Origin of the sequence: Planomicrobium sp. MB-3u-38 (genome assembly GCF_002836425.1) — a bacterium.
GTDB lineage: Bacteria > Bacillota > Bacilli > Bacillales_A > Planococcaceae > Planococcus > Planococcus okeanokoites.
Genome location: NZ_PJBO01000010.1, coordinates 55849 through 113519 on the forward strand (window position 1 = coordinate 55849; position 57671 = coordinate 113519).

At 46.7% G+C, this 57671-nt stretch carries 61 protein-coding genes and 1 riboswitch (1 of these 62 running past the window's edge); of the genes, 26 read left to right on the forward strand and 35 right to left on the reverse strand.

Translation table 11 applies throughout. The features are described 5' to 3' along the window. On the forward strand, positions 1–4 hold the 3' end of the coding sequence (locus CXF70_RS05310; protein WP_101801802.1) for a DUF2157 domain-containing protein. The gene continues 1169 nt to the left of window position 1, outside the view; only the last 4 of its 1173 coding nucleotides appear in the window; the start codon falls outside the window, past its left edge; it ends in the stop codon at positions 2–4. Beyond that, positions 1–453: a GDYXXLXY domain-containing protein gene (locus tag CXF70_RS05315; protein WP_338088688.1), complete on the forward strand. Its 453-nt coding sequence runs from the start codon at positions 1–3 to the stop codon at positions 451–453. Before CXF70_RS05310 ends, CXF70_RS05315 begins: the two co-directional genes overlap by 4 nt. 78 nt (positions 454–531) lie before the next feature. Here CXF70_RS05315 and CXF70_RS05320 read toward each other — a convergent pair whose 3' ends face one another. Then, positions 532–1047, reverse strand: coding sequence for a hypothetical protein (locus CXF70_RS05320; protein ID WP_101801803.1), 516 nt, complete (start codon positions 1045–1047; stop codon positions 532–534). Between the two features lie 115 nt (positions 1048–1162). Next, entirely contained in the window at positions 1163–1315 is a 153-nt protein-coding gene (locus CXF70_RS18115; RefSeq protein ID WP_158241156.1) for a hypothetical protein, read from the reverse strand. Between the two features lie 188 nt (positions 1316–1503). On the opposite strand from CXF70_RS18115, the gene CXF70_RS05325 reads away from it, so the two are divergent. From CXF70_RS05325 to CXF70_RS05360, 8 genes are all read left to right on the forward strand, one after another. Further along, positions 1504–3603 carry an MMPL family transporter gene (locus CXF70_RS05325; RefSeq protein WP_101801804.1) on the forward strand — a complete coding sequence of 700 codons (2100 nt, stop codon included), beginning with the start codon at positions 1504–1506 and terminating at the stop codon, positions 3601–3603. Between the two features lie 66 nt (positions 3604–3669). Then, positions 3670–4341 carry a response regulator transcription factor gene (locus CXF70_RS05330; protein ID WP_101801805.1) on the forward strand — a complete coding sequence of 224 codons (672 nt, stop codon included), beginning with the start codon at positions 3670–3672 and terminating at the stop codon, positions 4339–4341. Then, positions 4338–5732, forward strand: a complete 1395-nt coding sequence (locus CXF70_RS05335) for a sensor histidine kinase (RefSeq protein WP_101801806.1) — start codon at positions 4338–4340, stop codon at positions 5730–5732. The genes CXF70_RS05330 and CXF70_RS05335 overlap by 4 nt, the downstream gene beginning before the upstream one ends. Before the next feature lie 17 nt (positions 5733–5749). Continuing rightward, positions 5750–6139, forward strand: coding sequence for a hypothetical protein (locus CXF70_RS05340; protein WP_101801807.1), 390 nt, complete (start codon positions 5750–5752; stop codon positions 6137–6139). Positions 6140–6286: 147 nt separating this feature from the next. After that, the gene (locus CXF70_RS05345) at positions 6287–7060 is read left to right on the forward strand and encodes an ABC transporter ATP-binding protein (RefSeq protein ID WP_101801808.1); all 774 of its coding nucleotides are present in this window, start codon (positions 6287–6289) and stop codon (positions 7058–7060) included. Beyond that, positions 7057–8886 carry an FtsX-like permease family protein gene (locus tag CXF70_RS05350; RefSeq protein ID WP_101801809.1) on the forward strand — a complete coding sequence of 610 codons (1830 nt, stop codon included), beginning with the start codon at positions 7057–7059 and terminating at the stop codon, positions 8884–8886. Before CXF70_RS05345 ends, CXF70_RS05350 begins: the two co-directional genes overlap by 4 nt. A 155-nt stretch (positions 8887–9041) precedes the next feature. After that, positions 9042–9365, forward strand: a complete 324-nt coding sequence (locus CXF70_RS05355) for a PadR family transcriptional regulator (protein ID WP_101801810.1) — start codon at positions 9042–9044, stop codon at positions 9363–9365. Beyond that, entirely contained in the window at positions 9358–10386 is a 1029-nt protein-coding gene (locus CXF70_RS05360) for a DUF4097 family beta strand repeat-containing protein (RefSeq protein WP_101801811.1), read from the forward strand. The genes CXF70_RS05355 and CXF70_RS05360 overlap by 8 nt, the downstream gene beginning before the upstream one ends. A gap of 76 nt (positions 10387–10462) precedes the next feature. On the opposite strand, the gene CXF70_RS05365 is transcribed toward CXF70_RS05360, so the two are convergent. From CXF70_RS05365 to CXF70_RS05390, 7 genes are all read right to left on the reverse strand, one after another. Then, on the reverse strand, positions 10463–11023 hold the full coding sequence (locus CXF70_RS05365; RefSeq protein WP_101801812.1) for a hypothetical protein: 561 nt from the start codon (positions 11021–11023) through the stop codon (positions 10463–10465). A 351-nt stretch (positions 11024–11374) separates the two neighbouring features. Next, positions 11375–12061 carry a FusB/FusC family EF-G-binding protein gene (locus CXF70_RS05370; RefSeq protein ID WP_101801813.1) on the reverse strand — a complete coding sequence of 229 codons (687 nt, stop codon included), beginning with the start codon at positions 12059–12061 and terminating at the stop codon, positions 11375–11377. A 250-nt stretch (positions 12062–12311) separates the two neighbouring features. Further along, positions 12312–12890 (reverse strand): NAD-dependent epimerase/dehydratase family protein, encoded by a 579-nt coding sequence (locus CXF70_RS18320; RefSeq protein ID WP_199172793.1) that lies wholly within the window; start codon positions 12888–12890, stop codon positions 12312–12314. A 9-nt stretch (positions 12891–12899) separates the two neighbouring features. Further along, complete coding sequence (locus CXF70_RS18325; protein WP_199172794.1) at positions 12900–13331, reverse strand: NAD-dependent epimerase/dehydratase family protein; 432 nt, start codon at positions 13329–13331, stop codon at positions 12900–12902. Positions 13332–13510: 179 nt separating this feature from the next. Next, positions 13511–14206: an MgtC/SapB family protein gene (locus CXF70_RS05380; RefSeq protein WP_101801814.1), complete on the reverse strand. Its 696-nt coding sequence runs from the start codon at positions 14204–14206 to the stop codon at positions 13511–13513. A gap of 36 nt (positions 14207–14242) precedes the next feature. Then, positions 14243–14920, reverse strand: a complete 678-nt coding sequence (locus CXF70_RS05385) for a YfhO family protein (RefSeq protein ID WP_101801815.1) — start codon at positions 14918–14920, stop codon at positions 14243–14245. Positions 14921–15131: 211 nt separating this feature from the next. Beyond that, complete coding sequence (locus CXF70_RS05390; protein WP_101801816.1) at positions 15132–15854, reverse strand: class I SAM-dependent methyltransferase; 723 nt, start codon at positions 15852–15854, stop codon at positions 15132–15134. A gap of 149 nt (positions 15855–16003) precedes the next feature. On the opposite strand from CXF70_RS05390, the gene CXF70_RS05395 reads away from it, so the two are divergent. Both CXF70_RS05395 and CXF70_RS05400 read left to right on the forward strand, forming a co-directional pair. Beyond that, positions 16004–16513, forward strand: coding sequence for a glycine/sarcosine/betaine reductase selenoprotein B family protein (locus CXF70_RS05395; protein WP_101801817.1), 510 nt, complete (start codon positions 16004–16006; stop codon positions 16511–16513). A gap of 66 nt (positions 16514–16579) precedes the next feature. Then, entirely contained in the window at positions 16580–16768 is a 189-nt protein-coding gene (locus CXF70_RS05400; RefSeq protein ID WP_084242767.1) for a hypothetical protein, read from the forward strand. 103 nt (positions 16769–16871) lie between these two features. Here CXF70_RS05400 and CXF70_RS05405 read toward each other — a convergent pair whose 3' ends face one another. Next, on the reverse strand, positions 16872–17288 hold the full coding sequence (locus CXF70_RS05405) for a cupin domain-containing protein (protein WP_101801818.1): 417 nt from the start codon (positions 17286–17288) through the stop codon (positions 16872–16874). A gap of 191 nt (positions 17289–17479) precedes the next feature. Between CXF70_RS05405 and CXF70_RS05410 the strand changes: the two genes are divergently transcribed. The 4 genes from CXF70_RS05410 (at position 17480) to aldA (ending at position 21981) form a co-directional block, all read left to right on the forward strand. Then, positions 17480–18352, forward strand: a complete 873-nt coding sequence (locus tag CXF70_RS05410; protein ID WP_101801819.1) for a sulfurtransferase — start codon at positions 17480–17482, stop codon at positions 18350–18352. 108 nt (positions 18353–18460) lie between these two features. Continuing rightward, positions 18461–19327, forward strand: coding sequence for an SDR family oxidoreductase (locus CXF70_RS05415; RefSeq protein ID WP_101801820.1), 867 nt, complete (start codon positions 18461–18463; stop codon positions 19325–19327). Positions 19328–19397: 70 nt separating this feature from the next. Beyond that, on the forward strand, positions 19398–20396 hold the full coding sequence (locus CXF70_RS05420) for a TRM11 family SAM-dependent methyltransferase (protein ID WP_101801867.1): 999 nt from the start codon (positions 19398–19400) through the stop codon (positions 20394–20396). 133 nt (positions 20397–20529) lie between these two features. Next, positions 20530–21981, forward strand: a complete 1452-nt coding sequence (aldA, locus tag CXF70_RS05425; RefSeq protein ID WP_101801821.1) for an aldehyde dehydrogenase — start codon at positions 20530–20532, stop codon at positions 21979–21981. A 297-nt stretch (positions 21982–22278) separates the two neighbouring features. Here aldA and CXF70_RS05430 read toward each other — a convergent pair whose 3' ends face one another. From CXF70_RS05430 to CXF70_RS05440, 3 genes are all read right to left on the reverse strand, one after another. After that, complete coding sequence (locus tag CXF70_RS05430) at positions 22279–23037, reverse strand: hypothetical protein (RefSeq protein WP_101801822.1); 759 nt, start codon at positions 23035–23037, stop codon at positions 22279–22281. A 4-nt stretch (positions 23038–23041) separates the two neighbouring features. Continuing rightward, a complete protein-coding gene (locus tag CXF70_RS05435; protein WP_101801823.1) occupies positions 23042–26809 on the reverse strand; it encodes an AAA domain-containing protein in 3768 nt (1255 codons plus the stop codon). A gap of 247 nt (positions 26810–27056) precedes the next feature. Next, complete coding sequence (locus tag CXF70_RS05440) at positions 27057–27392, reverse strand: hypothetical protein (protein WP_101801824.1); 336 nt, start codon at positions 27390–27392, stop codon at positions 27057–27059. A gap of 194 nt (positions 27393–27586) precedes the next feature. Between CXF70_RS05440 and CXF70_RS05445 the strand changes: the two genes are divergently transcribed. Continuing rightward, positions 27587–28786 carry an MFS transporter gene (locus tag CXF70_RS05445; RefSeq protein WP_101801825.1) on the forward strand — a complete coding sequence of 400 codons (1200 nt, stop codon included), beginning with the start codon at positions 27587–27589 and terminating at the stop codon, positions 28784–28786. A gap of 125 nt (positions 28787–28911) precedes the next feature. Beyond that, positions 28912–29352: a hypothetical protein gene (locus tag CXF70_RS05450; protein WP_101801826.1), complete on the forward strand. Its 441-nt coding sequence runs from the start codon at positions 28912–28914 to the stop codon at positions 29350–29352. A gap of 46 nt (positions 29353–29398) precedes the next feature. Here CXF70_RS05450 and CXF70_RS18330 read toward each other — a convergent pair whose 3' ends face one another. The 5 genes from CXF70_RS18330 to CXF70_RS05470 form a co-directional block, all read right to left on the reverse strand. Further along, positions 29399–29572, reverse strand: a complete 174-nt coding sequence (locus CXF70_RS18330) for a hypothetical protein (RefSeq protein ID WP_199172795.1) — start codon at positions 29570–29572, stop codon at positions 29399–29401. Between the two features lie 160 nt (positions 29573–29732). Next, positions 29733–30416, reverse strand: coding sequence for a DUF6920 family protein (locus CXF70_RS05455; RefSeq protein ID WP_101801827.1), 684 nt, complete (start codon positions 30414–30416; stop codon positions 29733–29735). A gap of 38 nt (positions 30417–30454) precedes the next feature. After that, complete coding sequence (locus CXF70_RS05460; RefSeq protein WP_101801828.1) at positions 30455–30862, reverse strand: hypothetical protein; 408 nt, start codon at positions 30860–30862, stop codon at positions 30455–30457. Positions 30863–30972: 110 nt separating this feature from the next. Continuing rightward, positions 30973–31155: a hypothetical protein gene (locus tag CXF70_RS05465; protein ID WP_101801829.1), complete on the reverse strand. Its 183-nt coding sequence runs from the start codon at positions 31153–31155 to the stop codon at positions 30973–30975. Between the two features lie 38 nt (positions 31156–31193). Beyond that, positions 31194–31760: a hypothetical protein gene (locus CXF70_RS05470; RefSeq protein WP_101801830.1), complete on the reverse strand. Its 567-nt coding sequence runs from the start codon at positions 31758–31760 to the stop codon at positions 31194–31196. A gap of 331 nt (positions 31761–32091) precedes the next feature. Here CXF70_RS05470 and CXF70_RS05475 point away from each other — a divergent pair, with 331 nt between their 5' ends. Next, positions 32092–32919, forward strand: coding sequence for an STAS domain-containing protein (locus tag CXF70_RS05475; RefSeq protein ID WP_101801831.1), 828 nt, complete (start codon positions 32092–32094; stop codon positions 32917–32919). A gap of 83 nt (positions 32920–33002) precedes the next feature. Here CXF70_RS05475 and CXF70_RS05480 read toward each other — a convergent pair whose 3' ends face one another. The 9 genes from CXF70_RS05480 to CXF70_RS05520 form a co-directional block, all read right to left on the reverse strand. Continuing rightward, the gene (locus CXF70_RS05480) at positions 33003–33872 is read right to left on the reverse strand and encodes a peptidylprolyl isomerase (RefSeq protein ID WP_199172796.1); all 870 of its coding nucleotides are present in this window, start codon (positions 33870–33872) and stop codon (positions 33003–33005) included. A 145-nt stretch (positions 33873–34017) separates the two neighbouring features. Further along, the gene (locus tag CXF70_RS05485) at positions 34018–35523 is read right to left on the reverse strand and encodes a phytoene desaturase family protein (RefSeq protein WP_101801833.1); all 1506 of its coding nucleotides are present in this window, start codon (positions 35521–35523) and stop codon (positions 34018–34020) included. A 264-nt stretch (positions 35524–35787) separates the two neighbouring features. Continuing rightward, positions 35788–36108: a hypothetical protein gene (locus CXF70_RS05490; protein WP_101801834.1), complete on the reverse strand. Its 321-nt coding sequence runs from the start codon at positions 36106–36108 to the stop codon at positions 35788–35790. Positions 36109–36216: 108 nt separating this feature from the next. Next, the gene (gene nhaC / locus CXF70_RS05495) at positions 36217–37611 is read right to left on the reverse strand and encodes a Na+/H+ antiporter NhaC (protein ID WP_101801835.1); all 1395 of its coding nucleotides are present in this window, start codon (positions 37609–37611) and stop codon (positions 36217–36219) included. A 398-nt stretch (positions 37612–38009) separates the two neighbouring features. Continuing rightward, positions 38010–38825, reverse strand: coding sequence for an STAS domain-containing protein (locus CXF70_RS05500; protein WP_101801836.1), 816 nt, complete (start codon positions 38823–38825; stop codon positions 38010–38012). A gap of 189 nt (positions 38826–39014) precedes the next feature. Continuing rightward, a complete protein-coding gene (locus CXF70_RS05505) occupies positions 39015–39314 on the reverse strand; it encodes an MEDS domain-containing protein (protein WP_101801837.1) in 300 nt (99 codons plus the stop codon). A gap of 39 nt (positions 39315–39353) precedes the next feature. Beyond that, the gene (locus CXF70_RS05510) at positions 39354–40403 is read right to left on the reverse strand and encodes a hypothetical protein (protein ID WP_101801838.1); all 1050 of its coding nucleotides are present in this window, start codon (positions 40401–40403) and stop codon (positions 39354–39356) included. Next, entirely contained in the window at positions 40390–40740 is a 351-nt protein-coding gene (locus tag CXF70_RS05515; RefSeq protein ID WP_101801839.1) for a PadR family transcriptional regulator, read from the reverse strand. Before CXF70_RS05515 ends, CXF70_RS05510 begins: the two co-directional genes overlap by 14 nt. Positions 40741–40929: 189 nt before the next feature. Further along, positions 40930–41994 (reverse strand): saccharopine dehydrogenase family protein, encoded by a 1065-nt coding sequence (locus CXF70_RS05520; protein WP_101801868.1) that lies wholly within the window; start codon positions 41992–41994, stop codon positions 40930–40932. 135 nt (positions 41995–42129) lie between these two features. Next, positions 42130–42229: riboswitch (purine riboswitch) on the forward strand. A 70-nt stretch (positions 42230–42299) separates the two neighbouring features. On the opposite strand from CXF70_RS05520, the gene CXF70_RS05525 reads away from it, so the two are divergent. Further along, the gene (locus CXF70_RS05525; RefSeq protein WP_101801840.1) at positions 42300–43475 is read left to right on the forward strand and encodes an MFS transporter; all 1176 of its coding nucleotides are present in this window, start codon (positions 42300–42302) and stop codon (positions 43473–43475) included. 445 nt (positions 43476–43920) lie between these two features. Here the strand turns inward: CXF70_RS05525 and CXF70_RS05530 are convergent, their stop codons facing one another. Further along, complete coding sequence (locus CXF70_RS05530) at positions 43921–44886, reverse strand: nuclease-related domain-containing protein (RefSeq protein ID WP_101801841.1); 966 nt, start codon at positions 44884–44886, stop codon at positions 43921–43923. Between the two features lie 308 nt (positions 44887–45194). Here CXF70_RS05530 and CXF70_RS05535 point away from each other — a divergent pair, with 308 nt between their 5' ends. Then, positions 45195–45446 carry a hypothetical protein gene (locus CXF70_RS05535; RefSeq protein ID WP_101801842.1) on the forward strand — a complete coding sequence of 84 codons (252 nt, stop codon included), beginning with the start codon at positions 45195–45197 and terminating at the stop codon, positions 45444–45446. A gap of 64 nt (positions 45447–45510) precedes the next feature. Here CXF70_RS05535 and CXF70_RS05540 read toward each other — a convergent pair whose 3' ends face one another. Next, a complete protein-coding gene (locus tag CXF70_RS05540; RefSeq protein ID WP_101801843.1) occupies positions 45511–46395 on the reverse strand; it encodes a proline iminopeptidase-family hydrolase in 885 nt (294 codons plus the stop codon). Positions 46396–46577: 182 nt separating this feature from the next. On the opposite strand from CXF70_RS05540, the gene CXF70_RS05545 reads away from it, so the two are divergent. Then, positions 46578–47885, forward strand: coding sequence for an acetamidase/formamidase family protein (locus CXF70_RS05545; RefSeq protein WP_233208555.1), 1308 nt, complete (start codon positions 46578–46580; stop codon positions 47883–47885). Between the two features lie 217 nt (positions 47886–48102). Next, complete coding sequence (locus CXF70_RS05550; protein WP_233208556.1) at positions 48103–48591, forward strand: hypothetical protein; 489 nt, start codon at positions 48103–48105, stop codon at positions 48589–48591. A 109-nt stretch (positions 48592–48700) separates the two neighbouring features. Here CXF70_RS05550 and CXF70_RS05555 read toward each other — a convergent pair whose 3' ends face one another. Further along, entirely contained in the window at positions 48701–49507 is an 807-nt protein-coding gene (locus CXF70_RS05555; RefSeq protein ID WP_101801845.1) for an alpha/beta hydrolase, read from the reverse strand. A gap of 235 nt (positions 49508–49742) precedes the next feature. Between CXF70_RS05555 and arr the strand changes: the two genes are divergently transcribed. Next, entirely contained in the window at positions 49743–50159 is a 417-nt protein-coding gene (gene arr / locus CXF70_RS05560) for an NAD(+)--rifampin ADP-ribosyltransferase (RefSeq protein WP_101801846.1), read from the forward strand. A 338-nt stretch (positions 50160–50497) separates the two neighbouring features. Here arr and CXF70_RS05565 read toward each other — a convergent pair whose 3' ends face one another. From CXF70_RS05565 to CXF70_RS05580, 4 genes are all read right to left on the reverse strand, one after another. Next, positions 50498–50968 carry a DinB family protein gene (locus CXF70_RS05565; protein ID WP_101801847.1) on the reverse strand — a complete coding sequence of 157 codons (471 nt, stop codon included), beginning with the start codon at positions 50966–50968 and terminating at the stop codon, positions 50498–50500. 178 nt (positions 50969–51146) lie between these two features. Beyond that, positions 51147–52577 carry a carbon starvation CstA family protein gene (locus CXF70_RS05570; protein ID WP_101801848.1) on the reverse strand — a complete coding sequence of 477 codons (1431 nt, stop codon included), beginning with the start codon at positions 52575–52577 and terminating at the stop codon, positions 51147–51149. A 704-nt stretch (positions 52578–53281) separates the two neighbouring features. Further along, positions 53282–54316, reverse strand: coding sequence for a zinc-binding alcohol dehydrogenase family protein (locus CXF70_RS05575; RefSeq protein ID WP_101801849.1), 1035 nt, complete (start codon positions 54314–54316; stop codon positions 53282–53284). 146 nt (positions 54317–54462) lie between these two features. Beyond that, positions 54463–54819, reverse strand: coding sequence for a winged helix-turn-helix transcriptional regulator (locus tag CXF70_RS05580; protein ID WP_101801850.1), 357 nt, complete (start codon positions 54817–54819; stop codon positions 54463–54465). A gap of 119 nt (positions 54820–54938) precedes the next feature. Here CXF70_RS05580 and CXF70_RS05585 point away from each other — a divergent pair, with 119 nt between their 5' ends. After that, the gene (locus CXF70_RS05585; RefSeq protein WP_101801851.1) at positions 54939–55997 is read left to right on the forward strand and encodes an LLM class flavin-dependent oxidoreductase; all 1059 of its coding nucleotides are present in this window, start codon (positions 54939–54941) and stop codon (positions 55995–55997) included. A 12-nt stretch (positions 55998–56009) separates the two neighbouring features. Further along, complete coding sequence (locus CXF70_RS05590; RefSeq protein WP_101801852.1) at positions 56010–56576, forward strand: NADPH-dependent FMN reductase; 567 nt, start codon at positions 56010–56012, stop codon at positions 56574–56576. 168 nt (positions 56577–56744) lie between these two features. Here the strand turns inward: CXF70_RS05590 and CXF70_RS05595 are convergent, their stop codons facing one another. After that, positions 56745–57608, reverse strand: coding sequence for an SDR family oxidoreductase (locus CXF70_RS05595; protein ID WP_101801853.1), 864 nt, complete (start codon positions 57606–57608; stop codon positions 56745–56747). Positions 57609–57671 lie beyond the last annotated feature (63 nt).

Sequence of the window (57671 nt, forward strand, 5' to 3'; positions counted from 1 at the left end):
ATGAAACTGAAACAATGGTTATTGCCTATTCTTATGACAATTTTTGTTGTCGTACTGGTGGCTGCTTTCTATTCCGCATCGTGGTTTGGTGAACAATACACACTGCGTGCAGAACCTTTTGATCCATTCGATCCCTTCTACGGAGAGTATGTCATGCTTCAGTATCCTGATCTGAATGCGGCTGGCAGCACCTACGAAGGCGATGTCTATTTCACTTTGACAGAAGGCCCCGACGGTTTTGCTGTTATTGATGAAATCAGCTATGACCCATTTTTCGGTGCAATCAGCGGTTATTCCTATGGCAACCGCTTGACCGCTCCGCAGCTGGAGCAATTTTATGTCGAGCAAGGTCTTGGCCCGCAGTTGGAAAGTGCGGTCGATCTGCAAGTGACGATTGACGTAGCACCTTGGGGAATCATCCGCCCTGTCAGTATCGCGGAACGGGAAGAATAAAATAAAGCCGATTTAAAGACCTGCAACAGTTCGACTCAACTGTTGCAGGTCTTTCTTAATGGTGCTGTCCTATGAAATTCATGTTCTGTTTCTTCTTATCGCTGACGAAATCCAGCCACCTGCTATGACAATTCCCGCCACTAAAAGCGCCATCAGCCCTATAGGAATTATGCCTTTCGAATCAAATTCGCTCGACTCCACCTTTTGTAAAACTATTTCTTCTTTATCGGCATATTCCCTATCCGCAAGTTCGGTATTATGGGTGGTCGGCGAACAAAGTGGATGGATCCACTTTCCGGCTTCCAGGTTGAGGAAGAACAAATACTCTGCATTCTTCCTGCTCTCTCCCCAAGTAACGTCTTCATAAACTGTAATGGCTTCCGTCTCCACGCCTTTGAAACTCTTCCCCACTTCAACTGTCAGCATTTTTTTATTATCGGTATAGTCAATGTCTGTCACTTCCCCAATTAAAACCGCGTCATATTCTTCATACGCAATCTTCACAGGAGATGGTTCAGCGCACGACAAGGCAAAACTTTGAGCAGGATTCAGAAATATTGATGCTATGAATACCAAAAGTATTATTTTTTTCATAAAAGCCCCTCCTTTGCCTATTTGTCGTATCACCACTTCCCGAAGTTACATATCCATCCCATTCAAAAACCCGTATGCCTGAAAATCAGGCATACGGGTCAGTTTCCATTCGAATTTATTTCTTTTTATCGTCCTCGTTGTTGCTATCCATGCCACGATATTCCTGTTCGGGAAGGTTGATTTCTTCTTTATAGTCCTGTGCTTCTTGTCTCAATTCCAGGTCGCGCTGATTCGTCTGCAATTCGTCTTTGTTCTTGTCTCGTGCCAATCCAATCCCTCCTATTTCGTGTTAGTCCTGCTATTCCCGATAAACAGGTGCTGAAACGGGGAATAAAGTTCCATTTACTGCGGTCTCCACAAACGTTCAAATCTCTGCCACTTAAAATTGATATTCAATTTATATTCGTCCGCTATGATGTGGTGGATACAATTGAAGATAATAGAGGAGTGGAGTGAATGAATAAATTTTTAAACCCGATCACTGATTGGGTATCAACAAAACGGGGCATGTGGATCACCATCGTCATCTGGCTGGTGGCAATGACAGCTCTCAGCATGGGGCCGACTTTGAATGATTATAAAGTGGCGAACTTCCAATCCCTTCCCGATGATACCCAGTCGATCATCGCGGATCAAAAGCTGAAGGAATACTTCCCCAATGACCAGGGGACTCCTGGCATTCTCGTTTTCCATAATGCCGAAGGAGACGTTGAATTCGAAACGGTCCAGGAAATCCTGGCTGCGATTACAGCCGAAAGTATAGAAGGCATCGATTCGATTGTAGATGTCAGCCAGCTGCCGCCACAAGCGCTGGAAGGTTTCTATTCGGAAGATGATTCAACAATGATTGTGCCGATGACGCTTGAAGCAGGTCTTGGCAGCGCTGATTTTTCAGAGATCAATGACCTCGCAAGCGACATCGGCAATGATATTGCTGCTGAGTCGGGCAATATGGAATTCTATGTGACAGGTCCTGCCGGCATTGCCGGTGACACGGTAAAACTTTTTGAAGAGGCGGATTTTGTTTTATTGATTGCGACTGTGTTGATTATTTTAATCTTACTGATTGTCATCTACCGCTCCCCGCTGCTCGCGATCATACCGCTCCTGGCGACCGGGATTGTATACCAAGTCGTCAACCAGACACTTGCATTCATGGGTTCTGCGGGACTTGAATTGACGAGCCAGACAACGTCGATCATGAGTATCCTGCTGTTTGCAGCAGTCATCGATTATTCCTTGTTCGTGTTCTCCCGCTACCGTGAAGAACTGAACCATTATGAAAGCAAATACGAAGCGATGAAATTTGCGATGCGCGCCACTGGTGAACCCGTATTCTTTGCCGGCGGAACCGTACTTGCGGCGATGCTGATCCTGTTTTTCGCGGATTTCCGCGATTACGCCAACTTCGCGCCGATATTCGGAACGGCTGTCTTCATCATCATGATTGCTTCTGTTACGCTGATCCCGGCTTTATTTACGTTATTCGGCCGCAAAGCTTTCTGGCCGAAAGTGCCGAAATACGGAAAAGCCACAGAAGTGAAACATGGCATCTGGGGACCTGTTGCAAAATTCGTCGTCAATAAACCGCTTGTTTCCGGTGGCTTGGTTGCCATACTATTGGTGGTTTCGGCGCTCAATGTCTTGAATATCGAGTATGAATTCGATACCGTCAAATCGTTTCCGGAAGATATGCCGTCACGTGTAGGGTATGAAATCGTCGAAGAGAAATTCGACAAAGGCGAAATTGCCCCGTCATCACTGCTTGTGGTCAGCGATGAACCGATGACGGAAGAATCGATTGCCGATTTGACTGATTCACTGAACGCTTACGAAGAAATCGCTTCTGCCCGTTTGTCCGGTCAGACCGATGACGGCGAAGCATTGAAATACAGCATTGCATTGTCGCTGAATCCATATTCGGCAGAAGCACTCGATTTCGTCGAACAGCTCCGCGGGGACAGTATGGAGTTGCTGGAAACTGCAGCCATTGACGGCGATGCTCATTTTGGCGGAATCACACCGAAGCTGGTGGATGAACGCGCTGTAAACAATGATGATATATACAAAATCGTCATTCTTGAAACACTGTTGATCCTGGTGCTGCTTTTTGCGCTGACACGTTCGTGGAAGATGCCTCTTTATATGATGGCGACAATTCTTTTATCATATTTATCAGCTCTTGGACTCGGAATTTTCCTGGTCGATGCATTGTTCGGATTTGACGCCATCAGCACGCGCGTGCCGGTCTATTCCTTCATATTCCTGGTCGCGCTCGGCATCGATTACAACATCATCCTGGTATCCCGATTCATCGAGGAACGGAAAACACGCAAAGTCAAAGATGCATTGGAAATTGCCCTCAGCCACACAGGCGGCGTCATATCGTCAGCCGGCATCATCCTTGCCGCAACATTTGCCGCATTGACGACAATGCCGATCGCCGATCTATTTGTCTTCGGTTTCATGGTCTCCATCGGTATCCTGATCGATACCTTCCTGGTCCGCGGTATGCTGCTGCCGGCATTGATACTGTTTTTTGAAAAAGAGGCGTAAACCCTGCATACTGATAGCAGGCAGAAACCGTTCGAAGCGGTTTCCAAATTACAGGGAGGAATAGGCATGAAAATTCTCGTCGTTGATGACGATCTCTATATTCAGCAATTAGTGGCGATCCATTTAGGCAATGAAGGTTATACTGTCTTTCGGGCTACCGACGCTGAACAAGCATTATTGCTGCTGGAGGAACAGCTTGTCGACCTCGCTATCGTCGATGTCATGATGCCAGGAATGGACGGTTTCGACCTGACCCGGATCCTGACGCAGGACCTTAATATTCCAGTGATCCTCCTGACTGCGAAAGGCCAGCTCGAAGACAAGGAACAAGGGTTTTTGTCAGGTTCTGAAGATTATGTAGTGAAGCCGTTCGAGCCGAAAGAGTTATTGTTTCGCGTGGCCGTGGTCCTGCGCCGTTCAGAGCGGTCGGTCCAGGAGAATCTGCAATCCGGCAATGTCACGATCAACCGCCGGAACTTCGAAGTGGCGATTGGCGATGAAACCGTCATTTTACCATTGAAGGAATTTGAAATCCTGTCCCTTCTGGTGTCACGCGCCAACCTGGCGACCCCACGCGGCCTGCTGTTTGAATATGTCTGGGGCGAAGGCCACGACGTCAGTGAAATGACATTGAATACACATATCAACCGTATCCGCGACCGGCTTAAACGCTATGGTGCCACCGTTGAAATCCATACGATGCGCGGGATCGGCTATAAACTCGAGGCATTGAAATGAAAACGTTATACCGCCAATTCACCATTGCCACATTGTTCATACTGGCCATCAGCATTTTGATCGGTTTCACCATCGCCAATATCTTCTATATCACTGTGACGAAAGAAGAGACAATCGAACAGAATGTAGGCGTCGCCCAGGAAATCGTAGCAACTGTCCAAAACGTCCCTTATTCGGAAGAGAGCTTTGACCGTTACATGCAGGCTGTAGCGAAGCTCGGCTATCAGATTGCCCTCGTCGACAATGCGGGGGATATGAAGTTCTATGGAGAGCCGTTTGATGACACGGCGTTTCCTGAGGAAGCCCAGCGCGTTCTCACTGAGAACGGCACATATACCGGACTTGATAGTTTCAAGGATCAGATTTTCATGATCGGCCACTTTACGAATGAACTGCATAACACGGTCGGAGTCCCTTTTGAACGAGACGGTGAAAATTATGGTTTGTTCATTCGCCCGGATACCAAACTTTTGGGGACTGATATCCATTCGGTGCTGATCGGCTTTGTGGTTGCCATCGGACTAGTCAGCATCATCGGCATGATTTGGCTGGCGCGGCAATTGACGCGTCCGATTGTGCAATTGACCGAAGCGACCAAACACATCGCCCGCGAAAATTATAATTATCCGCTCGATATAAAGCGGAAAGATGAAATCGGCCAGCTGTCGGAGAGCTTCAATTTGATGCAGACACAGCTGCAGCAAAACGACTTGGCGCGCAAATCATTCATCAGCAACGTCTCGCATGATTTCCAGTCGCCGCTCATGAACATCCAAGGCTACGCGGATCTCTTGAAATCACCTGACTTGCCGGATGCCGACCGCCTGGCTTATACCTCGATCATCGATCAGGAAGCGAAACGGCTGTCGAGCCTGACCCGTCAGCTCCTATTGCTGACGTCGCTGGACCAGGGGGCCTATCCGATGAAGTCAAAGGAATTCAAACTGGACGAACAATTGAAAGCCGTTGTCCGCAAATACCGCTGGCGGCTTGAGGAAGAAGATATCAATCTTTCTTATTCCTTGGCTCCCACCCTGTTCCGCGGCGACGCCGAACTGCTTGATAACGTTTGGGACAATTTGCTGACGAACGCCATTAAATACAATAAACCCGGCGGCAGTATTGAAATTGCACTTAAGACCATCGGCCCTGATGTCATCGTCACATTCAAAGACACCGGCACAGGAATTGCGGCAGAAGCACTTCCCCAATTATTCGACCGCTTCTACCGCGGGGATGCCGCGCGCAAAAAAGATGGAACAGGACTCGGTCTTTCAATAGTTGAACAGATTGTCCAGCTGCATCATGGTACTATTAAAGTTAACAGCAAAATCGGAGAAGGCAGTGAATTCATCCTCACCTTGCCGCATCCCGATGTGAAACAAACATAATTTGGAGGGTTTTACACATGGAAAAAGTTTGGAGTTTAAGATTGATCCGCTTTTCAGCGATTTTCGGTTTTCTCGGCACATATCTTGGTTCACATATGGCTGGCCAGATGGACTATTCACTGCGCCCGATTCATGCGCATATTCTGCTCGTCGGCTGGCTGTCAGTATTTGCATGGGGTATTTTCTATCATGCCTACACGATCAAATACAAGAAACTTGTCACCATCCATGGCATTCTGGCAATGGTTGGCGCCGTTGGCTTGACTGGCGGCATGTGGCTGTACAATCTGAATCCGTTCAATTGGGGCGACACCCTTGTAATGGTACTTTTCATCGTCGGCGGAACTTTATTGCTGCTGGCTTTCCTGCTGTTCGCGGTTATTACATTCCTGACAGAAAAAGAATAGAGATTTCAAAAAGCTCCCAAGTCATCAACCATGACTTGGGAGCTTTTTTTTGAACCTTAAGAATTCTTCATTTTTATCGAAAGTAATTCTTCATGTTTCTCCATTATACTCATTTACAGCCAGTAAAATGCGATAGGAGGAATCACGATGAAAACGATACTGCAGGCAAACAAAATCTCAAAAACTTATGGCAAGAAAGGGACAGCCAAATATACCGCCATCAACAATTTGTCTTTTGAAATGAAGGAAGGTGAATTCATCGGCATTATGGGTCCATCAGGTTCCGGCAAGACCACATTATTGAATATGGTGGCGACACTCGATCCATTGACGGATGGTGAAATCACCATCGACGGCATTTCCGTTTCGTCCATGAACGAAGATCAATTATCGGACTTCCGCTCACAAAACCTTGGATTCATCTTTCAGGATTTTAATCTCTTGGAAAATATGACGGTCTTTGAAAATATTGCATTGCCCTTGTCGCTCCAAAATAAGAAATTAGATAAAATCCAGTCAAGCGTCCATCAGGTAGCCAGTCTGCTTGGAATTGGCGACATAACAGAAAAATATCCGGCAGAGCTTTCAGGAGGCCAGAAACAGCGGACCGCCATCGCCCGCGCTTTGATTCATGAACCGACACTGCTGCTCGCTGACGAACCAACCGGTGCACTCGATTCCCAAAATGCAGCCACCTTGCTCGACACATTAGCCGATTTGAATGAAGAACGGAAAGTCTCTATCCTGATGGTGACCCATGATCCGCGCAGCGCCAGCTATTGCAGCCGGCTCCTTTTCATCAAAGACGGGAAACTGGATCGTGAACTTTTCCCATCCGGCACGCGCGATGAATTTCATCAGGAAATTTTAGCTGTTCTCGGTGACCTGGATCGCATACCTTTGGCAGGTGTCCGCTCATGATCCTGAAACTGGCGTTAAACGGCTTGAAAAAGAAACAGCGGGATTATGCCATTCTCTTTACCGGCCTGATCATTTCCATCGCTGTATTTTACATGTTCCTGACTCTTTCACTGAATAAAGAATTTATCCTGCAGAATTCCGTCATCAATAATATTCAATTGGTCTTTCTCGTCGGGACAGTAATGCTTTCTGTCATCACATTCTTCTATTTGTTCTATACCAATTCGTTTCTGCTGTCCTTACGGAAGAAGGAGTATGGCCTTTATGAACTGATCGGTGCGAAAAAACTTCAGATTCGGCGTGTATTTCAGATTGAAACCATGGCCATAACCGGCATTTCACTCATCATCGGCCTCATACTCGGAATCATTTTATCCCGTGTCGTTTCCTGGGTGCTCATGAACCAGCTGAATATCGGATTCACTCAATTCAAGGTCGTCTATTTGCCGGCGGTTTTCTGGACCGTGATTTACTACCTTGTCACTTCTTTCATTACGTCGTCCATCCATAATTTATGGCTCGCCAAAATTTCCATCATTGAATTATTGCGTTCAGAAGTACAAAACGACCTCTTACCGGAAAAGCCAAAAAACGCTGCATTAATGATTTTCTTAGGCCTCTTCTTATTGGCAATCGGTTATGTTGCACTCTATTTCATGGAAACACTCCGTTTTATCGGGTTATTCACTGCACCAATTGCAACGACGCTCGGCACTTATGTGCTATTCGTGGCATTGCTGCCTATCATCGTCCGAAAATGGAAACGCAATAAAAAAGTGAATTTTAAAGGAATCAATTCTTTCACTTCCGGACAGCTTAATTTTCGTTTATCTTCACTGAAATGGGTTCTTGCCACGATAGCATTGCTGATCGCCTTGTCTGCCGGTGCCATTGCAGGCGGATTCGCTTTTAAAAACGACGCTTTCACATCGATTGATGAACATTGGCAGTATGATGCCACGCTTTACAACCCCGGCGCTGCAGAAATGGCTGTTTTAGATTCAATTCCAGTTGAAGAACAACTCACCTACCGCATGAAATTGGATGATGAGTTCATCTACTTGGTTCGGGATGAGCTGAATGCTGCGCCTCCGCTGATCAGGGATATGGTCACCTATGAAGTAGTCCGCCCCGATCCGCTGCCGGAGAAGCTGGAAATTGAGGACGGCAGCCAAATTGTCTCTGACCAATGGTTTACTGCACTTTATGCCATCAATCCTGCGCTTGAAGGCACAAGATCTACCCGCATCGTTCCGCTTGAGGAATATGAACTTGCGGAAGGAGAGGAAATTTCCATTGTGCTGGCAAGAACCGCTGATTTTTCTGCCCATATTGAAGAGTGGCAGAAGCTGGACGAGCTGCAAATGGACATATACCCTGATCTCGTTACCGGATTTGACCCGGAAACCGATTCTGTCGCGACCAAATATGCCCAGTTCAAAACACAATACGCCATTGCCAGCGGAACTTTTTTCATGGGCTTTTTCCTCGGCCTGGCTTTTCTGACGATGATGGCAAGCATACTCATGTTCAAAATCCTGTCTGGCGCCAATAATGATATCCGGCGCTATGACAGCCTTCGGAAACTGGGTGTCCGGCGCAGGGTTCTTGAAAATTCACTGTCCCGGGAAATATTCATCATTTTCCTGTTCCCAGGGATTCTGGGGCTGCTGCATGTCTTTGTCGGCATGCGGATGTTCACATTCATCATGGACGAACCTTATTACCGATTGTGGGTGTCCATCCTTATTTTCCTGGCAATTTACGGCGGCTATTATTTCTTTACAATCCACCTTTACCGGAAAATCGTTTTACCGAAACAATAAATACTTTTCAGCCTTTCCGGATTCTTTCACCGGAAAGGCTTTTTAATTTTTCAAATAAATTTATCCAATACCTTGCATTGAACAGTACTGAATGATATATTATTCATTAACCACTACTGTTTATAAAATACTAGCGAAGGAAGGAGGTTTTTCAAGTGAATATACAATTTAAAAAAGGCGCGCTGAACCTTTGTGTACTGGTGCTTCTGGATAAGCAGGACCGTTACGGCTATGAATTGGTGCAGAAAATTTCCGATCGCATCGCCATTTCGGAAGGAGCTGTCTATCCCCTGCTCCGCCGTTTGACCAAAGAAGGCTACTTCTCCACTTATTTGCAGGAGTCGACAGAAGGCCCACCGCGCAAATATTATTCGCTCACCGAAGCCGGCAGGACGTACCTTCATGAACAGCTCGAAGAATGGAAAAGTTTTACGGATGGAGTCAACAAACTAATCGAAGAGGGTGTGCAAAATGACTGAACAACAATTTCTGCAACAACTTGAACAGGCCATGGAGAGCCTGCCAGCTGAAGAACGAAACGACATTCTGCAGGATATCCGCGAATACTTCGCAAACGGACGCGCTGATGGCAAGTCCGAGAATGAAATTGCTGCAGAACTGGGCTCCCCGGAAGCCATTGCAAAAGAACTTATCGACAGCTTTGATTTCAGCCAATCAACAATTCCTGTGGAAAAAATCGATATTTCAAAAGACAAATTCGATAAAGTGGATATCCAGACAGACAACTCGCTTGTGCAGATCTCACCTTCAAATGACGGCCAAATGCATGTCGATGTCGAAAACAAAACCTACCGCCAGCATCTTGCTGTAGACATCCTTGACCGGACCCTTGTGATTACATTAAAAGAGGAACCGAAAAAATGGGGATTCTTTACGATTACGGGAAGTTTCAAGTCACCGACTCTGATTGTTCAATTGCCCCCTAAATTATACGAGAAGATTCAAATTCTTTCTGACCATGGCACCATCACTGGTGAACGCCTGGAAAGTACAGAGCTGCTGGTTGAAACGGATAATGGCAGCATCGACCTGAATCGGATAAACGCAGAAATATTCGCCGTGAAATCGGATAATGGAGTGATTAAATTGTCCGAAGTCCAGACAAAAAGCCTTCGGGCTGAAACTGACAATGGCCACCTTTCGCTGAAAGATGTCCGCGCCGAGAAACTGCATGCTGCATCTGACAATGGCGCCATTACACTGAAAGATATCGAAGGAGATGTTCAGGCACAGACCGACAATGGGCGCATCCATCTTTTGGCGGCTGACCTCGAACGCACCATCAGCCTGGAAACGGACAACGGCTCCATCCTTTTGGAAACGAAAAGACAGCCGGAGAATGCCACTATCAACGCCGACGTCGATTGGGGCTCGGTTTCTGTATTCGGCTCCAGAAAAAGAAGAACTGTTTACGGAACAGGACAGCATCCGATTGACCTGCAATCCGATAATGGCAGCATTACTGTTAAATTGGTTTAGACAAAAAAAGGCTGTTCCAAAGTCGCTTCCCCGACCTTTGGAACAGCCTTTTCATCTGATTTGCATTGTATTGTTCTCATCTTCCACCATCAAGCTCAGAATAGTCGATTTCCATCAGCTCATCAGACGCGATATTTTTAAATGTATTTTTTCCACGTAATTTATAGATGTGGCGGGAAGAGTTTGACACATAATAGGTGTTCCCGTCTGTCGGGTGAGTCACTTTCTTCAGGAAAAGCAGGTAGTCTCCTGTTTTCAACGGCCTCATACCTTTTTCCGCTGAATATCCTTCAGCCTCCGAATTTTTCATTCCGATGACCTGATTGACTACGATTTCAGAATCTTCATCAAAGCCATGACCGGTACGGTCCAGAAAAACCTCATCAATTGCCACTTCATAAAAAGCCTGTTTGGTGGTCATCTCCTCTTCACCGATTTCCCGGATATCATAATATAGAGGAATGTGGACACGCACAATCAAGTCTGAATCAGCCTTGATTTCTTCCAGGGATTCAAACGACTTGCCCAATCCCCATACGCTGCCGCCAGCTTCCGCTTTATCAAAATACTTATACCCAAGAACTCCCAGTGCAATCAACAAAATAATGATAAGTGAGGATGTAATCTTTCTCTTCATGGCTCCATCTCCAATGGTTGAATTTTCATCTATGAGGTCCGCTGCCTTATTTGGCAGAAAAGCATAAAAGGAACGCAACTTATCTATGATGGTAGACTGACAAATTTTTCAAATCAATAGGCGTAAATATTTCCCAACCTATTTTTACCCAATAAAGACACAATAGCCTATTAAAAGTTCATAATCCGTTTTTATATAGTTATTAATTAATATAAATATCATTAAGTCACTATTTTAAATGTATTATTTAGAATTCACTTTTAAAATCGAGAAAAATTTTCCCAACCTTGATTTCACAGTTATCACTGGACTAAAAAAGCTTTCCGGTTTCCCGGAAAGCACTTATTTTCATTATTTTTGCAGGCGTTCCACAAAATCATGGAGACGCTCCAGGGTATCGATATTTCGATTGCAGGCATCGTTATCCTGACAGATATAGTTGCCGCGTTTGACGAAATTATCCTGGCTGGAACCTTTAGTCTTGGCGGTGAAAAGGCCAACTTCGTTATGCTTGTTGCAAATTGAACAGATGCCGTGTTTTGCACTGCGATTGAAGCTGCCGTGGATGCCTTCCAGTCGGCCATCCCTTTCGATGACCAGATACATGAGTGTCGCACTTTCAATCCAGCCGAGGTACGACAGCTTTTTGAAGTCGACCGTTTCGAGCTTCGGCCCTTTCAGCTTTTTCGCTTTCGGGAATAATTTTTTCAGGTTCTGATCCGTTACGCTTTTGAACGGCAGCAGGTATGCCGATAACTGTTCAAGAAAGGCTTCCGCTTCAGCTGTTTCCTTAACTGCGGTCAACGGTTTCAACACAGCTTTTTGTTCATCGGTCAATGTAGGGAAAAGGCTGAAAACTTTTTCCTGGGCGAGATGGCGCAGCACGCTCAGCACTTCCGCATCGCTGCTGCTCGCTTTGCCATTGACCAGGATTTTTGTCTGGCCTTTGATAAAGTTGAACTGATCGTTGCGTATAAAAGCTTCCGGCCGCTCGCCGGCAGTTCCTTGTTTATCGCTTGTTTCTTTTACATGTATCATTTTGAAACACTCCTTATGGTTTGATTGGTCATTTATAAGGAAGCCATGTTCGAATGACACATTTACGGGCGAATTAGTTCTTGCTTCCCCCACGCAAAGTATCGCCATTCTGAATTACAGGCTTTGCATGAGTTTTTCCTGACGCTGACATTCGAGATTTGCTTGTCACCTGATATCACCCCTTTCAAAGGTGCCGTTGACTCTTATCTTATAACAAACTCCGATTTTTTTGGAGAGTATCGCCTTTTATTTACAGTCCTTTTTCATTCCAATCTTTCAAAACCGCTTTTTCCTTGTCAGGATCCAGTCCTGCTTTCCTCTCAGTTACAGTGCGTGAAGCTTCCCAATCCAACGTATCACGGATGGTTTTCGCCAGAGGACGGAAATTCAGCCCGGCATCCATCGCTTTTTGTATGTTGACGGTAAGGAAGCCCGGCATATTCATACTGTCAGGAATCCACAGCGGCATGTCGGTCCAGCCGTCCACTTCATGGCCAAGCAGAAATTTTTCCTCGACCCAGACCAGGTCGACTTTATTGCCGATCGTTTCTTTGCATGTATTCAGAAATTCCTCCATCGTCAACCCAGTTTCCGGTCCTGTGGCATTGTAAATGCCATTTGCTTTCGACTCCACCATACGGATGATCCATTCTGCCAAGTCCCGCACATCGATAAACTGAATCCGCTTATCGCGTCGTCCAGGTGCGAGCACTTCTCCGCCTATCGCAATGCGGTTGATCCAATAGCTGAAACGGTCTGTGAAATCATAGGGACCGACGATCAGCCCCGGACGGATAATTAAACTGCGTCCCTGAAAAACCCGTTCCACTTCCTGTTCTCAATGATATTTCAGTTCACCGTAGTTTTCAGCGATTGCCTGTTGGGGTTCCAGCTTTTTCAGCTCTTCGATCCTCTCCGTGGACAATTTGCCGACTGAATGGTTTTCATCTATATCCGGCTGTTCCAGATGATCATAAACCGATGCGCTCGAGATGAATGTATAATGCTCTGCTGCTTCAGCAAGCAATTCTGCCGACTCGGCGACGGACCTTGGCAGATAACCGCTCGGATCAATGACCGCATCCCAGCTTCGCCCTCTCAGCGCTTCAAGGTCGCCGTTCCGGTCGCCGATCAGTTTTTCAGCTTCCGGAAACAGTTCTGGGCCTGACTGGCCTCTATTGAATAAAGTCACTTCGTGTCCGTTTTGCAGAGCCCTTTCCGCAATAAAACGTCCCAGAAAGCGGGTGCCGCCAAGAATTAGAATTTTCATTTTCCTTCCCCTTTCGTCTCCGCCATGCCATCAGCACGGATTAGTGAAAATTTCCCCTCGCTAGTCTATTCTCTCCAAAGATCACACTTTCCTTTATTATCCGCCAAAGCAGTTGGCCGATCCGGCAATTTAAAAGCCATATTCCACACCGCATCGGCTTTGCTGATTCGCCATATGGATCAAACAATCACTTTCGCCACCCCATCGAGCTTCTGTACCTCTTTGACAAGCTCTATTTCATTGCTGACATAGCCTTCTTCGATGGAAAAAATGTATTTCGAGACTCGCTTTTCACTGTAAGTATCGACATCTTCAATTTGAAAATCCATCACCTTCAACTCATTGTCTTCGAAGTAACCGCTGAGTTTGGAAAACATGTCTTCCTGATCTTCCGCGATGATGATGATTTGTTTTTGTTTGTGTTTGGAAATATATTTTTTCTCAACTTCCCCCAGTACATATAATGTACCGATCACGATAATGGTCGACAGGACCGCGACATAATACATGCCGATTCCGACAACCAATCCAAGACCGGCTGCAACCCAAATGGAGGCGGCAGTCGCCAGCCCTTTTACAGAACCGCGGTTGACGATGATGGTTCCTGCCCCGAGAAAGCCGATGCCGCTGATGACATAGGATGGAATACGTGAAGGGTCAAACTGCAGCGGTCCACTGGCATTGTTGATGTAATTATCAAATCCGTTGAGAGAAAGGATCATCATCAGGCATGCGCCGGTTCCGACCAATAAATGCGTACGAAGTCCCGCAGGCTGTTTTTTTGTCTCCCTTTCGATTCCGATCATGCCGCTCAGAAACGCCGCCATTAAAAGCCGGATTGTAATGACCATATAATCTGCGGGCAAAAAGTCCATTTTCAGTCCCCCTGTCCTAACTTCCTTTATAATTCCCTACCCTAAATTCAGCCGCTTCATTCGCTTCATATTTTTCTCTGCTTCCACAGGTATATGGGGGCACCGACCAGTGAAAGTAAACTGAGCAGCTGCGATGAACCAGCCAGGACGTTGTTCACGCAAGATTTTTTCAATGCCGAATATGAGTAACGGCAGCCATAAATAAGCGTCCGCAAAAAATTCCCAATATACAGCGTGCCGAAAATACATACTGGAAAGCCCATAGATGGAGGCACCCAGGAAAGCAGGCACCGGCTGGAATTTCATGTAACGAAAAACCAGATAGCTGACAATGATCACTAAGGCCAGCTTTACGATATTGATGAAGACGGCGGCATGCGCCCAAAAAAGGATATCGGGTTCTGTAATCACACCGAGAAGTTCGAATATAAAGAAGAAGTTGACGGACAGTGCGAAGAAAATCGAAGTGGAAAAGTAATAGGACAAGCCACTATAAGTGCCGCTGCCCAGACCGAAAAAAGGCGAATAGAAAAATTCACCTGAAGTATATTGTTCATAAAGCATCGCTTTGAACGGCATCATTTGCGAGAGCCCGTCGTTCGGCCCCAGCATAAAGCGATTTCCTGCCCATTCAACCAGGTAAGCGGCGTGGGCTGCTGTGCTCAAAAAGAGACAAAGAAAAGTCAGTATAAATAACGGACGCAGCATTCTCATAAGTCACCTACTTTATTCTGAATGTCGGATGCACCGGCAATAGGAAAGGATTGACCTTAGTTTAAATAAAAAAGCTTAATTAATATTGCTATACCCGATTTTGTGTATTGAAAAATCTTTCTTGGATAGATGCTTAGCGACAATAACTTTTAAATGTGCAGAAAAAAACACACCCGATAGTTGAACTCAGGTGTGCTGCAATCGGTACAATCTAAAGCTGCGTCGCCACAATCGCAAAATAATTTCCTTCCACTTCCGTGTATTCAACCCGTTCGAAATGCGCCTGGAATCCAGCCTGCGCCAATAGCTCTTCCCACTCCGGCATGGAAAACAATCCGGATTCACTCCGGTCAAATTCCCTGGCAATCCCACCGTCTTCATTCCGCATGATATAGACGTATTCGGTTTCTGTTTTGTGATCATCAGGGTCAGTGTCATATGTCCATTCCAAATACCGCATGCCCCGCTTTCCTTGGTCTATCCCTCCGTGGTCAGTCACAGGTTTGAAAGTTTCTTCAAATTGATCGGTCATGATCATCAGGATACCTTTTTCGTTCAAATGCTTTTTCGCATTTTGCATGACTTCCAGCAAATCCGCCTTGTCCGTAAAATGGGTGATCGCATCATGTATAAAAACTAAGTCGAATTCATCGCCAAGATCCAAATATCGCATATCTCCTTGGATATGTTTGCAATCCGGATTCAGTTCGCGGCTGACTTCCAGCATTTCAGCCGATAGATCAGTCAGGGTCATGGAAAAATTCCGTTTCAGATAGAATGCATTACTGCCACCTCCGGAACCGAATTCGACCGCTTTCTGAATATCGGGATGATAGCGCCGGATGATTTCCAGATACAGCTCCGCTTCTTCTTCGTATTCCGTGTGGGGAGACATCAACGGCCACCAACTTGCCAATCCGTTATACAATTTCATCGCTCGCTTCTCCGCCTTCCATTTTAAATTGATTGAACTATAAGTCGGTTTACAGCGCCTGTCAACTAACTGCTGCCGCATTAAAGGAATTCCTTTCTGAACAGCGAATACTTATCAGTAATCAGACCGAAACGGAGGAATGCTGTTCCATGAAAATGAAAACAAAAATCAAGTCGAAAATGTCGCGGACTTTTTCCGGCAATTTCACTGGAGCCTACAAGAAATTCACCATGAGCCATATGCGGGAACATCCGACATCCCCTGAAGCATTTTTGCCTAAGCCGCTAAATGAATGTAAAGTGGCTCTTGTGTCAACCGCAGGTGTGCACTTGAAGACGGATAGACCCTTTGATGTCGATAACCCGGCAGGCGACCATACGTTCAGGATCGTCCCTTCAGATGTTTCCGAACAGGATCTGACTGTGACACATATCTATATCGATACCAAGTATGCGAAATCTGATCCGACAATCGTGTTTCCTCTCCCGCAATTAAAGCAATCTGCAAAGGACGGAAAAATCGGTTCTGTATCATCCATTAATATTGGATTGAACGGCGGTATCCTCGATACGGCATTAGCCGAACAGGATTCGATACCGAAAGTTGCAGAACTGCTCCTTAATGAGGGAATCGATGCAGCATTGTTTGTGCCTGGCTGAGGTTCCTGCCACAACGTTCTCGGGCTGTATGCCCGGGCTTTAGAAGCTTCGGATATTCCAACCGCGATGGTCACGCTGTTCCCGGAAGTCTCTGATAAAGTCGCCGCTCCCCGGACATTGCATGTCCCGTTCAAAATGGGGCGGCCATGCGGTGAACCGTTCGATTTTGAAACCCGCAAAAAAGTGGTCGATCAATTGCTGGAGCTTTTGACACTTCCATCCGGAACACGTGAAGCTTATCGTGAAAATCCTTAAACATTGCTTGCACGGCTTGAACCGGATGCCAGAAACTGCTTTGACAATTGCTTTTAAAGCAAAAAGGCATCCAATTGAATGGATGCCTTCTGTGTTTCCACTATTATTCTTCTTCCTCTTCAGCAGCATCGGCTTCGGCTTTTGTTTTGTGGACTGTGCCGGCCGGATGTTCCGGTGGTGCATAGATTGAATAAATTTTTAACAGCTCATCACCGTTATTGGTCACGTTATGGTATTTTCCGGCAGGAATCATAATTGCATAATCTTCTTCTGCATTTTCTTCGAACGTCAGGTTGTCTTCGCTGTCGCCCATCTGTACAAAGCCTTGGCCGTCTTCAATGCGCAGGAATTGATCGCCTTCGTGTTTCTCCAGTCCCAGGTCGTCTCCCGGCTCAACGCTCATCAGCGTGACTTGGAGATTTTCACCCGTCCAAATTGTGGTCCGGAAATTACTGTTCTCTTCTGTTGCGTCTTCAATATTCAATACATACGGTTCTTTTCCATGATCTTTGAAATCCATTAAAAGTTCCTCCTTTGAATTTTCTAGACAGTCGTACTATACCTTCAAACTTTCCACTTCAAACAACTGCCTTTCTCCAATCCGGCTCCACGATTGCGCAATTTTCTTTTCATTAATTGGCATACTTAACTTTTGACGTCCCAATTCTTTGACTTTAGAGTGGAATAAAAGAGGAAAAGGAGGAGTTCCTGATGAATGATATTCCATTAATCGTCACAACCGAATGGCTGGAAGAACATTTATATGATCCGAAACTGCGGATCGTAGATGCGACAGTCTTTATGAAATTCCCCGAAGGCGGCGGCCCGCCGAACCTTGAAACCGGCCGGGCATCCTATGAGAAGGGACATATCCTGGGAGCGGTCTATGCTGACTTGTTGGGTGATTTTTCGGATAAAGACTCTGATTTGCCGTTCACTGTGCCCACGCGTGATGAATTTGTAAAAAAAATGACCGAACTTGGCATCGGTGATGATACTTATACCGTCATCTATGATCAGAATGCGCTGGTCGGTGAATCGGTGGCAGCATCTTATTGGGCTTCACGCCTTGCATGGCAGATGCGTTACGAAGGATTTAATAATGTTGCCATTCTCGAGGGAGGGCTGCAAAAGTGGCAGGCTGAAAACCGCGGTTTGTCAACTGAGCAGCAGACGTACCCGGCAGCAGATTTTTCCGGCAAACGCCGAACAGAAATGCTGGCCACAAAAGAAGATGTCAGACAAGCGATGGACGACGAAAAAACCGTCCTGCTCAACAGCCTGTCACCTGAAGAATTCCAGGCGGCCCACATCCCGAGCAGCACGAATGTCTTTTTCGGCGCACATGCAGACGAAGAAACAAAATCGCTTTACCATGAAGACCAATTGCGTGCCTCCTTCGAGGAAACAGGCGCACTCGATCCCGATAAAAAAGTTATCACATATTGCGGCGGCGGAATTGCCGCTACCTGGAACGCGCTGCTCCTGAACAATCTTGGACAGCCAAACGTCGCGGTTTATGACGGCTCGATGAATGAGTGGGCCAGCGATCCCAGCTGCCCGATTATCAAAAGTGAAGCATAGACACATCCACAGAAAAATCTCCCGGAAAACGAGTCCGGGAGATTTTTTTCAAACATATGATAATAATACAACAGACCTCAACCAGCTATGCGGAAGGAGCCAATAATGATGAACCTCACCATCACAGGAGCTACAGGACAATTGGGCACGAAAATTACAGAAGCTGCCATAAAGTGTTTTTCCCCTGCTGAAATTGTTTTATCCGTCAGAAAACCCCAGAAAGCAGCGCATTTTGCGGAGGAGGGCGTTACGGTAAGAAAAGCCGATTACAATAATATGCAAGAAATGACAGAAGCGTTCCTGAACACCGATGTGCTGGTCTATATTCCGAGCACATCATTTCCAAATACGGTTCGGATTGCTGAATTCGAAAATGCTGTGGAAGCTGCTGAAAAAGCGGAAGTCAGCCAATTCATCTTTGCCGGTTTTATTGCAGACCATGAAAACAATCCGTTTAAAATGAGCCCCTTTTTCGGTTATGCACCCAGAAGACTGGCTTCAAGCAAGTTAAATTACTCTTTGATCCGGGATGCTATGTATGCAGATCCGCTTGCAGCTTATCTTCCAGAGTTACTGGACCGGGGAAGATTATTATATCCGGCCGGCGAAGGAAAGATTTCTTTCATTTCGCGGGATGATATTGCCCATGCGATTGTGCAGCTCGTTTCAAGACCGGAACTTTATGGCGGCAGGTATACGCTGACTGGGGAAAAAGCCTATTCGATGGATGAACTTGCCCAAATATTGAGCCGGGTCGGCGGCTCGCCTATCCGCTATACACCCATGACACCCGAAGAATTCGCTTCAACTTATGATGAACCCCAAGGATTCGGAGAAGTTTTGGCTTCTTTATACGCTGCAGCCGGAAAGAACCTGATCGCCGAAGTCACCCAGGATTATGGACGTTTGACCGGTGACAAGCCTGAAGAACTGGAGAGCTTTTTAGTAAGGGAATTTTCTAAGGGACATAAGTAAATCACTGGTCGCCTTCTTTACTGCAGTTATTGGTATAATGGCTAAATACGGCTTAGAAGGACGGGATGAATTGAAGCGATTAACACCAACCGGTGAATTTATTTATACTTACGCTTACCACGGCGACGAGAAAGAATTATGCCATATGGAGATGCGCGCATTTTTCGGCAGAGATACAGAGGAACGAATGATTAAAAGTGCAGTAGACATCGTGCCGGGCAGAAGCCCCTTCATCAAAGAGCGGCTCGAAGTTCTGTTTGAAGCCGGCGCTCTATCCGGTATTTTGGAGCAAGCAGCCGATGTGGATATGGACGCTGCTACATTCAAAGTGATTTTCCCCAAAATCAATGACCTGGCTCTGGCTGATAAAGTTGAATACCAGGAGAAACGTGATATTGAAAGAAAAATTGGCGCTGTCATCAAGGGACGGGCAGACGTCCACGAACCGGATGTCACCTTCGGCCTGATGCCGTTTGGCGGCCGCTGGTATTTCGGCATTTATCAATTGAGTGAGTCCGTCTGGTTCCGCCATCAGCAGAAACCACGTGAATATTCCACAGCGCTCAGCACAAAAGTCGCGCGCGCCGTCGCCAATATTGCTGTACCCGACCCAGACGGAATCCGAGCGATTGATCCGTGCTGCGGCATCGGCACCGTTCTCGTTGAAGCACTGTCAATGGGCATCGATATGGAAGGACGGGACATCAACCCACTCGTTGTTGAGGGGTCGCGTGAAAACATTGCCCATTTCGGATTGGAAGGAACGGTTGAACTGGGACCGATCGCCGACATCACAAAACAGTACGATGTCGCAATCATCGATATGCCTTATAACCTTTACACTCACGCAACTGCAAAAGAACAGCAGGAAATCCTGAAAGCCGCGCATCCTTTCACACAAAAACTGCTGGTCGTGACCATCGAACCCATCGACCATATGATAGAAAACGCAGGCTTTAAAATAACCGACAGGTGCATCGCGAAAAAAAGTCTGTTCCTGCGGGAAATACTGGTGTGTGAGCGCACAGAACAACCATCTTCCATAAATGAAAAATTAAAGCAGGCTTAACAGACCCACCCGAATCCTTTGATTCGGGTGGGTTGTTTAACGCATACAGTAGAAAAGTCGCACTCTATCTCCAGTTTAATAATCAGGGCACAGGGAAAAGATACAATAGTCTTAAAATTAGGAGGAAATTACTTTGCAGAAACATCAACTGTATGTGAACGGCGAATATATAGATTCCACCGGAACTGAGTGGATTGACATCATCAACCCAGCCACTGAAGAAGTAATCTCCCAAATTCCAAAAGGCAACGAGCAAGACGTTGATAAAGCTGTCGAAGCCGCATTCCAGGCACAACAGGCCTGGGAACTGACCCCGAATATCGAACGCGGAAAAATCGTCCGCAGACTTGGTGATGAAATCGCCAAAAAACGAGATATTTTTATTGATTTATTGCAGGAAGAGCAAGGAAAAGACTACGAACTTGCAAGCGGTGAAGTGGATCTGGCCATCGATTACTTCCATTACATGTCCGAATGGGCCAGAAGAATCGAAGGCGAAATCCTTCCAAGTGACCGTCCGAACGAGAATATCTTCATCTATAGGAAACCGATCGGCGTCGTAGCCGGCATCATCCCCTGGAATTTCCCTGTTTTTATTCTTGCGCGAAAAGTCGCAACTGCATTAGTTACCGGCTGTACCATCGTCATCAAGCCGAGTCAGCAAACACCCAACACAGCGATGGAGTTCACCAAAATCATTGATGCGATGAATGAAATTCCTGCAGGCGTCTACAACGTAGTTACCGGTACCGGCTCTGAAATCGGCAATGCGCTGGCATCACATAAAAAGGTTCAGTTGATCACGATGACCGGCAGTGTGCAAGCTGGAACCAAAGTGATGGAAGCGGCGGCGCAGAATATCACCAAAGTCAATTTGGAATTGGGCGGTAAAGCACCGGCCATCGTCACTCAAAATGCTGATTTGGACTTGGCAGCCGAAGCGATCACGACTTCAAGGCTGGCTAACGGCGGACAGGCTTGTACGAACGCCGAGCGCCTCTATGTGCATGAAAGCGTCGCCGAGGCATTGACCGAGAAACTGGTGAAAGCATTCGAATCCAAGGTCTTGGGCAATCCTCGTGAAAATAAAGACGTGGAAGTCGGACCACTGATCAGCCAGGACCGTCTTGAAACTGTGGAAAGCATGGTCAAGCAGGCTGTCGAACAAGGCGCTGTGGTTGCTGCGGGCGGAGAGCGTCCGGACTTCGAAAGCGGCTTCTTCTACAAACCGACGATACTGACCAATGTATCGCACGACTCGGATATCATCCGCGAAGAAGTATTCGGTCCAGTCCTCCCCATCACGACATTCAAAACTTTGGACGAAGCAATTGAAAAAGCCAATGACACAATTTATGGCCTGTCTTCTTCCGTATACACCGACGACCTTAACGAAGCGATGCGCGTCGTCAATGACATGAAATTCGGCGAGACATACGTTAACCGCGAGAACTTCGAGGCTGTGCAAGGCTACCATGCCGGCATGCGCCAATCAGGCCTCGGCGGAGCTGACGGCAAACACGGTATGGAAGATTTCCTCGCTACGCAAGTGGTTTACATGCAATACAAAAATGATAAGCAGTAATTTGTGAAAAGGAGTGGAAACGGTCATCGTTTCCACTCCTTTTATTTGTCTCATTTTGAGTGCGGAAAATTGGCGAACGCCGATATATTTTCCTGAACGCCGATATAATTTTTTGAACGCCGATATAATCCGCTGAGCGCCGATATAATTTTTTGAACGCCGATATCTGGTTATTTCGCTAAAAATTGAGGGAAAGGACATCCTAATCGCATGCTTTTCGCAAGCGAAAAGCGAAAAACCATACTAAAAAGGCGCAGAAACGGCAATCGCTTCTGCGCCTTCTTCCTATTTAACTCATTATTGCCCGGCAATCTCAACTTCCGCTTTCATCGCCTCTCGCCACTCCACAAGTTCACGCTCTTCAATCTGTTGCTCAAGCTTCTCATCCCATGCACCCGTTCCGATATTCCAAACCCGCGCAAAAAGAATATCCTGCTTCCGGTCGTACATTTGAAATTCGATGCACGGAATAAAAACGGTTTTGAGCTCTTCAAATTCCTCGATCCCAGAGACGAGGATTTGAAAGCCTTCTTCTGTTGAGCTCCTCTCATTTGTGAGCAGCTCCAACATCGGCGCTTCTTCCCCGTCTTTCTCCACAGCAAATCGATATAGTGGAAACTCTCCTTCGTTCGCAGGGCTTTCTGTTTCATTTAACGAGTAAGTATCATGCGCCGCGCTATAGGAAATCACTGTCTGTTCCCCGTCCAACGCTTCCTCGAAAATGCCTTTATCCAGATAATCATGGCCTTTCGGCGTCAGCACGTAGCCTTTCTTCCCGAGTAATACCAGCCCGGTCCGCTGCATCTTGTCGATCAGGTCGCTGACGAACAGCTCCTCCACCGACAGCATATCAGCCAGGACGGCGGCGCGGCGGATTTCGGACTGCTGAAACGCGAAAAGAAGCATTTTCATCAGGATGTCCATTTTCAGCCGTTTGACCCGGTCGTACGATACTTCATAAGAAATGATCGGCAATTGCCAGACAAGAGTTTGCCGAATCGATACATCCTGGTTCTGCGTTAAATCCGAGCTGAGCTTCCCTATCAATTTTTCCATCCGATCATCCCTTCTGCAAGACTTTCAAGCCGTTTTTCTTTTCAACTGTGGCAAGCACATGCTGATACATCCGTTTCGTTTCTTCTTTTTTCGCCCGCTGTGTAAACATTTCCGAGCTGCCGATCATGACGAGCAATTGCTTCGCCCGCGATAAAGCCACATTCAAACGGCGGTAATCTTTTGCAAAGCCGATGTCGCCGTGGTTGTTTTGATTGTTCCGGACCATGCTCAGTAGGATGATTTCCATTTCGCTGCCCTGGAAACGGTCGACGGTGCCTGTGCGAATCGTTAAATGCGGCAAGCGCAATTCCTGGTCGATCATACGCTGCAGCCGTTTGACTTGTTCACCGTAAAATGAAATGACACCGACTGTTTTCAGTTCATCAGCATCTATCCTGCCAGCCGTCTTCGCCTCACCGACTGCGTCATTCAACTCAACCAGCAATCGGTTGATTTCCTGCAGTTCGGAGGGGTTAAATAAACTTTTTCCACCGCTCATCCGTTCTTCGAAATACGCCGGTTCATTCGGCAAATCGATCCACATGAGGTGGTTGCCGCGTTTCACGCCCGGTGATTCCAGGAAGTGGTCGCGGTCCCGGTCGGAATCTTCCAGCCCGCATTGCAATTGGTCGTTGTCGAATTTATAGAACGGCGCAATCGTCTCCATGATGTCTTCATGCATCCGGTACTGGATCGCGAGCATTGTTTTATTGGTTTCCGGCAGATTTTTATACAAACGTTCAAACAGCGACTCTTCCAGCAGCTTCTCAAGTTCGCGTTTTTCCTCGAAGCCGCTGTTATCCTTGATCATTTCCTCGAGCGTTTCTTCGAGTGTGTCGTTGCCGAGCAGCGGCGGCAATTGGTGATGGTCGCCGACAAGGATGACTTTTTTGCCTTTCAGCATCGGCAGCAATAGTTCCGGCGGTGTGGCTTTCGACACTTCGTCGATGATGACGACATCAAATACCGGATAATTATCGATGAAATCTTTGCGCGCCGAAGCGACACAAGTCGTCCCGATGACGTTGGCGTGCTTGATATACAATTTCCGGATTTCATCCAAATCGTGGTCATTGGCGCCTTCCAGCAATTCCAGCCATTTCTTCTGGATCGTCTGCATAAGCGGCAGGTTCTTCTGCTCCTGCGTCAGCGATTCCCTGTCGAATGAAAGACTGGCTAGCTGTTTCGCCGTTTTTTCGTATTCTGTTTCAGGATCAGCGGCGATGATGCTCTCCAATTTTGCCATTTCCTTTTCCTGACTGCTTAACCGTTCTTGTACTTGCTCAAGTACCGCTTCGATTTCGCCCAGTCTTTTTTGGATACTGCTGTGTGCATCCTTTTCGGCAAGCTGTTCTTTCAGTTGCTTTTCAAGTCTTTTTCTGACTTGCTCGAATTCGGCTTTTTCTTTTTTGAGCTTTGAAAGTTCAGCTTGATGCAGTCGGATGGCTTCGTTAATATCAGCCGGAATATCGAAATCAGCCGGCAATGGTGTTGCTTGCCTTTCCAGATTTGAAAGCTCCTGCTGCATTTTTTCCAATTCGATCAGCCATTTGTCATTCAGTGCACCATAATGCTGTTGCTGTTTCACCAGCTCAGCAGTGATCGCCCGCTTCAATTCCTGGAACGCCCGCTTGGAATCTTCGATATAAACTTCAGGAGATTTCAGCTCCGCGCCTCTTCGCCACAATTCGTTTTGCCGTTTATACAACCCAGCCAACGCTTTTCCAAGAGCAGCCGGATCGATGCTTGGCGAACTCTTCATAAAGACGCGCAGCTTTTCCATGAAGTCTTCGATTTCTGCCAAACTGAACGAACCGCCCTGTGCCAATGCGGTTTCTTTTACCTTATCCAGCGCCACACCTGCGGACGCCAGCAATTTTTCCACATAGGCGATTGCCGCTGTCAGGCTGGCATTCGCTTTCTCGAGGTTTTTCCGCTCCGCCATCTTGTCGCGGATCATGTCGAGTTTGCCGGTCGAATAAGTGATTGCCGTTGTTTCTTCAATTTTCTGTTCCGCCATCAACTGCATCAGGCCATCGACTTTTTTGATGCCTTCAATTTCTTCCAGTGCATCTTTTTTCGCGTCAATCAAACCCGCCAGCTGATTTCGTTTATCTGCTATCACTGAAATTTCCTGTTGTTTGTCTGCAATCTGCTTTTCCAATTGCTTAAGCTCTAAAGCATGCTCCAATTGATTAATGTCCTTTTCAATCTTCTGCTGCTCTTCACGGAACCAGTCCAAATCCCTGCCGCTGTCGACAATAGCCTCGTCTTTGGTGATTGCCGCTTCCAACGCTTCAAGTTTTTGTTCGCTGTCACGCTGTTCCTGAAAGGATTGTCCTTTTTGCAGATTGAACGCCTCGAGCTTATGCCGTTCTTTATTCAATAAAAGCTCGATTTCTTTCTTTTGTTCCAGCGCGTCTTTTTTCGCCTCTACCGCTTTCTTCAAACTTTCGTAAACCGGCTGCAGTTCCGCATACGCTCTTTCAGTCGCCTCCAGCTCCTTGGCGAGTTCCGCCTGCCGCCTTGAACGCGTCTCGTATTGCGCTGTTATTTCTTTCAGCGTACTATCCTTCCAATATTGGCCGACGTTTTCTTCGATGAATTTTTTGCCGTCTTCTTCGATGCTTTCCGTCCGTCCAACACGCAGGATGCGGATATCTTTATTGGACAATAGACGGCCGAGTGCGTTATCAACCGCCAGATTCGACTGGGAAGCGACAAGAGTGCGCAAGCCTTTTTTCGCATTTTGCAGACAGATTTCCGAGATGACGGTGGTCTTCCCGGTTCCAGGTGGCCCTTGGATCGCGTACAAATCTTCCGCCGCCATTGCACCTGACACCGCCTGCTGCTGAAACTCGTTCAGTCGATTGTGGAAAGTCAGCTTCTCCAGTTGTTTGAGTGGTGCCACTTTCGGTTTTTCTTCGAATAAAAGACGGTCGAGCTGGGGATTCACCGCCAGCCCTTTTTCCAGATTCGTGAAGCCCTGGCGTAAACGGCGAATCTGGCTGAGCGCCGCGAAATTGCTGAACACGGCTTCTTTCTTGGTAAGGCTATGCCCTTTTTCACGCAGCTGTTTGATGATGTAGGAGTTTAATTCGACTTCAATAATCTTCTTCGAAGATTTCATCACCGTTCCGACGTCGCCGTCAATCCCGGTAAGCCGCACGCTCAAATTGCGCAAGTTCTTCCATTCTGCGTCGTTCATCCGGCAGCCAGTCAGTGTGATGCGGCTGAAATCATGGCTGAACGCGAGCGCTGTATACTCCGACTTGATATCTGGAATATCCATACCCTGTTCCTGGATTTTCAAATAGCCTTCCCAGCTGGAGATCCGTTTTTTCACATAATCGGAACGCTCTTTTGCAGGCGTCATGCGGTTGATCAGATTGATGAAGGCCACGGGCACCGGATCGCGCGAATCGATGAACGCCACCGACTCCTCGCGCTGCCAGTTGGTTCCGACAGCCTGAAACGCTTTTCGGAGCGTCACATTCGTCACCAGCAATTGATGGTTGCGGAACACGCAGTGCAGCACGATCGACCCTTCCGTCTCTTTCCCGGTCAGCCGCTCCGCTTCCTCCGGTCCGAAAAACAGCGCAACTGAAAGCGAGCCATCCGCGCCTGTCGGATAGCGTTCCATGAACAACTTGAAAGGCTTCGCTCCATTAAAAAACGAGCGCTCGCTGATGCCGAACCCTCTCATTTTTTCTGAAGCGGTTTTGGTTATTCTGATTGATGTTTTGTATGTAATTGCCTGTGCCTGAACCATTTGATCACCTGTTCTGAAATCTCAACATATCCTGTAATTATACCATCTATCAAGGTGAGCTATCACAATAAAATAAAAGTCGAAATCTTAAGTGAAGCAACTCCTGAGCCGCTATTTTATCGGCTGATTTGACGGAATCGACGATAAACGGCTGAAAATCGACGATAAACTCCAAAAAATCGACGATAAACACTCGAAAATCGACGATAAAAACAAGCGCATCCCCTTCGCGGGGAGTGCGCCTGTTTCATTTCTCTTCATCATCCAGCTTTTGTTTCATTTCTTTCTCCGACAAGCGTTCAATCGGAAAATAAGTTTCCAGCCGCTCCAATTGAACCAGTGCATCTTTATAGAAATCCATGTCCTCAAACTCATCTTCGTAGTACATCGAATTATCCGTGGTCTCCAACAAGAGACGGATTTTCTCTATGGCTTTTCCGCCGCTTGCATCTTCATCGCCAAACGTCGTCTCGTCCTGCCCCGTTTCTTTTTGCTGAAGATAGACGGTCCCTTCTAAACCTTTTCGTTTCGACTCGTCCGCAAAATCCACCACTTCCGATAAGGCTACTGCTGTACTCCGCATTGTACCCACTCCTTTTTAAACTGAATAAACCTCTGTACAGTTGTTATTGACGCCCAGGGTCCATGCTAAACATCCATCACGAGTCACCGTTCACTGTTTGGATTCTGCAGACTTGTACTCCAATGGCTCCTCCGCTATAGTTATTCCCTGAAGAAGTTCAGTAAAATATATTTTGACAGACAAGGAGACACCATGTGAATCAAACAAAACCAAAGCTCTGGACGAAGGAATTCATCCTTATATCCACAGTCAATTTTTTCTTAACGTTAGTCTTTTTCCTTTTGATCGTGACAATAGCTGTTTACGCTGTTGCAGAATATGGCGCAACCACCAGTCAAGCCGGACTTGTCACCGGCATTGCCATTATCGGCACCATGACCGGCCGGATCATCATCGGCCGGCTGATTGAAAACATTGGCCGAAAAAGAACATTAGTCATCGGACTTATTTTATTTGTATTGACCACCCTGCTTTATTTCGTGAATCTTAATCTCAGCTTTTTGCTGATGAACCGTTTCCTTCACGGCATGACGCTCGGAATGGCAAGCACGGCTGCCGGAACGATTGTGGCTCAGATCATACCCATGACACGAAAAGGTGAAGGAATCGGCTATTTCAGCATGAGCTCAACACTTGCAACAGCAATCGGACCGTTCATCGGCCTCTATATGAGCCAGCATACGAGCTTTGACATGATTTTCACCCTGTGCGTTGCATTTGGGCTTGTCAGTCTTTCTTTCGCCCTTTTTACAAAAGTGCCGCCAGTGGATTATTCCGGCAAAACCGGCCAGGCAAGAGGATTCAAACTATCTGATTTCCTGGAGCCGAAAGCTTTGCCCATCGCTCTTATCACATTGACATCTGCTCTATGCTTTTCCAGTATTCTTTCGTTCATCAATTTTTACGCGATTGAAATCGATCTTGTAGAAACGGCCAGTTTCTTTTTTGTAGTCTATGCGATTGCAGTTTTATTATCCCGGCCATTTACCGGCCGCTTAATGGATATAAGAGGCGCAAATTTCGTCATGTATCCTGCTTTTGTATTTCTTTCTGCAGGTTTATTGCTTCTAAGCACCGCCAGCAGCAGCGTTATCTTTTTGCTTTCCGCCATTTTAATCGGCTTAGGTTTCGGCAATCTGCAATCCACGACCCAGGCAATCGCGGTCAAACTGACCCCGCCTCACCGGATGGGGCTGGCGACATCGACGTTCTTTATCTTCTTGGACGCCGGACTCGGTTTCGGACCTTATATTCTCGGTTTCATCATTCCGTTGACCGGCTTCAGTTCCCTTTATGCCATACTCGGATTCACAGCGCTTGCTGCTTCCCTTCTTTATTATGTATTGCATGGACGGAAAGAACGGTCAGAGCTCGCGACTGCTCGAACTTCATGAAACAGAAAAGGCTGCCTGATAAAAGGCTGCCTTTTTTGTTTCACCTCATGGTAATACATGGAAACGGGAACAATCCCTAAAAATTTTCGTCGATAAATTATGATATATGCTTGGAGGACTGGATAATGAATTATTTCTTAAAGTTAAATGTTGTCAGCATACTGTATGCGCTAATGGCAGTCATACCGCTTGAATTGATGCTGAACGTATACAGAATTACAAGGTTGACCGGCTGGGAAATTGGCACAGTGAATATATGGACCGCCATCCTACTGTTTGCAACCCTGATTGTCGGTACCCTTTTTCTCTTCCGGCTTACTGAAATTTGGCTGGGTTTCCGAAAGCCCAATTATTTCACAGCTCTTCTATGGTTCCCTTATTTCATTCTCTTTGTATATATATTCACTGTCTCATTCCCATTCACTTATGGCGGGGATGACCCCAACCCAGTCACCGGTATCCTCATGATATTCGGCATCATGATCTATCCGTTTTATATTCTGATCCTGAATAATCTTGCGATGATGACTAATGTAAAAGGCGAAGAGAAAACTAAGGAGTTATAAGCAGGATTAATTCCATAAAAAAAGCGCTGCATAATGCAGCACCCGCTTATTTCTTCGTTTTCTCTTTTATCTTATTCGCAACGTCATCTTTCATGACCATCGCTTTATCCTTATAGATCGACGCTTTTTCTTTATAGTCGTCTTTGTTTTCTTCCCAATGCGCTTTGCCTTTTTCAATCGACTTGTCTTTTAATGCGTTCAGTTTGTCCAGAAATGCCATTTCGATCATCCTTCCGTTCTTTCCGCCACAACTGTGGCCGGCGAACTTTGTTAAGCATAACTGTATTCGATCGGATTGTCTAAAATCTCTGGCTATGTGAATTAAACCGGATATCGCTTGCCCGGAAACGGTACCAGGTAAATGGCCCTTCTTCAAGAAGTCAGCTGATATCGATTTCCACCGGAACCTTCAAACCGTCCACCACTTTATGCGCTTTGATGGTGCCGGTGCACAGCAGCGGACGCGCATCTTCTTCGCTGTCTTTATAGCGCCAGGCCTCCACTTTCACCAATTCATATTGTTCATTGAAAAAGAATACAGCGGATCCGGTCAAACCCCTGTATTCCATCGTTGCGGTTGTTGTATAGGCATCCACTTCCTTCCAATGAATATAAGAGTTGAGTGCTGCTGTCGGATACCAGCCCATTTCCATCAGAAAACGCTGCATCGAAGACTGATTGGTCTTGTCGTTTTCCAGGGTTTTCGAAACCGGCAGAAATCCGGCAAGCTTGATGCGCATGCTACCCTTGCCATCTTCAAAACTGTCTTTTCCTGTGACAAACATGCCTCTGCCCATTTTCATCTTTACTTCCCAACGAAATCCTGGAGGTTCGGTGAAACTGATTTGTTCAGATTCGGATGCCGTCCACTCTTTCTGCTCAGGCTTCAACTTCATTGTGCCTGATTGTTTTAGCGTTACATTACGGATCGGCTCTCGACCGGCCACACCAACCGACAGGAGCCAATTTTTTACGGCGGATGGCAGCGTCTCCAGCATTTCTTCAGTTACTTTTTTGGGCGTGCCGTGGCTGGAGCTTGCTTCTGGACTGTTACCAACTGACATCGCAGTCACTCCTTCTATAATGTGTTGCAAATCAATAGTCAATCTACAGGCAAGTCGGTATTCACTTTATACAATTGATCGTTTTCCCAATACCTGCCTGTAGCGCCATCACCAAAATTCAGGTCCCGGTCGCAATAACCCAATTCATACAGCACTCTGTTTTCATTTTTGAATAAGACTTTAAAATCCGGCCCAGCCCAATCCACAGTTGCCGTCGAATTAATTTCAGCGTTTTCCAGGTCGTCGACGAGCTGTTCTATAAATGCTTTGTCTGTAATAGTGTTGATATGCACATCACCATGCCAGGTGCGGATTTCAATTTCTGTCACTTCACTAACCACATTAAATGCCGTGGCTCCTACTTGCCCATCTGAAGCAGCGCTTTGGCATCCAGCCAGTAAAAATATTGAAATGAGAAGAAGGAATATCGATTCTTTACATTTCATCCTGATATCTCCCTTTCGAGTGCAATGAAATTAAGTTTGAATATTTCATTAACTAAAGTGTAACACAAAGAGAAAAAGGTTCAGCAAGGACATGCCCTGCTGAACCTTTTCTAAACAAATTCCTCAACCAATTCATCAATTTCTTCATAAATCTCTTCAAACAACGGCTCTTCCCCGATAGCCATCACAAAGTTTACGCCGTCTTCCTTATGGAAGAGCTCACGCCCTCTTTTCTCCCATGTCCCCCGTAAATACGGTTGATTTATTATATGTTGGAAAATTCTAGGGCGCAATGGTTTTTCCACAGATTTTTGTGGAATTTTTGCAATCTTTAAAGTTGCAGATTTTGACTGTTTTCAACTTGCGGATCAGCAGCATCCGCTTTGCCTTGAATCGCCGCTAAGAGTGCTCCCCCAATTCCTGCCCATATAAATCCGACTGCCATCATCAGTGAAATCAGCATCATCGTATAAAATTGTTCCTGAAATAAACCCGTTAAAAATGGTGACAGGCAAAAAAGCAGCGTCACCGCGAATAATGTACGCGACAGCCACAACAACACGCGGGGAATTTCTTTATGGAAGCTTATCCGCCTCATCAGCATAAAGGAACCAACCGCCAACAATACCGTTCCTGAAAACAAAAACAGCAAACCGAACGGTATGCCGGTGTCCGGAAAATAAATCTCAAAAAAATGGAACAACCCATTAAACACGAGTGCCGCACTCAACAGGAGGAGTGGATTCTTCAGTTTCCTGCTATATAGAACATGAAGAACATAAATGCCCCCAAGACAAAGAAGCGGAAACACAAACTTGACGTAGTCCGTCCAATCGCTGGCGAAATATCCTGTGTTGATTTGCCTGCCGATCACCACAAAATCGTATAAAGGTTTCATTCCCCAAAGGATTCCTCCAACAATACATAAACAGGCAGCCATGGTTTTCAAAGTGCCTTCTCCCTTTCAGCAATGGATTTGATAATTGTTTATTCCACATGAATCCTTAAACTCCTGCACATTAATAAGACAGCCGCTTCTAAGCGCTCCATAATTGAACTGCTGCTCATTTTTGGAGGAATTAAGGTTTCGCCAGAAAATAGCTTGGGTATAGTTAGAATTGTTCATTTTGTTAGACACAGGTTTACAATCTGAATTTCAATAATGCTATACTTAATTAAAGGTAATGGAAGTATTTATAAAAAATTACTTATCAAAGGAGAAAAAAGGAATGGCTGAGGCATTGCAAAAATCAGAAGAAATTAAGGTTTTCTTTGAAAAATACCGGGAAGCATTTGATGAAAAATTATTGGAAGAAGCCGTTAATGTAAAAGACCGGATTGATGAAATCCTGCGAATCGGCAATATCGACCTCGTTTCAAATGCCCACAAAGTTGTCGGCTATATAGTTGAAGGACAGGAAGAGGAGCTTAAATTATTCGCAAAGCAGGAAGGCATTGCCTGGGCGACTCATTCGATCGAACTTTCCTTTAAGCTGGAATGGATCCAGGCCATCCGCCGCACCCTTTGGACCTTCCTCCAGCAGTACAACGATGCTACATACAATAAATCCGGATTCGACTTCTTCTCCATGGAACAAGATGTGAATACACGCGTGGACACGTTCCTGAATCACTTTTTCATCAACTACTCCACCTATAAAGATTCATTGCTCCTGGCACATCGCCAGCTTGTGGAAAATCTGTCGGTGCCGATCATTCCGATCAATGCAGCTGTTTCAATCTTGCCGCTGATCGGTTCGGTCGATTCTTTCCGTGCAACAATTCTGGAAGAAAAAGTGCTGACCGAGGTTGGAGACAGCCATATCGAAACTTTGATCCTGGATATGTCCGGTATTGCCGACATGGAACCAGAGGTCATCCATCACCTGATGAAAATCATCGATGGCAGTGCGATGATGGGCTGCAGAACCGTCATTACAGGCTTGCGGTCAGAAGTCGTCCGGAAAATGATCAATCTTGGTTTATCATTCGATCCTAAAACCAAAACGTTGGGAACGCTGCAGAACGCCCTCAGCGAATATCTTTCAGTCGAATAAAATCGATGCACATAGAAAAACCGTGATTTGGATACTCATCCAAATCACGGTTTTCATTTTCTTCTATTCATAAGCCAAACAAATCAGCCTTGGTCTAGTTTGTTTTCAATATCATACGCCGCTTGTTTCTCGGCAATCCAAGCAGCATATTTTGCATTCAATGCTTCATCGAACAGGATCTCTTTGATCTGCTCTTTGCTGTCTTCGAGCGTTGCTTCAGAAGCTTCCGTTTTATCCGTCACTTTGATGATGTGATATCCGAAATCAGTTTGGACCGGATCGCTGACTTCACCCGGTTTCATCGCGAATGCCGCTTCTTCGAATTCAGTCGCCATTTCACCTTTTCCGAAGCTGCCAAGTTCCCCGCCGTTTTCAGCATTGGCCGTATCAACGGAATATTCAGCAGCCAGTTCTGCGAAGTCTTCCCCATCCGCCAATTTCTGCGCCACTTCTTCCGCCTGTTCTTTTGTTTCAGTCAAGATATGGCTGGCTTCCACGGTTGCGCTTTGGCCAAGAGCTTCTTTGTTCTCCTTGAAATATGTCTCGATCGCTTCATCTGTAATTTCGATTTCCGGACCGATCAATTTCTCGATTCTCAAAAAGTTCTTCATTTCCTCTTCCAGATCCTCTTTGGTTAACCCGCTTCCTTCAAGTGCAGCAGCAAGCCCTTCAGCACCGCCGTATTGCTCTTCATATTCCGCGAGTTCCGCATCCAATTCTTCCTGGGTGATTTCAATGTCCGCTTTTTCGGCTTCCTGGCGGATGATTTCATTGGAAATCATGATATCCAGCGCCTCTGCTCCACTTGTTTTCACCATTTGCTCATAAAGTGCATCCTGTTCGATTTCTGTGCCATCGACTGTCGCCACAACTTCTTCTTTATTGAATCCAACCATCAGGAAAATGGCTGAGGCAACGATAATTCCAATTGCAAAATAGATAGCCTGCTTCATCTTCATCCCTCTTTCTTTTTATCGATAACATCACTTTAGCAAGTGGATATGAACAAACTATGACCGGGACATTAATAATCGTGTAAGTTTTTGTTCAAGGCATTATAAAAAGGAGAAGCGATGAAGCTCCTCCTTAAATCTGGACTTACCGTTTTCCAGTCTGATCACGTTTCACAATTTTATCGCTCACCTGCTGGCCGCTGAGTGTCACCATCGGCATGCCGCCGCCGGGGTTGACGGTGCCGCCGACAAAGTAGAGGTTATCGTAAAGCTCACTTTGCTTCTTATGCTTGAAGCCGCCATTGCGTTTCTTGTCCGAAACGGTGCCGTATATCGCCCCACGGTCAGAACCATAGATGCGTTCAATATCATGCGGCGTCCATACATCACGCGTCACGATATTTTCCCGAAGTCCATCAAGGCCCATGCGTTCCAGCTTATCGATGACCCGGTTTTCAAAATCCAGGTACTGTTCCGACGTGAATGGCTTGTCTTGAATATAGGGGATATGCGGCAGGATCTTGATGTTTTCGTGTCCTTCCGGAGCCTGTGTGGGATCTGTCTTATTGACATTGACCAGATAAATGGTCGGATCGTCCGGCAGCTCATGTTTTTCGAACACTTTTTCCATTTGTTCTTTCAGATTTTCAGAGAAGAAGAAATTATGGTGATTCAGGAAAGGATATGTTTTCTTCACACCCAAATGCAGGACGAGCCCGGAACTTGCCGGTTCATATTTCTTCTCGAGCTTCTCGACAAACTTATCATCTGCGTCCACCATTTTCCGGTAGAAGGGGATCACTTCCATATTGGATACGTAGTAATCAGCTGTTTTGAATGAACCATCTTCGAGTTCGACACCAGCGATTTTCTTGTTGTGATCGGTGCGTGCCCGGACAACGCCCATGCCTGTTCGGATCTTCACGCCTTCTTCTTCCGCCAATTTTGTCAGGCCATCAGCAAGTTTATGCATGCCGCCCGGTACATACCAGCAGCCCTGCGCATGTTGCATATAAATCATCATATTCAGTACAGCCGGCGCGTTGTACGGGGAAGAGCCGACGTATTTGACGAAATACGACAGCATATCACGCAAATGCGGATTGCTGATGCGCTTGGAGATGCCTTCGTACATCGTAGAAGTCAAATCGAATCCTCTTAATGTCGCGATGATGCCGTTTTGAGCCACCGCTTCTTTCGGCGATTCGAAGCCTGCCGCCAAATAGCTGTGTTCCGTCGTCTTGTAGATACGCTGTGAATATTTCAGCAGTGAATAGTATTCTTTAATATCCTTTTTGGAAAGGGCAGGATTTGTCCGTTCCATTGTGTGGAGGTTGCGGTATAAGTCCAGTACGGTGCCATCGGGAAAGAACGAGCGCCATTCCCGGTTGAGCCGTTTCATCTGCACATAATCTTCCATCCGCTTGCCGCTTCCCCGGAATAATTTATCGAATATATGCGGCATCGTCAAAATCGAAGGGCCAAGATCGAAACCGAACCCATCTTGCTCCAGACGGTTCACTTTCCCGCCAATATGATCATTCTTCTCATATAAAGAGACCGCGTAACCTTTCTGAGCTAGCGAAATAGCCGCTGACAGACCGCCAAGGCCTCCCCCAATCACGATTACAGATTTTCCAGCATTATTCATATATGTACCGCCTCTCTTCCCTACCTTATTTTATTCTATCCAGCCGGCTGAAGTTTGCAGGGACATCTCAGTAAGAGAGTTTTCTTCAGAACGTGGCAATACTCCTTCTTATTCCCTCAATTTTAAACTTGGAAACTCAGTTTGTATAGTTTTTGTGTAAGCGTCATAACTATGTGCTGCCGATCTAGCAAGGTCGCTGACTGTAAATAATAAAAGCAGCAAAACGGTCAGGAATGAAGCTGACTGTTTTGCTGCTTTTATTTTCTACTGAACGTTGCGTTCTTCTTGCCTACTTGAATGTTCATAAGCGAAATAGCCGCCAAGCAATCCAAATCCTGCACCAAACGTAATGCCCGTCGACATGGCAAACGGAAAGATCAGGCTTAATACCAGTCCCAGCGCACTGCCAAAGACCATCCCGAGAGGAATCAGACTGTCCAGTAAATCCTGGGCAGCTTTTGTTTCTTTCTTGCCGAGCGTCCCCCGCTTCTGTTTGCCTTTCAATCTGAGAATGACAAAAAGCGATATCGCTCCTGCAAGCACAATCGGCCAGACGATGCTTAAAATTTCAATCGCCGATTCCATATGAAAACCCCTTTCATATTCGAATGGTGGATCCGTGCTGTTTACCTTCTGCTTTCAATGGTAAACGAACCCGAGCAAAACAGCCACCCCAAAAGGCGTCTTCATTTTTTATGCAGCCTTAAGCTTTTTATTGTACGTCAATGTCTTTCCGCTGATTCCGAATAATACCGTCAATACAGGCGACAAGAGACAGAAGAACGCAAACGGCAAATACTCGAGTGTCGGGACGCCAAGCACGGATGTGATGAAAATCCCGCAGACACTCCACGGAACAAGTGGATTTACAACTGTTCCGGCATCTTCCATGACCCGGCTCAAATTCTTGCCCGCCAGCCCCGCCTTTTCGTATGGCCCTTGAAATGCCTGTCCCGTCAGAAGGATCGACAGATATTGTTCCCCGATCAGGATGTTGATGCCGATTGCCGTCAACGCCGAGGCCGCGATAACTGAAGATACTTTCTTCAGCAGGCTTTCAATTTTCATCAGCAGACATTGAACGATTCCTAAAGTGAATAATATACCTCCCATGCTGAGTGCCAGCAGCACCAGGCCGATGGTGAAGAACATGCTTTCCATACCGCCTCTTGACAGGAGTGCGTCGATTTCTTCGATGCCGGTTGCCGAGACATAGCCGCCAAAAAGAACACCGAGCGTTTGAGGAACTGTAAGACTGATATGAAGCATCGATACGGCGATAGCGGCTATCGAGCTCGCAGCAAGTGTCATCAGCGCCGGCACTTTCATGATTGTTAAAGTGATCAGGATGAGGAGCGGAATGATTGAATACCAATGAATCAAACCTGTCTGCAGCAGGCCTTCTTTGAACACCGCAATTTCTGCTGCATTGTCGAGTGTGATGGACGGTGACATGAGCCCGAAGAATATCAATGTCAGCACGAAAGCTGGAATCGTCGTCCAGCTCATGTTCCGGATGTGTTCAAACAAATCCACACCGACAATCGACGATGCCAGATTGGTCGTATCCGACAGGGGTGACATCTTATCACCGAAAAATGCTCCGGAAACAATGGCTCCTGCTGTGACAGCAAGCGACAGATCAAGTGCGCCGGCAATTCCGATAACCGCGACTCCCACTGTGGCAACAGTCGTCAGTGAACTGCCGATGGACAAACCGATGATTGACGTGACGATAAAGACGATGGCAAAGAAAAAGAGTGGTGTAACCAGATTAAATCCGGCAAAGATCAAAGTCGGAATGGTGCCGCTCAACATCCAGCTGCTGATGAGGATGCCGATGAAGAAAAACAGGAATACCGCGCTCATCCCTGCTCCCGCCCCTTCCACTAAACCTCGTTCCAGTTCTTTGTAGGAGATCTTTTTTACCAAGCCGTAGCAGATTAACAGTAAAATCGCCAAAAGAATCGGCACATGAGGAGGCGCTTCAAAAAAGATGATGCTTGAACTGATGATAGCTGCAATGATGGCTGTGAGCGCAAGCGCTTCTGGAAAACTCGGTGATAAAACTGCTTTGATACGAAACATTGATGATTCCTCCTGGATGCTAAAAAGTATGTGAAACGAAAAAAAGAAAGCCCGCGCCCCTGACAAAGGGACGAAGACTCTCTCCGCGTTACCACCCAATTTGATATTTCCGCCTGTGCCGAAATATCCACTTCATTCATCGCCGAAATTACAGATGGTGTAATTCACCTGAATTGCTGCCTGGATTTGCACCACTCATCCAGTCTCTTCCTGCTGCCCGCAATCAGCCTACTCAATCCATCATTCAACGTTCGTATAGCCGCTTTCAATTTTCATAATCTTAGCATGTTCCACAAACATGTCAAGCGTGTCATTCAAATTCCCCAAAATACTCCCCCTAAATTAGCAGCCGAGCAAAAAGAAAAACCGTCAACTGAGAGTTCAGCCGACGGTTTCCTTCAGTGTTCAGTTAACTCCAAGAATTCTTTTACAGTTCCATAAGTCTGCATGTCACTCATGTTGATCCCCAGGCTCACAGCAGTATGGGCAATCACTGGCCGGATTCCCGTCAATATCGGCTTTATGCCAAGCAACTGCAGAAGGTCCCGAATCTGAAAGATCTGCTGGGCCACATTGGTATCGAAATGATGAATTCCTGAAAAATCGATTACAAGTTGCTCGATATCCAAGTCCACGACCTTCGGAATGACTTCCGTCGACAGATATGCAGCCCTGGAATCGGTGAATTCACCGATGAGCGGCATGACACCGACCCCTCTTCTGATCGGAACAATCGGCGCAGCCAACTCCATGATCTCCTGCTCATTGGAATCCAGCAGTTTCTGATTTTCCAGATTGAAATTCGTTGTCGTTTTCCGAAGCGCATCATCAAAAATATAGATTACGTGATGATAAAGTTTAGAGAGTTCTGCTGCGCTGCTGTTCTCCAGAATGCCTCTCTCCTGCAGTTCATGCAAAAGCGAAAGCCGGAACGTGCTGATGATTTCAACCGTATTTTTCAAAAGCGTCCCGTCATAGTAAAAGTAATGGTCGATATCGTAATCCATTTCCATATCCAGGGTTTCCTGGCGGGTGCTTATTAGTCCCAGTGCCACCTTATCCAAAAGCCGTCCGATCAATTCACAATGTTTTGCAAGCTGTTCATCCGTCAAGTCCAATTGCAGTTCTTCCGTTGCCTGCATCAACAGATTCTTTGTTAAGGATTTATTTTCTTCTCTGATGAATTCCGCTACTTTATGAAGTATAATGTCCATTCCTCTCTCCTTGCAGTCCGTCTCCTAAGTCGTTATACAAAAGCTATATTTTTTATTATTCCCCCGCTTGACACAGATAAACCCTATGATGACCGTACACTTCAATTAAAACGGATTACTTCTTTCCACAATAAAAAATTGAAAGGCATCCCGCCTTTTCAGCGGAACGCCTTTCATTATCGATTACATTCAGGAAGCTGCAATTTCATTTATCCGGTCATCTTCCATCAAATAACTGTGTCTCGTACGCAATTTTTCCTGCAGTCCTGCAGAAACCCGGGTTAAATCATAGGCGCAGACAGCGATAAACTTATTTTCCGATATAAACTGGGTCGCGCTTTTATCGTAGAGGAGAATCTCATCTTCAATATCGTCTCCGCTGCCCCATTCGATATGGCCCCACGTCCGGAAAAACTTTTCTTCGCTAGTAGCCTCATTCAGTATATAACTTAACTTACTGGCCTGCCTCAGTCTATTTTGAACCCTCAACTTGGCGAGAGAATCCGGTCTTTATTGCCGTAAAAAGAATCAGCTTGATCCTTTGCCCATTCTCCACTTTTTCAAGGAGGAACCTTCTTTTATGAACGCTTTCCTGAAACCTTGGATCACATCAATAACAGCAAACAGGGCAACGGTGAAAAGCAGTCCTCCGACAATCCAGTTCAATGCATCCGCTGAGCCGAATATCCTTTCAAGCTGCAAAATGAAGCCCTCTGTAAAGATTTCCGCATTTGTGAATAACAAGATGAAAACCAGCACGGTCAGCGTCTGCAGGGCTAAATTATAAGTTGCCATCCTGAAATCCCATCTTCTGCGTGCCCACTTCCAGACATCCATGATGATTTGAAGGATGACTGTCAGCAGAACAAGCGGCCAATAGGACAACATCATGGTTTGATTGAATGCCGGTGTCGTAAAGTCAAGGCCGGGCGCACTGCCTTCATAGATGCCGATCAATTTATCCGCGTTGAAATAAACTGAAACCCATACAGCGGTCCAAATCAAATCAAAAGCAGGCTCACTTCGTGGAATAACCCGGTTTTTAGGCATCAGCTCCTGCTCGGAGGCCATATCATCCGGTGTCCATCCTTTTTCCGGCAGCACGATTGGCGTCTTTCCAGTTGCACGATTTGTCCGGTCGACCCATTCAATGATAAAGAAGACAAGAGTCACCCAGAAAAAGACATTCACCGCTGTATCAACCACAGCAGCAATCCCATCCGCAAAAAGGCCACCGACGACACTCGCCACTGATGCTTCCCCGGCACTCGAGAAGATGGTAGTAATGATCAGCACCATCAGTACGACAGTGACAACGACTGGAATAATAATTTTCAGTAAAGTCACATAAGCATCAAAGAACGCCGGTCCGATCAAATACCTGGGCTGCGATCGATACTTGCTTGCCAATACAGCCGGATCGCCGAATTTCACAAGCAATTCGCGCTCTTCTTTTTCCGCGTATCCCAGTGGCAATAAATCTTCCAGGGTGGCCCGCAATTCTTTTCCGATATCGTCCCGCTCTTTCGCCGGCACCCTGCGCACCACTTCACCAACATACCGGTCAATCAATGTCATCGGAACCATCCCCTTCAATAAGCTTTTGAAGTTCTTCCGCTACTTTCCGCCACTCCTCCGTCATCTGACTGAATGTGTCCGCTCCTTTTTCGCTTAACGTGTAATACTTTTGCGGCCCGTCTCTTGCCCCATCCCAATCCCCCAACAGCAGCTTCTGCTTTTCAAGCTGCCGGAGCATAGGTGCCAATGTGCCAAAATTCTCCAACAGTCCCCTTTGTTCCAAGATCCGGATCAGGTTTGCGCTGTTTCTCGGTTCTTTCAATTGTGACAGCACGGCCAATGCCAGCACTCCGCTCCTCAGATCGCCTGGCCATCCATCCATTGCCGATCTTTCCAATATTTCCACCTCCCGTAGCTCTTTTTTCGTCCTGAACTATACTCTTTATTTTAATCCTTCCAAATTATCCACACAATAAATAATTGATTATTTTGATAATAAAATAATTATTGTTTATAGAAGTGGATAAAAAAACACACCGAGGGTGCGTGGTGTGTTTGGTGTGGTTCACATATGCTATTCCATTTTTCATCCTGGATAAATCGTCTCTTCTTCAAAGTTGCCGGACCCTGGCAACTCTTCTACCAATCCTGAGCCAAAAAGCATCGCCGGCGTGTAGCTTCCTTTCGGAAACTCTCCGTCGAGCAGGCGGTTGACGGATTCAAGTGCGCCATAAACCGTCAGATCGTAGACATTCGCCGTTTTAATCCGAACTGTTTTTACAACACCATCCTCATTGCGCGCTTCTCCCCAAATATAAGCGGGTGCTCCGGCGCGACGGGTTTCGTCTGGACCTTTCACACGTCGGTTCACTAAATTCTTGAGGGCTTTCTGGACAGCAGGCAAAGCAAGGATGGCTCCGGCGCTGCCGAAGATGCGGGCACCAAAAATGCGCGATTTTTTCATCGGAATCCAAGTGGCGATATTCGGAATCCCGGTTGTGTGGAATGCGGTCGACACGTCGCCCCAGGGGATTCCCATCGCAGAACGTGAGCCTCGGCCGAAATCGATCGTGCGATGCTGGCTTCCGATCGGCACCGGTATCAATTGGCCGTTCTGCCGCTCCGCACTGCCAGACCCCATTCCTTCGATCATCGTCTTGAATGTCCCCGGTGAAATGCCTGAATCCGAATCAAATCCGAGTGATAGACTGCTCGCATCCGGCAACAGTTCTTTCAATTTAAGCGCTGTGCAGTCTGTCGGAATCACATCAAAACCGACGCCTGAACAGATGGTGATGCCCGCTTCTTTCGCTTTCGCATCCTGCGCGAAGCTGTGTTCGAAAACGGAAATTTCGCCGGTGATGTCCATATAATCGGCACCCGCCTCAAGGCACGCCTTGATCATCGGTGCGCTCGTTTTCTGGAAAGGACCGGCGCAGTGCAGCACAAGGGCGATATCGCTCAGGTTTTCAGCAGCGGACGGTCCTACCGGAAAGACGCGCGTTTCCAGTTCCAGCTCTTTGCCCAGCGGTTTCAGTTTGTCTGGATTACGACCGGCCAGCACAGGATTCCAGCCACGCTTTTTCGCTTCCCTCGCAATCAATTCCCCTGTATAGCCATAAGCTCCATAAATCAGCCATTTTTTCTGCACTTGCTCCACTTCCTTTTCTCGAAAATTAAGGTTTCTCAAATCATACCTTTTGTCAGGAACACGTTCAAATTTTTATTTTCACTCCTTTACCGGCTTGCACAAAGAATTTTTATGTAGTAAGATTTTCAAAGTAATCAATTGAACGACCATACTCTCTGTATAACCTTAAGAATACGGCTTAAGGGTCTCTACCAGGAACCGCAAAATCCTGATTACAGAAAACGACTACTCGTTTTCTGTAATCAGGATTTTTTTATTTTCTGACAAATAGAGCAATTTTTAATTGGAAAGGAAGCGTAATTGCAATGAACCTGAAAGTCTATATCTTAGCCTTATCCACGGTCGCAGTCGGACTTGTGGAATTGATTGTCGGAGGAATCCTGCCGACGATAGCCGATGAATTCGATGTATCGGTAAGTTCGGCTGGACAATTAATCACTTTATTCGCGTTGATCTATGCGATTGCCGGTCCGGTCCTGCTGGTGGCGACCAGCCGTTTTGAGCGCAAGAAAGTCTATCTGATCTCCTTGTTCATCTTTTTCTTCGGCAATATCATGACATTTTTCAGTCCTGATTTCACCTGGATGATGATTGCACGGATTTTGACGGCTGCGAGTACAGCGCTGATCATCGTGCTGTCGCTCACGATCGCCGCTAAAATCGTCGAACCGCCTTACCGTGCAAAAGCGATCGGCCTGATTTTCATGGGCGTCTCTTCGTCGCTCGTTCTCGGCGTTCCGCTGGGCATCCTCATTTCGGATGCATTCGGCTGGCGCTACATCTTCCTTGGCATCGCCGCATTGTCCATCGGCTCAATGGCGCTGATCGCGCTTTACATCCAGCCGATTCCGGGCAGTACGGCCATTCCGCTGAAGCAGCAATTAAAAGCGGTTGCCAGCGCAAAAATCGGCACCGCTCACCTGGCGACGATGTTCATGCTGGCTGGCCATTATACCGTCTACGCCTACTTTACGCCGTTTCTCGAAACGACAATGAACTTGAATCCGTTCTGGGTCAGCGTCTGTTACCTCGTATTCGGCCTGGCTGCAGTAAGCGGCGGCGCAATCGGCGGCACCATGTCCGATTCGATCGGCTCGAAGAAAAGCATCCTGATCGTCATTTCCGCATTCGCGGTCTCGCTGTTCCTGCTGCCATTCAGCACATTTTCACTAGTCATCTTCATGCCGGTAATGGTCATCTGGGCAACGCTAAGCTGGGCACTTGCCCCGCCGCAGCAAAGCTACCTGATTGAAACGGATCCCACCACTTCCGACATCCAGCAGAGTTTCAACAACTCCGCGCTGCAAGTCGGCATCGCGCTGGGCTCCGCAATCGGCGGCTTCACACTCGCCCAAACCGGTTCCGTCACCAGCACCTCCTGGGTCGGCGCCGTCATCGTGCTCGGCGCACTCGGCTTTGCCGTCTTCTCGTTGACGCGCCCGGCGGTTAAGCGGAATGAAAAAGAAATCGAAAGTATGTAAAGGGAAAGACGGCCGCGATATGATTTCGCGGCCGTCTTTTTTGGTTTTGATCTTGATAAGGGGCTTTTCGCGAGCGAAAAGCTTCCTTCTTTGGGTTGGTGGTGAGAGGTGGAGGCTGGGTATTGGGTTTATCGGCGATTTTTGATGGTTTATCGGCGATTTTTAACTGTTTATCGGCGATTCTCATAATTTCGTTATCATCTCAAACAATTAATTATTTAATAATCAAATTAATATTATTTCACTTTCTTCACAAACAGTAAAAAGACGTTTCGCTAAACATAAGCGCTTCCGTCTTTCTAAATGATTTGACTAGAAGCTTTTCTCCTGTGAAAAACTTCATCATTCGATCTGCCGGTTAGAGGCAAAGCTTCATGTGAGGGAGTTTATTAGCGATTCAGTCTAATTTATCGATCTACTAAGAAGTTTTTCCCATTCACTGTATTTACTTGTCTTTTATTTTGTAAACACGTGTTTTTCTTTCGCCCGAAATATCTAAATCATACTTACGCAAAATGCGTTTTACTACATCAGAATCACTTACACCACTAAACTCCCGAAACTTCCTATTCGTCAGCTCTCCATCTATCAATGAAAAATATTCCTGCACCGCCAGTCGGTCGGCAGCTGCATCTTTATTGCCGCAGACCGCGCAAATCCAGGATTTCTTTACACGCTTCATGCCGTGGCCAAAGCATTTATTGCAATAAACACCAGATTTCACATCTCGCAGATCAATCTTATAAAACTTGCTCAAAGGGGATAATTTAAAGGGGACCTGGTTTGCCGCGATCAGCTTCCCGATGTCCTCAAGCGGACGGGAAACGGCGGTTAGGGGACTGTCCCGAAGAATTCGGTAGAGATATTGGTTCATCTGATACGTTTTGCAAATCAAAGCGTCAGAAGGCTTCGTGTGGAATACACAACTGTTTGCAGTGTAAACAATCAAACCCGTGACGGGCAGATTGATATTGTGGAGCTTAAACCATTTCCGGATAAAATGGATATGCTTATTCAGCTGGAACACGGGATTATCCATAGTCAGGATTTCGCCACTCGGCAAGTCTTTCCTGTAATATTCCTCATTCACTAGGTCGTAATGGATTTCACCGCTAACATTCTTGGAATCCATCACAATCGCACAGCGGTCAGTCAGCAGCAGACCGTCAATCTGAACCACCCAATCGCCCAACTCCATATTCAGATCCCACACAGGCAAATAATTACCTTCATATGAAAATTCCCGAAATTTCTTCACCATCTTGCCTTCGCCGCGAATTCCTGCAGCCGCTCGGTGCAACTGGTTTTCCAGGTATTCACGCTCCTTGTGGTTGGATGGAATACGCTTCAACAAACACTCAATCGCTAACGCTTTAGGCAATAAATCCAGTTCCGTTTTTATCGCTTTCACCTCCTAAAAATTTTAAATTCCGCCTACTGATCATGGCTGTGAACGAAGCATTATTCACGCTTTAATCGTACCATATTACCTACAGTGTCAATATCAAATTCTGCTCCAAAAATTCAGAACAAAAACACTGGAATGGAACAGTTTGCCACGGCAAACTGCCGGGGCTCGTGAGCTGAGGAACGCTCGCGAACCCGAAAGAGCTAACGTCCCACTTTCCAATAATTCCATTTAAACCTATAACGACCTGTGATAAGCTTAATCCAGTGAGTAACCAGACCTAGCTACACCCTAATCAATGGAGGGATTGTTTGAAACTTTTTAAATTTATATCCTGGCTGATTGGTACCCTTTTCTTATTTGTCGCAGCCAATCATTTTTTCAACCCGAATTTCACAGGGAGCATGACTCTTTTTTTTACACTCTCTTTTTTACTGTTCACTTCTTCAGGCATTTATGAGTATCTTGAGCGGCGCAAAAAGACAGCAATACTTTACTTCTTTACGGGTACTGCTTGCTTTTTCGGTTTAATGGTAGAATTTTTCGGTACGAATCAAGTTTGATGATTTCCTTAACCCAAAAACCGTTAACCCTGATAGAAGGTTAACGGTTTTTCTATTACTTATTTTAAGCCCCCGGCTTCATCTCCTGCCGGTTCACCCATTCCCGCACCACTTCGACATACGCTTCCGGCTCCTCAATACCCGGCATGTGCGAGCTGTTTTCAAAGACATGAACCTCCGCATCCGGCACTAAACCCGCATAATACTCGGTCGTTTCCGGCGTCGCTTCATCGTAAAGGCCGCATGTGAACAAAGCCGGAATTTTTATTTCGCCCAAACGGTCTGTCGCATCAAAATGCTTCAACGTTCCGGTCACCGTAAATTCCGAAGCGCCCCACATATAATTGTAGACTTGGTGATTCATTTGCTTCATATCTTCTACAAGCCCTTCCGGCCATGGATCGACGCGGCACATATGGCGCTTGTAATAAGCTGTCATCGCTTCATTGTATTCAGCAGAATCGGTCGTTCCTTCGCGCTCGCTCCGCTCAATCGTCTCCTGGATGTCCTTCGGAAACTCTTTCAAAAGATTCCGCTGATCCCGCTCCCATCGCTGCGCATCGAGAGCCGGTCCCGAAAATATCACACTGCGGACGCCTTTCGGATTTTTGAATAGATAAGAAGCGGCAAGCATCGTGCCCCAAGAATGCCCGAGCAGGTGGAATTCCTCCAAGCCCAGCGCTTCGACAACCTGTTCCAATTCTTCAACAAAACGCTCCACTGTCCAAAGCGACGTATCTGTCGGACGATCCGACTTCCCGCTTCCAAGCTGGTCGTACTGAATCACCGGCCGGTCCGTCCCGAGCTGGCGCAGCGGATCACTGTCGCTGCTTTTCGACCCCGGTCCCCCGTGCAGCACCAGCAGCGGAATTCCCGGCCCTTTCCCGGTAATCCGGTACCAGACGTTTCCTCCATTAACTTCAATATGCCCTACTGTATCATCCTCCATTTATATACAACTCCTTTTCGTGTATTCCTTTTATACCCTTTCTGTATAGGAATAAAAATCTCCTTTAAATGAAATCGAAAGTGACTTCAGTTCATTGCCAACCAATCTTCTAAATTGTGATTCCTACCCCCTTCCCACTATAATGAAAATAGTCAGACTATTATAAAATGAGGAGGATACATGTGAATAAAACAGCTGTGGAGACTTTATTCGTGAATCATTTCGTTGATGGTATTTTGGATCCGGAAAAAGAAATGCTGGGGCCGGTGAAGGACGGCGGCACGATCATCGCCAATACGGCGCCGGGCTGCTGGGGGCCGATGATGACGCCGAGCATCATCGGCGGACATGAAGTGACGAAGCCGGTGTATGTGGAAGGGGCAGAACCGGGAGACGCCATCGCCATCCGGATCCAGTCGATTACGGTGACATCACACGCGACGGCTTCAGGCAACGATAAAATGATCGAAGACCGGGCGGACGGCGATGGCTATGTGGCGGCGAAATGTCCGGAATGCGGCACAAAAAACCCCGAAACTGTCATCAGAGGCATCGGTATGGAAGCGATACGCTGCGCAAACTGCGGAGCAGACGCGACGCCTTTTGTCTTTACGAACGGCTACACGATTTTCTTCGGTGAAAAAGGCGATGTCGGTTTGACGTTGCCGCAGGAAGCTGCCGAAACGATTGCGCGCGACGGCCGCGCCTATATGAAAACACCGGACGAATCCGTGCAGAATCCGGTCGTGACGTTTGCGCCGCATGATCTGGTCGGCACCATGGCTCGCATGCGTCCGTTCCTCGGACAACTTGGCACGACGCCATCCCGCGCGACCCCGGATTCCCATAACGCAGGTGACTTCGGTTCATTTCTTGTCGGCGCGCCGCATGATTACGCCGCTACGCAGGAAGAATTGGAAGCGCACCGTACCGATGGCCATCTGGATGTAAACCGTGTGCGCGCTGGCGCGGTACTGATTTGTCCGGTGAAAGTTCCGGGCGGCGGCGTTTACCTCGGTGATATGCATGCCATGCAAGGCGACGGCGAAATCGCCGGCCACACAACCGACGTTTCCGGTATTGCTCATCTGCAAGTCAGCGTGCTGAAAGGGATGAACATCAAAGGGCCGATCCTGCTGCCAAATGTGGAAGACCTGCCGTACACCGCGAAACCGTTCACTGCGGAAGAGAAGCAATCCGCGCGGCAAATTGCCGAGACCTGGGAAGTCGCTAAAATCGAAGAATCGTACCCGGTATCGTTTATAGGCTCTGGTCCGAATCTCAATGAAGCTACCGAAAACGGCTTGAAGCGCGCCGCTGATTTCTTCGGCGTCACTGTACCGGAAATCATGAACCGCGCGACGATCACCGGCGCTATCGAAATCGGCCGCCACCCAGGCGTCGTCACCGTGACGTTCCTGGCGCCGGAGCAGTATTTGCGGAAGACGGATTTATTTGAGATCGTGAGAAATCAATACGGGCAGCAATGATTAAACCCACTACTTTTATGTATCACACAATATAAAAGAGCAATGCTGATCAGCGTTGCTCTTTTGTACGGTTGAATATATTTTCTCACCTATATTTATTTTCATTTAAACGGAACTTACCTTCATACAGAACGTATCATATATATCAATTGACGAGATGCTCAGTTTCAAACAGGTGGACCGGATAGTTGAGCAGAAGAATTCGGGGGCGGAGAAATTGAAAAAGAAAGTATGGCTAGTGGGTTCGATTGTTGCATTAATTGTATTGGGCATTTATCTCCTGGTGTTCTTCAAGCCGCCACTCGAGGTTGGCGCCATTTTTACAGACGGAGATAAAAAATCAGTGGTGGTCAGTGTCGGCAATAAAGGATTGCAGCATGTGAAGATACTGGATGTGAAAGTGAATAACAATAACAAACCAGATGAAACAAAGATTCAAGTCAGCAACAATTTGCTCGGCTTTACTATCTCCCATGATTTTGATAGCCCTGAAGCGGCAGAATTTAATTTCACGGATCCAGAAGAAGTTGTGATCAATACAGGAACCTCGCCCACTGACAATTACAAAAAGATGGATAATGGGACTGCAACTGTGGATGATGAAATTTATGGAATCAGTGTTTTATATCCAACAGCCATATTCAAAGTGGACATTACATACAGTTATTTAGGAATTCCATTCAATGAAACTGTGGTTCTCAATTAACAGGCTTACATACAATATAGCTATTATCATTTGCGCCGTCATCTAAACACCAAAACCATGACCGGAGAAATTGCCGGCCATGGTTTTTCAGTCATTTTTACTATTCATTTCACAGACGCTCTTGTATCCACTCCACCACTTCATCATAAATCTTATACTTGGATGGCTCATTAAAGATTTCGTGCATCAACGACGCATAGATTTTTAACGTTTTGTCTGCAGAACCGATCTCTCCGTAAAAGTCGCGAGAATCTTTTTCAGCGACAAGCCCGTCTTCATTGCCATGCAGCACAAGCACTGGGTCCGTAAAATTTTCGGCATTCGTTTTCAGCCAGTCAATGCCGGTTCCAAACTGATTGATAAGCGCGACCGAAATCTTCTTTTCCACCATCGGGTCATTGGCATAGGCTTCGACCACAGCCGGATCGCTACAGACGCCTTCGCCGAGTTCATTGTCCAGGTACGTATCTTCCGGCAAGTCCATCGGCAGCTGACCGAACAGCTGATTGTTGTAGCGGGTCAGCGCACCGGATAAGACGATCCCCGCTGCCTGTCCCGGATATTTCGTACCGAACGCTGCTGCTGTGAAGCCGCCCATACTGTGGCCGATGAGAAAAATCGGCATATCTGAATTCTCTTCCTTAGCCAGGTCCATAATAGTTTTCAAATCATCCGGCATTTCATTGAAATCGTCAAAATGCGTGCGCTTCCCTTCAGACCGCGCATGGCCACGCTGTTCATAGCGGTAGACAGTGAAACCGTTGCTCAACAGCGTTTCAGCCAGCGCATCATAACGGCCCAGATGCTCGGCTAAACCGTGCGAAATCACAGCCACTGCCCGTTGCTCCTCAGCCGTATCCTTCCGGCTGAACAATTGCGTGCCATCAAAAGATTCAATCATCCGTTCTTCTGCCATCGAATTTCCTCCATTCAATTAAAACTTATCCCCTGTACCATTCTCCATGAAAATGAAAAAACCCTTCTGAAATGGTCGGCGCGCGGTTCATTCAGAAAGGTTTATAGTTTTTTAGCTGCCGTTCTCTATACCTTTATTATACACCCAATAAAAAATGATTAACAGACTACTTTTTCGCGAATCCCTGTCCTATACTGTTACATAACCAAGAAAACCAAACAGGAGGCAGACTAATATGAATGAACAAAATGACGTCCTCGACCGAGGCCCTTTCTTCCACGGAACGAAAGCAGAATTAGCTCTTGGCAGCCTGCTCGAAGCGCAAAACCTCTCAAATTACCAGGATAAGAAATCGAATTACATCTATTTCACCGCGACATTGGAAGCGGCGAAGTGGGGAGCTGAACTGGCGGCGGGTGATGCCCGGGAACGAATCTATCTCGTCGAGCCGCAAGGCGAATTCGAGAACGACCCGAACCTGACCGACAAACGTTTCCCCGGCAACCCGACCCGCTCGTACCGGTCGAAATCGCCGCTGAAAATAGTTGCTGAATTGGGTGCCTGGCAGCGTCATTCCGATGAAGAGATCGATCACATGCTGAACTCGCTGAAATCATTACGTGAACAAGGGAAAGACGTCATCATCGATTGACTCGAAATAAAAATTTTCATGCTTAACCCGCTTTCTTCTTAATAGCGAGCAGATTGATAGGGTTTGAGCTTTATAAGGGGCTTTTCGCTGGCGAAAAGCGTCCTTTTTTGTTTTTTTGTTCTTTTTGTTGGGTGGATGGGTGGTGGGTGAGTAATGAGGTTATCCGCGGCTGGGCGGTGTTTATCCGCGCCTAGACATCATTTATCCGCGGCAGCCTCAAAATCAGCAAAAAAATCAAAAAAAGCTGCCCGCTCCCCAACTAATGGGGGAGCAAGAGCAGCTTCTGATGAGATAATGACTCTTTCCGAAATAGTATGCAAGCCTGCGAAGCTGGCAATTCAGCTTTCTCGTTCAGTCGGCGGCCAATCGCCTTTAATTTTCCGTGCAAACACCACTTGCCCGGCATGGTACGTATTATGCAGAACGATTGTCTGCAAACAGTCGCCTCGGGTGTCTTCCCGTCCGGGAACCACTTTTTCCAGTAAATCTTTCGTGGATTCCTGCTCGGCTTCTTCCAGTCCTTTCAGGAAATAAGCAATAGCCGAATCCCACTCATCTTCACTTTCCGGCGACGGCGTATGCGGCCAGGATTCCTCATCGGGATTCTGGCTTTTCGGCGTTTGGCCGTTCAGCAGATCCAGCATATAATCCTGCCAATAATTCATATGGAATAATAATTCCCAGATCGAATGCGGGAAATCCCCCGTCTTGTCCCCCGCCTCTTGCCAGTCTACCCCGTCAAATACCTTCGCCGTATCGAAGTGAGCCCCTTCGCCGTGCAGACTGTTTTTGAAAAATTGCCCGTTCATAAAATTCCTCCTTCTGTCATTAAATAAAGCTGTCTCCCTTATACTTACCTATTCCACATCCCGTGGAAACATCCTGTTTCCTATAGAAATATTTTCAGCATTCAATAAAATAACTTTTTATAAGAAAAACCACACCAGACGCAAACATCCGGTGTGGCAGCATAATTTTTATTCCAAGTCAGTCCACCGCAACGACTGTCTCGACATCGTCGGCGCGATTCTTGCGGGCTTTCGCATAGAACAGTCCAACCGTGATAATGGTCAAGACCAGCCCGATGATGAACGACAGGTTGAGGTCAAGGTTAAAGCCGATTTTCTGATTGAGGATATAGACGAAAACCATATAGGTGATGAAGATTGCCGGCGCCAATGACACCAGGTAATTCTTGCCTTGGATATAGAGGTACATCGTCGCAATCCACAAAGCGATGGCGGCAGTCGCCTGGTTGGCCCAGGAGAAATAACGCCACAATAAGGCGAAATCGATTTGAGTCAGTACCAATGAAACCGCAAATAGCGGAACAGCGATCATCAGGCGCTTCAACACTTTCTGCTGATCCACTTTGATGTAATCAGCAATGATTGAACGCGCAGCGCGGAACGCCGTATCGCCTGATGTGATTGGCAGGACGATGGCACCAAGAACAGCGATCGTACCGCCGACTGCACCTAACAGCGTCATGGAGACTTCATTGACAACAGCAGAAGGAGTTCCTGAACTGATGATGCTTGAAAGCGTCTGGCCGTCGAAGATGCTCATCGCGGCTGCAGCCCAGATCATCGCGATGATCCCTTCCGCAATCATCATGCCGTAGAAAATGTAACGGCCCTGCGATTCATTTTGCGTAGTCCGCGAAATGATCGGCGACTGCGTCGCGTGGAAACCGGACAAGGCTCCACAAGTGATCGTAAAGAACAGCATCGGGAAAATCGGCAAATTGTCCGGATGCAGATTCTCTAAGCGAAGCTCAGGAATTTTATATTCAGAGAACAGCAATGCAATGCCGACGCCAAATGTTCCGATCAAAAGAACGGCTCCGAAATACGGATACAACCGGCCGATGATTTTGTCGATCGGCAAAATTGTCGACAGGAAATAATAGACGAAAATCAAACCGATCAGAATTCCGACTGCCACTTTTCCATCCAGCAGGATTGCGAGCAATGACGCCGGTGTTGTTACGAACACGGTTCCGACAAGCAACAGCAGCAATAACGCAAAGAAGTTGACGAGATGCTTGGATGCCGCACCAAGGAATTTACCGGCAAGCTCCGGAATATGTGCGCCTTTATTGCGGATGGAAATCATGCCCGTCAGGTAATCGTGCACCGCGCCTGCAAAAATACAGCCGATGACGATCCACAGAAATGCGACCGGGCCATACAGCGCTCCCATGATCGGACCGAAGATCGGGCCCGTCCCTGCAATATTCAGCAATTGGATCAGCGAGTTTTTATGCTTGTTCATCGGCACAAAATCAATGCCATCCTGATTGGCGTAAGCCGGTGTTTTCCGACTAGTTATTGGACCAAATAGTTTTTCGATATACTTTCCATATGTAAAATAGGCTGCCACAAGCAACGCAATCGAAACGATAAATGTAATCATATTTTCTCTCCTCTTTTATGTAATCGCTTACAGCAGTAAACAAAAATATCCGATATCCCAGTTTCATTCTTTCAATGAAGCTATAAGGTAACCGTCATTTTAATACTGCTCTATAGAATATTACAATAATTTTAGAAAGTCAATTTGTTTTTTTGGCGCTTTGAGCTAAAACTTTTTGGATATAGATTTTAGAATGTAATGGAATGTCAATTTCCAATTTTATGGATTTACTGTCCATTGGGATGCCGTTACTGTCCGTTACGAACCAAATACTGTCCATTAGAGCCCCAATACTGTCCGTTAGACATCGAATACTGTCCATTACGATTTCTGAACTTCAAAATAGAGCCTCTGAAGTTCGATTCCTGTTCGTGTGACTAGTTTCCAAGAATCATTATTTCCAGTATTTGGCGATACTTTCCAATTTGGGTAAAATACTTTACAATTCACCCTAAATACTTTCCAATTCCATTGAAATACTTTCTATTTTAACCTAGCGATTAACTAGAAAATATATTGTAAGTTATTTCAAATAAACCCGATGCCCACTCTCCATTTTCGGCTAGGCATTAACTGCCATCTCTTGTACTTTCGCTTTTCGCCTGCGAAAAGCATCCATTTGTCTTTTGATCTTGGCTCTTAAAAAATCAAACAAAAAAACGCCGCCCTCTCTACAAAAAGAGAAGTCGACGCTTTGTTTATTTTCACTCGAAAGGACCTTCCAACACGATCTTGCCAATCGTCTTGCCAGTCAGCAGATTGGTATAAGCCTCTTTCAGATTTTCCACCGATATCGGTGAGAAATGCTGCGTCATCGTCGAGCGGATTTTATTGTCATCCACCCAGTCCGCCAAGTCGTTCAGCATCATGTGCTGGTGGACCATATCGGCCGTCTGGAAAACGGAGCGCGTGTACATGAGTTCGTAGACGAACGTGACACTTTTGCCGAACAGCGCGAGGTCGAGCGGCTTGAACGCCGGCAGGATCGAGCAGATTTTCCCTTGCGGCAGAATCACTTTCGCCATCCCTTCCATATGCTCGTCGGGGCTGTTCAGGCAAAAAATATAATCCACGCCATTGATGCCGAGGTTCTCCAGCTGCGGGCCGAACTCCTCGTGATGGTTGATGGTATGGTCGGCGCCGTGATCTTTCGCCCACTCGACTGTCTCGGTGCGGGAAGCTGTGCCGATTACCGTAAGCCCGGCGAGTTTAGCGATCTGCACCGCAATCGAGCCCACGCCGCCTGCCGCTCCGATAATCAGGATATTCTGTCCTTTATTATCCGCCGCATCTTTGGAAACGCCCAATCGCTCAAACAGCGCTTCATACGCCGTAATGCTGGTCAACGGCAATGCCGCTGCCTGCGCAAAATCAAGGCTCGCCGGCTTGCGGCCCACAATGCGCTCATCCACGAGATGGAATTCACTTTGGCCGCCTGGACGATTGTTCGTGCCAGCATAAAACACTTCATCCCCGACATTGAAATAAGAACAGTCATCACCCGTCGCAACAACTACGCCAGCCACATCCCGGCCGACAACCGTCAGCGACTCATCGTCCTCTTTTTTGCCGTCGCGCGTGCGAAGGTCTGTCGGATTCACGGAAATCGCTTTTACTTCCACCAGCAAATCGCGTCCAGTAGCGGTCGGCCTTTCCTGTTCCACCTTCTGAAAATCCATCGCTTCTTCCTTCGATCCCGGCTTGTAAAACCCGAGTGTCTTCATCGTTTCTGAATTCATGCTGCATCGCCTCTCCTTCAGTTTCTCTTCTAGGTATAACCGTATGCCCTTCATTTTACACATCAGAAATCAGCCTTACAAAATATTGAATTCCGATGAAAACAATAAAACCGGGCTTCTCCTAAAGTAAGAGAGATCCGGTTTACTTATGAGGAACTTTTCAGCTGATTTTCCTGTTTCTCCATTTTATGTTCGGTATGTTTGGCGCCCCATTCGTGCATGGCCTCCAGGATCGGCTCAAGGCTGCGGCCATATTCCGTCATGGAATATTCCACTTTCGGCGGGACCTGCGGATAGACAACACGAGCGATAATATCTTCATCTTCCAGTTCCCGCAATTGCTTCGTCAGCATCTTTTGCGTGATGGCCGGCATATTGCGTTTCAGCTCACTGAAGCGTTTAGTGCCTTCTTGCAGCAGGTATAGAAGAATCACGGGTTTCCATTTTCCGACAAGGATGCCGAGCGCGTCTTCCACGCGGCAATTATCCGGTTTGCGTTCCATAACAACCACTCCCATAGTATCTTTTTGTATACTATAGCACTTTGGAGTGCGTACTTATAATAAAATCACCTATCGCTTATAATGGCTTTATATTGGAAATAGAAGGGCGGATTTATTCAATGGAAAAATATCGCATCAATCCTGACAATGGCCTGGAGTTTGGCATCTATACACTTGGCGACCACTTGCCGGACCCGGCTACAGGTGAAAGAATCTCTGCACAGCAGCGGATTCAGGACATTATCGAATACGCAGGACTTGCGGAACAGGCAGGCGTCGAATTTTTCAGTGTCGGCGAAAGCCATCAGGAATTCTTCGCAACACAAGCCCATGCCGTTGTGCTTTCTGCCATTGCACAGGCGACGAAAAAAATTAAGATCGCCAGTTCTTCGACGATCATCAGCACGTCCGATCCAGTCCGTGTCTACGAAAATTTTGCTACACTCGATTTGATTTCAGGCGGCCGGGCAGAAATTGTCGCAGGACGTGCTTCACGCATCGGGCTGTTCGATTTGCTCGGTTATAACGTCCGCAATTACGAGGAACTGTTCGAAGAAAAATTCGATTTACTTCGGCTGATCAATGAAAACGAAATCGTCAATTGGAGCGGCGAATTCAGGGCACCGCTCCGCAATGCACAGGTACTTCCGCGTCCGGTCAACGGCTCTCTTCCGATTTGGCGCGCAGTAGGCGGCACTCCAGCCAGCGCGATGAAAGCCGGTTATGCCGGAGTGCCGATGTTCATGGCTCATCTTGGCGGCGCCGCTTCAACTTTCAAACGGACAGTCGATGCCTACCGCGATGCGGCTCGGGCAGGCGGTCATAATCCTGATGAATTGCCAGTTGCAACGGCAGGCTTTTTCTATGCCGCGGAAGATTCCCAGCAAGCATTGAAAGACCTGTACCCTCATATCAATGAAGGCATGAAACGCACCAACGGCGGCGGCTTCCCGAAACAGCTATTCGCACAAGGCGTCGATCCGCATAACATCATGAACATCGGCAGCCCGCAGCAAATCATCGAGAAAATATTGCATCAGCACGAAGTCTTCGGCCATCAGCGCTATATCGCGCAAATTGACTTTGGCGGCATGCCGATGGACAAGCTCAAGCGAAACCTCGAATTGATCGGCACGGAAATCATCCCGGCCATCAAAAAATATACTGCCAAAAAATAAGGAGGAAGCGGAATGAAAATCGTAGGCTTATCCGGTTCCCAAATCGGTTCAAAAACAAGAATCGCTATGACTGCAACCGTCAAAGCGATCTCGGAGAAATACCCTGACGTGGAAACAGAGTTGATTGATTTAGCGGATTTCAAAATGGAATTCAGCGACGGCCGCAATTACCTCGATTACGAAGGCGATACCGGCTATGTGACGAAAACCTTGATGGAAGCTGATGCCATCGTCATCGGCACGCCGATTTTCCAGGCTTCCATACCGGCGGCGCTAAAAAACATTTTTGACTTGCTGCCGGTCAACGCGTTCCGCGATAAAGTGGTCAGCATGCTGGTGACAGCCGGTTCCGCCAAACATTATATGGTCGCTGACACTCAGTTGAAACCAATTCTCGCATATATGAAAGCGCAAATGGTCCAGACTTTTGTCTTCGTTGTGGAAGAAGATTTCTACCAAAAAGAAATTATCAACCACGATGTGCTGCTTCGCATTGAGCGGCTTGCAGAAGACACGGTGGTTCTGACAGAAACATTTACGAAAATCCGTGAAGAAAAAGAAGCGGAGTATGATTTTTGAGAATGCTTATAAATGGATAAGGAGGGGAAGTCGCTGTCTTCAGCAACTTCCCCTTCTTTTACCTATCCAGCCAAATACATAAAAAAATAGCGGGTTATCCCCAATACAGGAGCAATCCGCTTCATTAAACTATTTAATTAGCTTTTTTTATATCGTTAATTATTTTCTTTACGAATTGGCCTTGATAATTTGTTCTAACGCTTCATCAATCGGAGTAACCGGACGACCAAGAACTTTCTCGAAATCGGTGTTGCTGACTTCCAGCGAACCGTTTCTGATGCTTTGTTGAATACCCACAACTATTGGCAGCACATAATCAGGCAGGCCCAAACCTTTCATGATTTCCGCATATTCTTCGTCGCTGACTTGGTGTACAGGCACTTCTTTGCCCAGAATATTTCCAACAGCAGCTGCCAGTTCTTCTTGTGTCAATAGAGGGCCCGAAAGTTCGTAAATAGTGTTTTCGTGTCCGTCACCAACAAGTACCTCTGCAGCCGCATCTGCATAATCCTGTTGCAATGCCCACCCTACTTTGCCTTCACCGGCAGCAGTTACCCACGGAGCTCCAGCCATGGCACCTTGGATGCTTCCGATTTCATTTTCCAGGTACCAATTGTTGCGAAGGAAAGAATACGGGATGCCCGTCTCAACGATGGCAGCTTCTGTCGCTACATGCGGCGGTGCCATTGAGTTTTCACTTCCCGTTGCATTTGCAAGGCTCGTGTAGGCAATAAATTGCACCCCTGCACGTTCAGCTGCCTGGACAGCATTCTTATGTTGTTGAATTCTTGTTTCATTGTCCCCATCTGTAGAAATGATCAATAATCGGTCAATCTCCGCAAAAGCTTTATCTAATGTTTCCGGATAATCAAAATCCCCTTGACGAACTTCCACTCCCTGCGCACGAAGTTCTTCCGCTTTTTCCGGATTTCGAACGCTTACCGCCAGATCACTTGCCGGTACTGTTTTCAATAATGAAGCTGCGACCTTTGAACCTAAATTCCCTGTTGCTCCAGTAACTAAAATCTTCATCCAAAATCCCTCCAATCGAGTTTTAACAAATTAAATGTATCAAGCTTAAGTTACCATTTCCCT

Excerpts from the sequence above, each read along its gene's own strand:
- CXF70_RS05315 (WP_338088688.1), top strand. The coding sequence starts at position 1 with ATGAAACTGAAACAATGGTTATTGCCTATTCTTATGACAATTTTTGTT.
- CXF70_RS05320 (WP_101801803.1), bottom strand. The coding sequence starts at position 1,047 with ATGAAAAAAATAATACTTTTGGTATTCATAGCATCAATATTTCTGAAT.
- CXF70_RS05325 (WP_101801804.1), top strand. The coding sequence starts at position 1,504 with ATGAATAAATTTTTAAACCCGATCACTGATTGGGTATCAACAAAACGG.
- CXF70_RS05330 (WP_101801805.1), top strand. The coding sequence starts at position 3,670 with ATGAAAATTCTCGTCGTTGATGACGATCTCTATATTCAGCAATTAGTG.
- CXF70_RS05335 (WP_101801806.1), top strand. The coding sequence starts at position 4,338 with ATGAAAACGTTATACCGCCAATTCACCATTGCCACATTGTTCATACTG.
- CXF70_RS05340 (WP_101801807.1), top strand. The coding sequence starts at position 5,750 with ATGGAAAAAGTTTGGAGTTTAAGATTGATCCGCTTTTCAGCGATTTTC.
- CXF70_RS05345 (WP_101801808.1), top strand. The coding sequence starts at position 6,287 with ATGAAAACGATACTGCAGGCAAACAAAATCTCAAAAACTTATGGCAAG.
- CXF70_RS05350 (WP_101801809.1), top strand. The coding sequence starts at position 7,057 with ATGATCCTGAAACTGGCGTTAAACGGCTTGAAAAAGAAACAGCGGGAT.
- CXF70_RS05360 (WP_101801811.1), top strand. The coding sequence starts at position 9,358 with ATGACTGAACAACAATTTCTGCAACAACTTGAACAGGCCATGGAGAGC.
- CXF70_RS05365 (WP_101801812.1), bottom strand. The coding sequence starts at position 11,023 with ATGAAGAGAAAGATTACATCCTCACTTATCATTATTTTGTTGATTGCA.
- CXF70_RS05370 (WP_101801813.1), bottom strand. The coding sequence starts at position 12,061 with ATGATACATGTAAAAGAAACAAGCGATAAACAAGGAACTGCCGGCGAG.
- CXF70_RS18325 (WP_199172794.1), bottom strand. The coding sequence starts at position 13,331 with ATGAAAATTCTAATTCTTGGCGGCACCCGCTTTCTGGGACGTTTTATT.
- CXF70_RS05380 (WP_101801814.1), bottom strand. The coding sequence starts at position 14,206 with ATGGACTTTTTGCCCGCAGATTATATGGTCATTACAATCCGGCTTTTA.
- CXF70_RS05385 (WP_101801815.1), bottom strand. The coding sequence starts at position 14,920 with ATGAGAATGCTGCGTCCGTTATTTATACTGACTTTTCTTTGTCTCTTT.
- CXF70_RS05390 (WP_101801816.1), bottom strand. The coding sequence starts at position 15,854 with ATGAAATTGTATAACGGATTGGCAAGTTGGTGGCCGTTGATGTCTCCC.
- CXF70_RS05395 (WP_101801817.1), top strand. The coding sequence starts at position 16,004 with ATGAAAATGAAAACAAAAATCAAGTCGAAAATGTCGCGGACTTTTTCC.
- CXF70_RS05400 (WP_084242767.1), top strand. The coding sequence starts at position 16,580 with ATGGTCACGCTGTTCCCGGAAGTCTCTGATAAAGTCGCCGCTCCCCGG.
- CXF70_RS05405 (WP_101801818.1), bottom strand. The coding sequence starts at position 17,288 with ATGGATTTCAAAGATCATGGAAAAGAACCGTATGTATTGAATATTGAA.
- CXF70_RS05410 (WP_101801819.1), top strand. The coding sequence starts at position 17,480 with ATGAATGATATTCCATTAATCGTCACAACCGAATGGCTGGAAGAACAT.
- CXF70_RS05415 (WP_101801820.1), top strand. The coding sequence starts at position 18,461 with ATGAACCTCACCATCACAGGAGCTACAGGACAATTGGGCACGAAAATT.
- CXF70_RS05430 (WP_101801822.1), bottom strand. The coding sequence starts at position 23,037 with ATGGAAAAATTGATAGGGAAGCTCAGCTCGGATTTAACGCAGAACCAG.
- CXF70_RS05435 (WP_101801823.1), bottom strand. The coding sequence starts at position 26,809 with ATGGTTCAGGCACAGGCAATTACATACAAAACATCAATCAGAATAACC.
- CXF70_RS05440 (WP_101801824.1), bottom strand. The coding sequence starts at position 27,392 with ATGCGGAGTACAGCAGTAGCCTTATCGGAAGTGGTGGATTTTGCGGAC.
- CXF70_RS05450 (WP_101801826.1), top strand. The coding sequence starts at position 28,912 with ATGAATTATTTCTTAAAGTTAAATGTTGTCAGCATACTGTATGCGCTA.
- CXF70_RS18330 (WP_199172795.1), bottom strand. The coding sequence starts at position 29,572 with ATGGCATTTCTGGACAAACTGAACGCATTAAAAGACAAGTCGATTGAA.
- CXF70_RS05455 (WP_101801827.1), bottom strand. The coding sequence starts at position 30,416 with ATGTCAGTTGGTAACAGTCCAGAAGCAAGCTCCAGCCACGGCACGCCC.
- CXF70_RS05460 (WP_101801828.1), bottom strand. The coding sequence starts at position 30,862 with ATGAAATGTAAAGAATCGATATTCCTTCTTCTCATTTCAATATTTTTA.
- CXF70_RS05470 (WP_101801830.1), bottom strand. The coding sequence starts at position 31,760 with ATGAAACCTTTATACGATTTTGTGGTGATCGGCAGGCAAATCAACACA.
- CXF70_RS05475 (WP_101801831.1), top strand. The coding sequence starts at position 32,092 with ATGGCTGAGGCATTGCAAAAATCAGAAGAAATTAAGGTTTTCTTTGAA.
- CXF70_RS05480 (WP_199172796.1), bottom strand. The coding sequence starts at position 33,872 with ATGAAGCAGGCTATCTATTTTGCAATTGGAATTATCGTTGCCTCAGCC.
- CXF70_RS05485 (WP_101801833.1), bottom strand. The coding sequence starts at position 35,523 with ATGAATAATGCTGGAAAATCTGTAATCGTGATTGGGGGAGGCCTTGGC.
- CXF70_RS05490 (WP_101801834.1), bottom strand. The coding sequence starts at position 36,108 with ATGGAATCGGCGATTGAAATTTTAAGCATCGTCTGGCCGATTGTGCTT.
- nhaC (WP_101801835.1), bottom strand. The coding sequence starts at position 37,611 with ATGTTTCGTATCAAAGCAGTTTTATCACCGAGTTTTCCAGAAGCGCTT.
- CXF70_RS05500 (WP_101801836.1), bottom strand. The coding sequence starts at position 38,825 with ATGGACATTATACTTCATAAAGTAGCGGAATTCATCAGAGAAGAAAAT.
- CXF70_RS05510 (WP_101801838.1), bottom strand. The coding sequence starts at position 40,403 with ATGACATTGATTGACCGGTATGTTGGTGAAGTGGTGCGCAGGGTGCCG.
- CXF70_RS05525 (WP_101801840.1), top strand. The coding sequence starts at position 42,300 with ATGAACCTGAAAGTCTATATCTTAGCCTTATCCACGGTCGCAGTCGGA.
- CXF70_RS05540 (WP_101801843.1), bottom strand. The coding sequence starts at position 46,395 with ATGGAGGATGATACAGTAGGGCATATTGAAGTTAATGGAGGAAACGTC.
- CXF70_RS05555 (WP_101801845.1), bottom strand. The coding sequence starts at position 49,507 with ATGGCAGAAGAACGGATGATTGAATCTTTTGATGGCACGCAATTGTTC.
- arr (WP_101801846.1), top strand. The coding sequence starts at position 49,743 with ATGAATGAACAAAATGACGTCCTCGACCGAGGCCCTTTCTTCCACGGA.
- CXF70_RS05565 (WP_101801847.1), bottom strand. The coding sequence starts at position 50,968 with ATGAACGGGCAATTTTTCAAAAACAGTCTGCACGGCGAAGGGGCTCAC.
- CXF70_RS05570 (WP_101801848.1), bottom strand. The coding sequence starts at position 52,577 with ATGATTACATTTATCGTTTCGATTGCGTTGCTTGTGGCAGCCTATTTT.
- CXF70_RS05575 (WP_101801849.1), bottom strand. The coding sequence starts at position 54,316 with ATGAATTCAGAAACGATGAAGACACTCGGGTTTTACAAGCCGGGATCG.
- CXF70_RS05580 (WP_101801850.1), bottom strand. The coding sequence starts at position 54,819 with ATGGAACGCAAACCGGATAATTGCCGCGTGGAAGACGCGCTCGGCATC.
- CXF70_RS05585 (WP_101801851.1), top strand. The coding sequence starts at position 54,939 with ATGGAAAAATATCGCATCAATCCTGACAATGGCCTGGAGTTTGGCATC.
- CXF70_RS05590 (WP_101801852.1), top strand. The coding sequence starts at position 56,010 with ATGAAAATCGTAGGCTTATCCGGTTCCCAAATCGGTTCAAAAACAAGA.
- CXF70_RS05595 (WP_101801853.1), bottom strand. The coding sequence starts at position 57,608 with ATGAAGATTTTAGTTACTGGAGCAACAGGGAATTTAGGTTCAAAGGTC.